Here is a 54783-nt window from a genome sequence, read left to right as displayed (position 1 = left end):
ATGGCTGTTCGCCATTTAAAGAGGTACGTGAGCTGGGTTTAAAACGTCGTGAGACAGTTTGGTCCCTATCTGCCGTGGGCGTAGGAAGTTTGAGGGGAGCTGCTCCTAGTACGAGAGGACCGGAGTGGACGCACCTCTGGTGTACCGGTTGTCACGCCAGTGGCACCGCCGGGTAGCTAAGTGCGGAAGAGATAAGCGCTGAAAGCATCTAAGCGCGAAACTCACCCCAAGATGAGACTTCCCGATCAGGGCCGTGGAAGACCACCACGTTGATAGGCGGCATGTGTAAGCGCTGCAAGGCGTTGAGCTGAGCCGTACTAATTGCCCGACCGGCTTGATCCTATGGCCGTAACGCCACATAAACCCACACACACATCACCCAAAACGCACCCCCTACCTAAAACCCACACGCCGTTCCAAAGCGTCACACCAGCTTCGAGTCTGACGACCATAGCGCCTTGGCACCACGCCTTCCCATCCCGAACAGGACCGTGAAACAAGGCAGCGCCGATGATACTGAGGAACACTCCTCGGGAAAGTAGGTCATCGTCAGACTCAACCCAACAACCCAAACCAGTCAAACCCAAACACCAAACGCCCATCCCAAAAGATGGGCGTTTGACGTTTACGCTTCGTGGGCCGGAAAGCCTTCACGTATAATTCATCGCGGTTTTCTTTTTGTTGTGAGGGGCTGCTCCCTATTTGGGTCGGTGGCGTTTCTTTTTTCCTCTCCGGAGCTATGCTCGAAACTGGTGTACGGAGTGATTGAAAAGGGCGGCGTACTCTGCTGAAATCGGTTTTACCGAACTGATGAACAGCAAAGGAGCACGCCACCATGAGTAAAGATAACATCGTTTCTTTGTTGATGCCAGGGGGTATCGAGGACTCGTTGACGGAGTTGCTGCGCAATGGCGCCAGGCGACTGATTCAGCAAGCGATCGAGGCGGAGCTGGCCGAGATGCTGGCAAAGTATGAGGGGCAGACAGACGAACAGGGGCGCCGTGCGGTGGTTCGCAATGGTTATCTGCCGGAGCGGGAAATTCTGACCGGCGTAGGACCGGTAACGGTGAAGGTGCCGAAGGTGCGCAGCCGTGGGAAGGAATCGGTGGTATTTCGCTCCTCACTGGTGCCGCCGTATGTGCGCAAGGCCCGTCGGGTGGAGGCCGCTCTGCCGTGGCTCTACCTGAAGGGCATCTCGACCGGCCAGATGAAAGAGGCCCTGGAGGTGCTCGTCGGCCCCGAGGCAAAAGGGCTGTCTGCTTCGGTGATTGGCCGCCTGAAACGGGAGTGGGAAGCGGAATATACCGAATGGTGCCAGCGGGACATGAGAGGGGTGCGCTGGGTTTATTGGTGGGCAGACGCCATCTACAGCGGCCTGAGGGCCGAGGGCCAGAAGCTGTGCGCCCTGGTGATCATCGGCGTCAACGAATGGGGCGAGAAACATTTTCTGACCATCGAGGATGGCATTCGGGAATCGACCCAGAGCTGGCGGGAGGTGCTGCTGGGGCTGAAGCAGCGCGGCCTTGATGTGCCGCCGAAACTGGCAGTAGGCGACGGCGCCTTGGGCTTCTGGGCGGCGCTCGAGGAAGTGTATCCCGAAACCCGTCACCAGCGCTGCTGGGTGCACAAGACGGCCAACGTACTGAACTACCTGCCCAAAGCCGTTCAGCCCAAGGTCAAGAAAGCCTTGCAGGAGATCTGGATGGCCGAAGACCGGGCATCAGCCCACAAGGCCTTCGACCATTTCGTTGCGACATACCAAGCCAAATACGCGAAGGCGGTGACCTGCCTGGAAAAGGACCGGGAGGCCCTTCTGGCCTTCTACGACTTTCCGGCCGAACACTGGGTGCATATTCGCACGACCAATCCCATTGAGTCGGCCTTTGCCACGATTCGCCACCGGAGTGACCAGGCCAAAGGCTGCGTGAGCCGAAACACCCTGCTGGCAACGTTGTACAAACTGGGAATGAGCGCACAGAAACGCTGGCGGCGGATACGAGGGTTCAACTACCTTGCCAAGGTTGTCGAAGGAGTAAAGTTCAGGGACGGAGTGGAAGTCAATGACAAACGCGAAACCGACGAAAGCAGGAACGCCGCCTGATCAGGTCATACACCAGATTTGACTATAGCTCTCCTCTCCGCTTTCGTGCGAAAATCCTTGCATTGGAGCGCGAAGCAGAGAGTCATGGGCTCTTTACGGTTCGATTACGACATCATCGTTCATGGTGGGGGTTTGGCCGGTTCATCACTGGCGTTGGCGCTGGGGCGCGCGGGCTGGCGCGTCTTGTCGATCGAACCCAACCCGCCAACGCCGGAACCGATTCAAGATCCCGACCAGTGGCAAACGCGTATTTACGCGTTTGCGCCTCGTCCTTGGGGTTGGTTGGCCGGGCTACAGGTTTTTGTTCCCGAGCAAAGGTTCCAGCCCGTGACCCGCATGGTGGTGAAGGGCGACGCAGCGGGGCGAATCGTCTTTGCTGCAGACGAGGTCCCGCTTCCCTATCTGGCGGTTATCGCCGAAGCAGAAACGGTGCGCACCGCACTTTGGACGGCGCTCCATGCGTGCGCGACGGTCGATTGCGTGACCGAAGCAGCGGCCTCATTGCGCGCTTGTGCCGTGGATTGGGAGGGGGTGACCGTCGAAGCGCACGATGGCCGGAATTGGCGGGCGCGTTTGCTGGTTGGTGCCGAAGGTCGGCGCTCGTGGGTGCGGCACGTAGCAGGCATTCGCGCCGAGATCCATCCCTATCACCATCACGCGGTGGTGGCCAATTTCGAAACCGAAAAGGGGCACGACCAAACGGCGTTTCAGTGGTTCCGCGAGGATGGGGTTTTGGCTTATCTGCCACTGCCCGGGAATCGGGTTTCGATCGTTTGGTCTACGTCCCCATCGCATGCCGAGGCACTGCTGGCGATGGATGCCGCCACGTTGGCATCGACGGTTGCCGAAGCAGGGGAACGGGTGTTGGGGCGGCTCTCTTTGCGCACGCCCCCCCAAGCGTTTCCGCTATCCTTGTTACGGTGTGAGCGCGTCGTGGGGAAACGCACCGTGGTGATCGGCGACGCCGCGCATGGCATTCATCCGCTTTCCGGGCACGGGATCAATCTGGGGTTCAACGACGCGGCCGAACTGGCGGCCTTGTTGGGATCGCCCGAAAGTGGGAAAGATCCTGGGGATCCGGTATTATTGGCGCGGTATGAACGGCGGCGTTTCGAAGAGCCGTTTTTGCTTCAGACGGTGACGGACGCGTTGGCGAAAGGGTTCGCTTGGGATAACCCGTTGCTGCGTTGGACGCGCAATTGCGGTATGTCGTTGGTAGATCATCTGCCGTTCGTGAAAAGGCGGTTGGTCCGGTACGCGACGCTGGCGCAGTAAAGACGAAAGGGTGTTGAGAATGACGAGAAGCCGTGGTGTGATGAAAAGGGTACTGTTCTTGGGTTTGCTCTGCCTTGGGTTTCACGCGATGGCGTTCGCCGAAACAGCCGAGGAAGCGAACGTACAGCAATCGATCAATGCCCTGTTGGGCGGGGATGCGGTGCGCTCGGTCCGCGCGGCTCCAATGCCTGGGCTTTACGAGGTAGTGCTGAAGAGCGGCGAACTGGTGTACACCAACACTGAGGTGAGCCACATTGTCGTGGGTTCGATCATCGACGCCAAAACCCGGGTGAATCTCACCGAAAAGCGGCTAGACGAATTGTCCCGTATCGATTTTTCCGCGTTGCCGCTCAAAGACGCGATCGTGATCAAAAAAGGCGACGGGTCGCGCGTCTTTGCTTCGTTCGAAGACCCCAACTGCGGCTTTTGTAAGCGCCTTGCGAAAGCGCTGCAACAGGTGGACAATACGACGCAGTACCTGTTCCTTTACCCCATTCTGGGACCTGATTCAGAGGAAAAAGCCAAGCGCATCCTCTGTTCCGACGATCCGGCCAAAACGTGGCAAAGCTGGATGGTCGAAGGAAAAACGCCGCCTGCGGCACCAGCGTCGTGCGATACGAGTGCAATCGAGCGCAACGTCGCGCTGGGGAAACAGTTGGGAATTGGCGGCACGCCTACGCTCTTTTTGCGCGATGGCTCCCGCATTGGGGGGTTTTTGCCTGCCGAGAAATTGGAAGAGCGGTTGCGCGCCGTTCGATGAGCGAGGGCTTTGCATGCTCTTGATGATCGACAATTACGACAGTTTCACCTGGAACCTCGTCCAATATTTCGGCGAGTTGGGGGTTTTCGTCAAAGTGGTGCGCAACGACGATATCACCGTTTCCGAGATCGCAGCGTTGCAGCCCACTTATCTGGTGATTTCGCCGGGCCCGTGTTCGCCGACAGAAGCGGGGGTGAGTGTAGCCGCGATTCGCGCGTTTGCGGGCAAAATTCCGATCCTAGGGGTTTGTTTGGGGCACCAAGCCATTGCCGAAGCGTTCGGTGGCCGCGTGGTGCATGCCAAGCGCATCATGCATGGGAAGACTGCGCCGGTCTATCACGAAGGGGCCGGCGTTTTTGCGGGGTTACCCAACCCGGTGGTATGTACCCGCTACCACTCGTTGGCGGTATCGCGCGAAGACTTGCCCTCTGAACTCGAGGTGACGGCGTGGACCGAGGATGGTGAGATCATGGGGTTGCGCCATCGCACGCTGGCGGTGGAAGGGGTGCAGTTCCATCCGGAATCGATTTTGACGCAGCACGGCCATGCGATGCTCAAGAATTTTTTGGTTCAGCACGCGCCGCGTGCCGATGTGGCGTGACCTAGGAGGGGAGGGAAAGCGATGATCACTGCCCAGCAGGCACTGCAACGTTTGATCGAACACCGTGAAATTTTTCACGACGAGATGCTCTCGCTCATGCGTCAGATCATGGCCGGAGAGGTTTCGCCGGTGATGACTGCGGCGATTCTGACTGGTCTGCGGGTGAAGAAAGAGACGATCGGCGAAATTGCGGCGGCAGCGCAAGTGATGCGCGAACTGGCTACACGCGTAGTGGTGCCGGGACCGCACGACCATCTGCTCGACGTCGTGGGAACGGGGGGCGATGGCGCGCATACCTTCAACATTTCCACGACCACGGCATTCGTCGCCGCCGCTGGCGGGGCGAAAGTGGCGAAGCACGGTAACCGCTCCGTTTCGTCGAAATCGGGCAGTGCCGACGTGCTCGAAGCGCTCGGCGCACGCGTTGATCTCTCCCCCGAAGCCGTGGCCCAATGTATTGCGGAAGCCGGCGTCGGCTTTATGTTCGCGCCGCTGCACCATTTGGCGATGAAGAATGTGATGCCGGTTCGGAAAGAGATGGGGGTGCGCACGATTTTCAATATCCTCGGCCCCCTCACCAACCCAGCCGGGGCGCCCAATAGCCTCTTGGGGGTATTCCATCCCGATCTGGTCGGGATTTGTGTGCGGGTGATGGAGCGGCTGGGAGCACGCCACGTCTTGGTCGTCTATGGCCTCGATGGACTCGACGAGGTGACGCTGGGTGCGGAAACCTTGGTGGGCGAACTCAAGGATGGCAAGATTCGGGAGTATCGCATCCACCCCGAAGATTTTGGCCTGGCGATGGCGTCGAGCCGCCATTTCCAAGTGGACGACGCGACGACGTCAGCGGCGATCGTGCGTCAGGTGTTGGCGGACGAACCGGGGCCGGCGCGTGATATCGTCGTCTTGAACGCGGGGGTTGCCCTCTATGCGGCGAATCGTGTCGAATCGATTGCGCATGGGGTCGAATTGGCACGTGAGCTGATTGCCAATGGTGCCGCGCGTGCCAGGTTGGAGGCGTTCGTCCAGGCGACGAACCGCTTGGCGGATGCCGCAGAAAAAGGGCAACCGTGAACGAATCGGTCAAAGCGACCGCGGTCACGACGCTGTGAGCAAGGGGGAACGCGAGTGGGGGCATCTATTCCCGATATTCTGGCGGCAATCCTGACAACCAAAAAAGAAGAGGTGGCGGCGGGGCGTGCGCGGCAACCCGATGCGGTGGTGCGTGCCGCCGCGGAAAAGCGATTGCATTCCGACCCACCGCGCGGCTTTGCTCAGGCGTTGCAGCGTAAGCGCGCGGAACAGGTGCCGGGGGTCATTGCCGAAGTGAAGCGCGCGAGCCCTTCGAAAGGGGTTTTGCGCGACCCGTTCGATCCGGTAGCGATCGCGAAAAGTTACGAAGCGGGGGGCGCTGCGTGTCTTTCGGTTTTGACTGACGTGCACTATTTTCAAGGCAGCAACGCCTTTTTGCAGGCAGCTCGTGGGGCCGTTTCGCTTCCTGTATTGCGCAAAGATTTCCTGATCGACCCGTGGCAGGTTTGGGAAGCGGCTGCGATCGGTGCCGACGCGATTTTGTTGATCGTCGCGGCGCTTGACGATGCGCGTCTGCGGGACTTGACCGCGCTGGCAACGGAATTGGGACTCGACGTCCTGGTCGAAGTCCACGACGCAGAGGAGTTCGAACGGGCGCTGATGTTGCCTACACCGCTCATCGGGGTCAACAACCGCAACCTGCGAACCTTTGCCGTTTCGCTCGAAACGACCTTGTCCTTGTTGCCGCACTACCCAGACGATCGCTTGCCGATTGCCGAATCGGGGATCTTGACGCGCGTCGATGTCGAACGACTCTGGGAGGCTGGTGTTCCCGCTTTTCTGGTCGGCGAAGCGTTCATGCGTGCGCCCGAACCCGGAGCGGCACTGACCGCGCTCTTTGCGTCGGTGGGATTGTCGCCCCAGCAATCGGAGGCGTGATGACGGCGGAGGCAGCCACTGCCGCGGTGTCCGTTTCCCCGCAGTGGCTCGCCTTGCGTCTGGGCGAGCATTTTCCCGAATTGCCACCGGAAACCGTTCGCTGGGACAGTGCGACTGCAGCGCGTATCTTGGCGCTGTGGCACGCGCGGTATGCGAACCAGGAGGATTCGGCGGCGACGGTGGCCGGTGCTTGGGTGGTTGCTGTTGCCTGGGCCGTGGGGTATCCGTTGGAGACGTCGTTTTGGACGCTCTGGTTGCCTAAGGTCATTGCTGAGGGGCAGCAGCACGACGGCGTGGTCACCGGGGAAGTCGCAGCTGCGCTCGCGTTATACCTTGCCGGTGACGGGGCTTGGCCACTGGATGCCCGCGTGGAATGTCTGATGGCGGTGTTGGCGCTGCACGGTGTGACCGCCCGACTGCTCCCCGCCGCACCGGATACGGCGCAGGCCGATGGTGGAGAGCCCGCGCAACTTCCCTTTTGGGGCATTGCGACGGAGCCGACGGTGCAGTTGGTTCGCCGGGGAACGGTGTCAAGAGCGTGCCAGACGCTCTTCTGGCTCGATTTCTCTGCGCTGGAGCGCCAAGTCGATCGGTTGGTCAAACGTTGGTTACAAGCACCCCACCAAACGCAATCGCAGCAGCTCATTTGGCTCCTGCTTGCTTTCGCAGAGCGGCTGGGGCTGGCGGGGCGACGCGTCCGCCGGCAACCCTGCCATTGCGACGCCAAAGTGGTGGTCGGGTGGGAGGCCATCGCGGCGTTGGCAAGCGGTGCGCCTGTGGCCTGGCAAGGGGCCGAGATCGTCGAGCTTTCCGATTTGGTTTTGGGCGCACGGCTTCGCTTCACGGCATCGGTTTCGGTGCGGGACGGTGAAATCGTCGCGGTGCGATTTACTGCAGAGCACGTGAGCGTCTCCATTGCGACCCAGTGGTGGTTGGGGGTGGTCCGCTGGCAACGAACCGCAGCAACGGCACGGATCGTTGGCCTTCAGATCCTGGCGCCGATCGAGGCGGCGACCGCGATCCTATCCCTTGCGCCCGAAGCGAAGCGGGGGACGCGACAGCTCGGGATCGTGTTGAAGCGCTGGTTGCCGTACTTTCCGCAACCGGTGTTGGTGCTGCGTCGCTTGGAGCGGTTGTCGGGCGCCTGGTGGTTGGTCCGCGAACCCGAGCGCTTTCAGGTGAGCGTCGAGCGTTTTCAGCCGGGGCGCATTCGGTTGGTGACGCCACACGTGACGGTGACCGAAATTTGGCCAAAGGAGGCGTGATGTCGCAACGTTGGGCAGCGATCGCGACGACGCTGGCATTTTTGCTCGCGGTTTTGGCGGTGGCCTGGGAAAGCGTGCTCGCTCCGCTGCGACCGGGTGGTTCTTGGCTGGTGCTCAAAGCGGTGCCGTTGGCGCTGCTGCTTCCCGGACTGTGGCGTGGACGGCTACGGACATACCAGTGGACGGCGCTGTGGTGCAGTTTCTACCTGTTGGAAGGGAGCGCACGCCTCTTCGATCCCGCGCCCGTTCGCTGGCTGGCGGGCGTAGAGGCGGCGCTTGCGCTGCTCCTTTTTGCGGCGGTGGTCCGCTATGCGCGGTTTTTCCCCCGCCGCCGACGGCACGCTTCGTCTACACCTGAGGACTGATGCGCGCGCGGTTTGCCAACAATTTGTTGAGCGCGTTCAAGTAGGCCTTGACCGATGCGACGATGATGTCGGTGTCTGCTCCTTGACCGTTCACGATTCGTCCCTCTTTGCTGAGCCGGACGGTGACTTCTCCTTGCGCATCGGTGCCCTGGGTGATCGCATTCACCGAGTAAAGGAGCAATTCGGCGCCGCTCTGAACCAGTTTCTCGATCGCTTGGAACGCAGCGTCTACGGGACCAGAACCTTCGCTTTCCACGGTCTGCTCTTCGCCGTCGATGGCAATCACCAAGCGCGCTTTCGGGGTCTCTCCCGTTTCGCTGTGGAAGCAACTGGAGACGAGACGGTAACGTTCGACTTCATGACCACCGGAAACGCCTTCGTCGCTCATCAACGCGATGAGGTCTTCGTCGAAGATTTCGTGCTTCTTGTCGGCCAGTTCCTTGAAGCGGGCAAACGCTTGATTGAGCTGCTCTTCGCTTTCGAACGTGATGCCGAGTTCTGCCAACCGGGTTCTGAAGGCGTTGCGCCCCGAGTGTTTGCCGAGCACGATCTTGTTGGTGGTCCAGCCGACGTCTTCGGCGCGCATGATTTCGTAGGTTTCACGGTGCTTCAACACGCCATCCTGGTGAATGCCCGATTCGTGCGCGAACGCGTTCGCGCCAACGATCGCTTTGTTGGGTTGTACCGGGAAGCCGGTGATTTGCGAAACCAATTTCGACGCGGGGACGATCTGGCGGGTGTCGATACGCGTATCGCACGGGAAGACGTCTTGTCGGGTGCGTACCGCCATCACGATCTCTTCAAGCGCCGCGTTGCCCGCGCGCTCTCCCAGACCATTGATGGTGCACTCTACCTGACGGGCGCCGGCGAGCACCGCAGCCAATGAATTGGCGACCGCAAGGCCCAGGTCGTTGTGGCAGTGCACGGACCAGATCACCTTGTCGGAGTTGGGGATGCGTTCGATGAGCGTACGAATCCGTTCTCCGAACTGGTGGGGCAACGCGTAACCGACGGTATCGGGAACGTTGATCGTGGTCGCGCCCGCGTCGATCACGGCTTCGAAGATGCGGCAAAGGAAGTCGATCTCGGAGCGGCCGGCGTCTTCGGCGGAGAATTCGACGTCATCGGTATAGCGTCGCGCCCAACCGATCGCTTTCACGGCTTGTTCGAGCACCTGATCCGGGGACATGCGGAGCTTTTTCTCCATATGGATCGGGCTGGTGGCGATGAAGGTATGGATGCGCTTACGTTCTGCGGGTGCGATCGCTTCGCCGGCCGCAGCGATATCCTTTTCGTTCGCACGCGCCAAGGAACAGACCGTGCTCTCTTTGATCGCATGCGCCACGGCCTGCACGGCGGCGAAATCACCGGGGCTTGCTGCGGCGAAGCCCGCTTCGATCACATCGACGCGCAACCGTTCGAGTTGTTTCGCAATTCGGACCTTTTCCTCTTGCGTCATCGAAGCGCCAGGACTCTGCTCGCCGTCGCGCAACGTGGTATCGAAAATGATCAACGACTCTTTCATGGCTTCCTCGCAAAAATGACGGTTGTAGGGTCTCTTGCCCCTAGGGCGAAGGGATTGGGATAAGGGGGGAGTGGGTGAGTTCGTCAGCGCGCAAGGCGCAGCAGAGGACCGAGCAGAAGCCCTGCCCGAAGGAGAATGTTTCGCGTGCGAGAGGGAATCGATGCACAAGCCATGGCGTAAATCTACCCACCTTTTTCGTTTTTGACAAGGGGGTGCCTTTTTTTCCACCAGCGCCACAGCGCGAGGAAGTAACCGCTCAGCGCGTAAGCAAGCGTCAACGCGAAGAGTACGCCGGGGGGGTAAAACGAGATGAACGCGAACACCAACGCCAGCCCGGCTGCGGCCAGGAACGGAACGGAGCGGCGTAGATCGATCGATTTCCCGCTCCAGAACAGAATGTTGCTTACCATGCTGAGGCCCGCGAACAGGGTGAGCACGCCACACCAAACTGCGGTGGTGGTGGGGTTCCAGGCAAGGTCGTGCGCCAGCCAGACGAAGCTTGCGACGAGCGCTGCGGCGGAAGGGCTGGGCAATCCTTGGAAGTAGTTCTTACCGACGACCGTTTGATTGACGTTGAAGCGCGCCAAACGCAGCGCCGCCGCTGCACAGTAGACGAACGCGAGGATCCACCCCGGTTTGCCCAAGGAGTTGAGCGCGGTGGCCAGCGCGAGGACGGCCGGAGCAACCCCAAACGAGACCATATCGGAAAGCGAATCGTATTCCGCGCCGAACGCGCTTTGGGTGTGGGTGAGCCGCGCCAGACGACCGTCGAGTCCGTCGAAGAGGATCGCGATAAAGATCGCGATCGCGGCTGCCGCCAGATCGCCATGCCACGACTGGACCACCGAATAGAAGCCGAAAAAGAGCGCAGCGGTGGTCATCAAGTTGGGCAGGAGGTAGATCGCCCGCCGCGGGTGATTCGGAGTCTCCTCGTCCGGTATCTCGTCAACTGGGTTGGTCATGGTTTTTCGGGTGCTTCCGGCAAAAGGGCGAGAATGGTCGAGGTGGCTTTCACCTTCTCCCCAATGGTGACACACACCTGGCTTTCCGGTGGCAGGTAGAGGTCGACGCGCGAACCGAAGCGGATGAAGCCATACCGTTCACCCCGCGCCAGATGTTGGCCAGGTTCCACAGTGCAGAGGATACGGCGGGCGATGAGGCCAGCCACTTGCACGCAGGTCAGTTCGTGTCCGTCGTCGGTTTTGAAGTGAAGCGCGTTGCGTTCGTTTTCGACACTGGCTTTGTCAAGCGCTGCGTTGAGAAATTTGCCGGGGTGGTACCAGCGGTTGAGCACGGTGCCGTCCACGGGGCTTCGGTTCGAATGGACGTTGAAGACGTTCATGAAGACGCTGACTTTGAGCGCCGGGCATTTGCGCCACGGGTCGGTGGTTGCTTCGATCGCGACGATGCGGCCATCTGCCGGGGAAAGGACGGCGTTCGGCGTATCTGGGATGGGGCGCGCCGGGTCACGGAAAAATTGCACGACGAAGAGAAAGAGCGCCCAAAAGGGGAGCGACCCGGCTTCCCACCACGCCGTGGTGACGAGCGCCACCACACCCGTGAGGGCGATGAAGGGCCAACCTTCACGTGCCAGGATGGGGTGAGGATAAGGGTTTTGTGCCATGAGTGAAGGATAGGTCTTGGGAGTAACTTGTGCTATTTTACTCGGAAAGTGTTCGAGAGGAGCGGATGGGATGCGCCTAGGAATTCGCGGATGGATTGCAGTTGGCTTGTTCGCTACGGCTACGTTGGCACAGGCCGCAGGCGGTGCTGCTTGGGGTTACCACGGTAAGCTCGGGCCCGAGCGGTGGGGGAAACTCTCCAAGGAGTATTTGCTTTGCGAGATTGGAAAGAATCAGTCGCCGATCGATATCGACCGCGTTCGGGTGTTGCGCACCGACCTGCGCCCGATCCAGTTCCAGTACGAAGCACCTTTGCCTTTGACGGTGGTCGATAACGGTCATACGATCGTTTTACCGGTGCCAGAAGGCAAATGGACCCTCACCGCAGAGGGTGAGACCTTTTCGTTGATCAACGTTCATTTCCATTCGCCCAGCGAACATGCGGACAACGGCAACCGCTATCCGCTCGAAGCCCACTTCGTGCATCGCAACGCCAAAGGCGCGCTTGCGGTAGTCGGGGTTTGGTTCCAAAGTGGCGACGAGAATCCGGTATTGGCGCAGATCTTGCGGTGGGCGCCAGAGCCGACCGAGGGTGCGCACGATGCGCGGCATGTGCGCCGCAAAGGGCATCAGGAGCGCAAACGGATCAGTAACGAAACGGTTGATCTGCGCGCGTTACTGCCGCGCAGTGAAGGGTTTTTCCGTTACAACGGCTCCTTGACGACGCCGCCGTGCTCCGAAGGGGTGCGGTGGTACGTGATGCAAGAGCCCATCACGGCGAGCGAGCCGCAGTTGCAGCGGCTGCGCGCGCTCCTCAACGAGAACGCGCGCCCGGTGCAACCGCTCAACGCCCGCCGGGTTCTGGAGTGACGCGATACGGGGTCACATCCCTTGGTAGATCGGACCCTCGCCCCCTTGAGGGGTCACCCAGTTGATGTTCTGGGTGGGGTCCTTGATGTCACACGTCTTGCAGTGGACGCAGTTCTGCGCGTTGATCTGTAAGCGCGGCTGGGCGTCCGTTTCGACGATTTCATAGACACCCGCGGGGCAGTAACGGGTTTCCGGTGACGCATAGACGTTGAAATTGACGGCGATCGCCTTCTCTGGTTCACGCAGTTGCAAATGGCACGGCTGGTCTTCGTCGTGGTTGGTATTGGAGAGGAAGACCGACGAGAGGCGATCGAAGGTGATCTTGCCGTCGGGTTTGGGATAGGCGATCGGGTGAAACGTGTTTGCCGGTTTGAGCGCTTCGTGGTCGGCTTGTGCGTGGTGTAGGGTCCACGGCGCTTTGCCTCGGAACACCATCTGGTCGATCCCAAAGAGCAGCGACCCAAGGTAAAGACCTTTGTGCATCAGGGGTTTGAAATTGCGGGCGCGATACAGCTCTTCCTTCATCCAGCTGGTTTCGAAAGCGGTTGGGTAGGCGGTGAGTTCGTCGTGCGCGCGCCCAGCTGCGAGCGCGTCGGCGATGGCTTCGGCTGCGAGCATCCCCGACTTGATCGCGGTGTGGAGCCCTTTGATGCGTGAGGCATTGAGAAAGCCCGCGTCGTCTCCGATAAGCGCGCCGCCTGGGAAGACCAGTTTCGGGAGCGACTGGATTCCGCCTGCGGTCAATGCCCGCGCTCCGTACGCGAGGCGTTCCCCGCCTTCGAGCATCGGTCGAATCGCGGGGTGGGTCTTGAAACGCTGGAACTCTTCGAACGGAGAGAGGTACGGGTTCTGGTAGTCGAGACCGACGACGAAGCCGATCGCGACCAGATCCTCTTCCAGGTGGTAGCAGAACGACCCACCGTAGGTGTGGGGGTCGAGCGGCCAGCCCGCGGTGTGCATCACGAGGCCCGCTTGGTGTTGCTCTTTGGGAATGCGCCAGAGCTCTTTGATCCCGATGCCATATTTCTGCGGGTCTTTCCCATCGCGGAGCCGGTAATGGGCTTCGAGTTGCTTGCCGAGATGCCCGCGGCACCCCTCGGCAAAGAGGGTATAACGGGCCATGATCGCGATTCCCGGTTGGTAGTTGGGCCCTGGGGTTCCGTCTTTCTGGACCCCCATGTCGCCGGTAACCACCCCGATCACACGGTCGTTGTCGTCGAAAAGCATCTCAGCCGCGGCAAAGCCAGGGAAGATCTCGACGCCGAGCGCTTCGGCTTGTTCGCCCAGCCATTTGACCAAAAACCCGGCGCGAACGATGGTGTTGCCGTGGTTTTGAAAGCACACGGGCAGGAGAAAATTGGGGGTTTTGAACGCACGCTGCTCGGTGAGGAACAAGAAGCGATCTTCGGTGACGGGCGTCCCGATGGGGGCGCCGCGTTCGCGGTAATCGGGAATGAGTTCCGCAAGCGCGCGGGCGTCGAATACCGCGCCCGAAAGAGTGTGCGCGCCGACTTCGGCCCCCTTTTCCAGCACGCAGATCGACCAATCCTCGCCGCGTTCGTTCGCGAGCTGCTTCAGCCGGATCGCCGCGGCAAGCCCAGCAGGGCCCGCGCCGACGATGACGACGTCGAACTCCATCGTTTCGCGTTCCATCTTTACGCTCCTTACGCTACAATCTGTTCCATACGCTAGCGTATGTTGGCAAAAAAGCGTTCGAATGACAAGGGGGTAATCGACAATGAGCGAGGTAACTGCGCCCCAAGCGGGGGGTGGCCACAACCCGGAAGCCGCGGTGCGGCGGTTGGCGTGGGTGTCACGCATTCCGGTTCGTTGGGGGGATATGGATGCCTACGGGCATGTCAATAATACGGTCTATTTCCGATTCTACGAGCAGGCGCGTGTCGAATGGCTGGAGCACATCGGTTATCGTGTGCATCCCGAGGCCGAAGGGGCGCCGGTGATCATCAACGCCGAATGCACCTTTTTGCGTCCTGTGACCTACCCGGCGACGGTGGAGGTCAAGCTCTTTTTGGGAGAACCCGGGCGTTCGAGTGTGATGACGTGGTACGAATTGTGTTGTGTGGGTGAGGATCCTCTCTACGCCACGGGGTATGCCAAGATCGTTTGGTTCAATCCCCGCACCGGCCAATCGGTGCCGATTCCCGATGCGTTGCGGGAAAAATTGATTCATCCAGAATAAGATGAGGTAGGTTCGCAGACCAAAGGGGGAAATTCCATGAGCAAGGATGCAACCATGCTTTGGGCGCCAAGCCCGGAACGGGTGCAACACGCGCAGATCACGGCGTTTGCACATCGTGCCGAGCGTCGCTGGGGCGTGAATCTGCCGGACTATCGTGCGCTGCACCAATGGAGCATCGAGCACCCTGAAGCGTTCTGGGCGCAAGTATGGGACGATTGTGGGGTGATCGGCACACGGGGTGACGTGATCTTCGTCGAAGGGACGGAGATCACCGCTGCGCAGTGGTTTCCGGAAGCGCGGCTCAATTTCGCGGAAAATTTGCTGCGCCGCCGCGACGATACCCCCGCCCTCATCTTTTGGGGCGAAGACAAACAGACCCTGCGCTTCACTTGGGCGGAACTCTATCGGGCGGTTGCGCAGTGTGCCGCGGCGTTGGCGAAAGCCGGGGTTGGGCGTGGAGACCGTGTTGCCGCGTATATGCCCAACCATCCGCATACGGTAGTGGCGATGCTCGCCGCGACGAGCCTGGGTGCGATCTTCACTTCGGCGTCACCCGATTTCGGCGTCCAGGGGGTGCTCGACCGTTTTGGTCAGACCGAACCCAAGGTGCTCTTCACCGTCGACGGCTATTGGTACAACGGTAAAGCGATCGACATCCGTGCCAAAGTGGCCGAGGTCGCCGAGCGGCTTCCCAGTGTCGAACGGGTGGTGGTAACCCCCTACCTGAGCGTCTCCGGGGGGTTGCCAGCGGCAGAATTCGACGGGTCGCTGTCGTCGATTCCCCGTGCCGTTTCGTGGGCGAATTGGTTGACGCCACATGAGGCGGTGCGTGAAATCGCGTTCGTCCGGTTGCCGTTCGACCATCCGCTTTACATTTTGTACTCTTCGGGCACCACAGGTGTGCCCAAATGTATCGTCCATCGCGCCGGGGGGGTATTGCTCCAACACCTGAAGGAGCATCGGTTGCATACCGACGTTCGCTCGGGTGACCGCCTGTTCTACTTCACCACCTGCGGCTGGATGATGTGGAACTGGTTGGTGAGCGGCTTGGCGAGCGAAGCGACGTTGCTCCTTTATGACGGCTCGCCCTTTGCGCGCGAAGGGCGGATTCTCTTCGATCTGGCCGACGCCGAGGGAATGACCCAATTCGGCACGTCGGCGAAATTCTTGGATGCCGCGGCGAAGCAGGGGCTTGCACCGATCGAGACCCATTCGCTTTCGTCGGTGCGTACCGTGTTGTCTACCGGGAGCCCGCTGGCGCCTGAAGGGTTTGATTACGTCTATGAACGCATCAAAACCGATGTCTGTCTGAGTTCGATTTCGGGCGGCACCGATATCTGCTCCTGCTTCGTCCTGGGGAACCCAACGCTTCCGGTCTATCGTGGCGAGATCCAGTGCAAGGGGCTGGGGATGGCGGTCGCGGTCTTCGACGAACAGGGTAATCCGGTGGTCGGAGCGAAAGGGGAGCTGGTATGCACTCGGCCATTTCCAGCAATGCCGCTCGGATTTTGGCACGACCCCGACGGCAAGCGCTACCGCGCGGCTTATTTCGAACGGTTCCCGGGGGTCTGGACCCACGGCGATTATGCCGAAGAGACGCCACGTGGCGGTTTCATCATCTACGGGCGGTCGGACGCCACGCTCAATCCGGGCGGGGTGCGGATCGGTACCGCGGAGATCTACCGTCAAGTCGAAAAGCTTGACGAAGTGGTCGAATCGTTGGTGATCGGCCAGCGGTGGGGCAACGACGAGCGGGTGGTGCTCTTCGTGCGGTTGCGGGACGGCCTAACCATGGACGACGCCCTTGTCCAGAAAATCAAAGAGACGATCCGTGTGAACACCACGCCGCGACACGTACCGGCGAAAGTGGTTCAGGTTCCCGATATCCCGCGCACCAAAAGCGGCAAGATCGTCGAGATCGCGGTTCGTCAGGTGGTGCATGGCGAAGCGGTGAAGAATGTCGAGGCGCTGGCCAACCCCGAAGCGCTCGAATACTTCCGCAACCGGCCGGAGCTCGCCACCTGAGTTTCGGGTAGAATAGCGCTTTTCGCGAGCGCCTATTCGCTATGACCAAGTATGTGTTCGTCACCGGCGGCGTCGTCTCCTCACTGGGTAAGGGGATCGCCGCCGCTTCACTTGGCGCGATTTTGGAATCGCGCGGGATTCGTGTCACCCATCTCAAACTCGACCCGTACATCAACGTCGACCCTGGCACGATGAGCCCGTTCCAGCACGGCGAGGTCTTTGTCACCGAAGACGGTGCGGAGACCGACCTCGACCTGGGGCACTACGAGCGCTTTACGAGCGCTAAGATGAGCCGGCGGAACAACTTCACTACCGGGCAAATTTATGAGTCGGTGATTCGCAAAGAGCGGCGCGGGGAGTACCTGGGCAAAACCGTTCAGGTGATCCCGCATATTACCGATGAGATCAAGCTCTACATTCGTCGCGGTGCCGAAGGTGCCGACGTCGCGATCGTCGAGGTTGGGGGAACCGTCGGCGACATCGAGTCGCTCCCTTTTCTGGAGGCGATTCGCCAGATGGGGCAAGAGCTCGGGCCGCAAGGGGCGTGCTACATCCATTTGACGCTGCTGCCCTTCATTCCGACGGCGGGTGAGCTCAAAACCAAACCGACGCAACACTCGGTGAAAGAGTTGCGGGAGATCGGTATTCAGCCCGATATTTTGTTGTGCCGTGCGGACCGGGAAATCCCGGAAGCGGAGCGGCGCAAAATCGCGCTCTTTTGCAACGTCCGCCCAGAAGCGGTGATCGAGGCGCGCGACGCCGACACCATCTACCGCATTCCGTTGTTGCTCCACGAGCAGATGCTCGACGAGATCGTCTGCCACAAACTCGGAATTTTGGCGCGGCCTGCCAATCTGCGCATCTGGCAAGAGATTGTCGATGCGCTCAACCATCCGCAGACTGAGATCGATTTGGGGTTCGTGGGAAAATATGTCGATCTCACCGAATCGTACAAATCGCTCATCGAAGCGCTCAACCATGCCGGTTTGAAAGCGCGCTGCCGGATCAACATCCACTATATCGATGCCGAAGATCTCGAAGCACCAGGTGGGGAAGCGATCCTGAAGCAGCTCGACGCGATCCTCGTTCCCGGTGGGTTTGGCCGGCGGGGCACCGAAGGCAAGATTCGCGCCATCCAATTCGCGCGCGAGCAGCAGATTCCGTATCTGGGCATTTGCTTGGGGATGCAGTTGGCGGTGGTCGAGTTTGCGCGCCACGTTGTGGGATGGCAAGACGCCCACTCGACCGAATTCGATCCCGATACGGCGCATCCGGTGGTGGGGTTGATCACCGAATGGCAGGATCGCTCGGGGCAGGTGATCCGCCGCAGTGCGGACGCCGATCTGGGCGGTACGATGCGGCTTGGTGGCCAGCCGTGTCGCGTGGCGCCGGGGACGCTGGCGCACGAGATCTACGGCAAAGATGAGATCGTCGAGCGCCATCGCCACCGCTATGAGGTCAATAACCGACTGTTGCCGGAATTGGAACAGCACGGACTCGTCGTTTCGGGCCGTGCGCCGGGTACGGACCTGTGTGAGATCGTCGAGTTGCCCCGTTCGGTCCACCCGTGGTTTTTGGGGTGCCAATTCCATCCCGAATTCACCTCGAATCCCCGTACCGGACATCCGCTCTTTTCGTCGTTCGTCGCTGCGGCGCTCGCGGCGCGGGAACGGGCAGGACGTCCGGTTTTGCTCCCCAAGGAGGCGTGATGGGTGCGGCCGTGCCGGGAAAAAAAAGAGGGGCGATGATGAAACTCTGTGGCTTCGAGGTGGGGCTGGATCGCCCCTTTTTCCTGATTGCCGGGCCGTGCGTGATCGAGTCGCGGCAAATGGCGCTCGAAACCGCTTCGGCGATCAAGGCGATCACCGATCGCCTGGGGGTTCCGTTCATCTATAAATCGAGTTACGACAAGGCGAACCGCACCTCGGTCGCGTCGTTTCGTGGTCTGGGTATGGCCAAAGGGCTCGAGATCCTAGCCGAAGTGCGCGAGACCGTCGGCGTTCCCGTGCTCACCGACGTCCATACGGAGCGTGAGGTCGTGCCGGTTGCCGAAGTGGTCGACGTGTTGCAAACGCCCGCATTCCTCTGCCGCCAAACCGACTTCATTCAGGCGGTTGCCGCAAGCGGCAAACCGGTGAACATCAAAAAAGGGCAATTCTTGGCCCCGGAGGATATGCGCCACGTTGTCGCGAAAGCCAAAGCGGCCAATGGCGGTGCCGATACGATCCTGGTCTGTGAGCGCGGCGTTTCGTTCGGATACCACAATTTGGTGGTCGATATGCGCGGCCTCGCGATCATGCGCGAGACCGGTTGCCCAGTGGTGTTCGACGCCACGCATTCGGTCCAACTGCCCGGCGGGGGAGACGGGCGGTCGAGCGGCCGCCGCGAGTTCGTCCCGGTTTTGGCGCGCGCCGCGATCGCTGCGGGGGTGGCCGGGCTCTTCATGGAGTGCCATCCTGACCCCGACAAGGCCCTTTCCGACGGGCCGAACGCTTGGCCCATTCCGCGGCTCGAGGCGTTGCTGTCGACGTTGGTCGAGCTCGATCGAGTGGTGAAGCGCAGCCCCTTCCTCGAAAACGAGTGGTTACTTCGCTGAAAGGAGCCGAACATGGCGAAAGGGTATGTGGTTGTGGTGGCGCGCCGTGCCGACAATGACGCGCTTGCGCGTTATCGCGAACTCTCTGCGCAGGCGGTGGCCGAACATGGAGGGCGTTTCCTCGTGCGGGGTGGCCGCTTCGAGGTGCTGGAGGGCGCCTGGCAGCCGGTGCGCGTCGTCGTCGTCGAATTTCCCTCTTATGACGCGGCGAAAGCGTTTTACGATTCCGAAACCTACCGACAAGCGCGTGCCGCCCGCGAAGGAGTTGCGGAGTACGACATGCTCGTCGTCGAAGGGCTTGCGTAAGGCGCGGTCGGAACGAATACAGAGTAAAGGAGTGAAACCATGGCAGCAATCGTAGATATCGTTGCCCGCGAGGTGCTCGATTCACGCGGCAACCCCACGGTCGAGGCAGACGTGTTGCTCGAATCGGGCGTCCTCGGGCGGGCAGCGGTTCCTTCCGGGGCGTCGACCGGTTCTCGGGAAGCACTCGAATTGCGGGATGGCGATCCCAACCGCTATTTGGGCAAAGGGGTACTCAAAGCGGTCGAAAACGTCAATACCGAAATTTGCGAAGCCCTGTTGGGTCTCGACGCCGACGACCAGGCGCTCATCGACAAGACGATGATCGAGCTCGACGGCACCGAGGACAAATCGCGCTTGGGTGCGAACGCGATCCTGGCGGTGTCGCTCGCGGTGGCGAAGGCCGCCGCGGAAGAGGCGCGACTGCCGCTCTACCGCTACCTGGGCGGCAGCGGCCTCAAAGCGATGCCGGTACCGATGATGAACGTGATCAACGGCGGTGCGCACGCCAACAACAGCCTCGATATTCAAGAGTGCATGATCATGCCCGTGGGCGCGTCGACCTTCCGTGACGCGTTGCGCTGCGGTGCCGAAGTGTTCCACCACTTGAAGAAAATCATCGACAAACGCGGCATGCCCACGACGGTGGGGGACGAAGGCGGGTTTGCGCCCAACGTGAAAAACACCGAAGAGGCGTTGAACCTGATTCTCGAAGCGGTTGCCGCGGCAGGGTATGAACCCGGACGTGACGTGGTATTGGCGCTCGACTGCGCAAGCTCCGAGTTCTACCGCGACGGTCAATACGTCCTCGAAGGGGAGGGACTCACGCTTACTTCGGAAGCGTTTGCCGACTACCTGGCGACCCTGGTGGACAAATTCCCGATCGTTTCGATCGAGGATGGCATGGCCGAAGGCGATTGGGCCGGGTGGAAGCTCTTGACCGAACGGTTGGGGCAGAAGGTGCAACTGGTTGGCGATGATCTCTTCGTTACCAACACCAAAATCTTGGAAAAAGGAATCCAAGAAGGCATAGCCAATTCGATCCTGATCAAGATCAACCAGATCGGGACGCTTACCGAAACCTTCGCTGCGGTGGAAATGGCGAAACGCGCGGGCTATACCGCGGTGGTTTCGCACCGTTCGGGCGAGACCGAAGACGCGACGATCGCCGATATCGCGGTTGGGTTGTCGACGATGCAGATCAAGACCGGTTCGCTTTCCCGTTCCGACCGACTGGCGAAATACAACCAGCTGCTGCGCATCGAGGAGGATTTGGGCGATACGGCCCACTATCCCGGTATCGCCGCGTTCTATAACCTGCGTCGCGGCTGAGTCTTGTTGCGGCGTCGTCGCACGCGGAGTGTCACGCGATGGTCACGGCGCTGCGGCGGTTGGCGATCCTCCTCCTGGTACTGGGGTTGCAATACCAGCTCTGGTTCGGCGAAGGGGGGATCGTCGCGCGGCAACGTCTGGAAGCGAAAGTGGCCGAGCTGCGTGCGCAGAACGCCGCGCTCGAAGCCCGCAACGAGCGGCTGCGCGAGGTGATTCGGCAATTGGAAACCGGCGGCGAGGCGCTCGAAGAGACCGTTCGCCGCCAATACAACTGGATTCGCAGCGACGAACTCCTTTTCATGGTGCCGGAGCACGCCAGCCGCCCATGAAGAAGGTGCTTACAAGTTAGTCGATGCGGCGCAGGAACCGGCGGTAGCGGCGCGCCGCGTCGATGTAGTGCTGCGCGTTTTGGCGCAACGCGGCAACCTCTTCGTCGCTCAACGTGCGCACCACCCGGCCGGGGGAGCCCACGACCAGGCTGCGGTCGGGGATGACTTTGCGCTCGGGAATGAGCGCATTGGCGCCAATGATGCACTCTTTGCCGATCACCGCGTGGTTGAGGATCACCGCGTTGATCCCGATCAAGGTGCCGTCACCGATCGTGCACCCGTGCAGCATCGCCATGTGGCCGACGGTGACATGGGCTCCGATCGTGAGCGGTACGCCTTCGTCGTTGTGCAGGATCGCGCCGTCTTGGATGTTCGTACCCGCCCCGATCGTGATTGGTTCGTTGTCACCGCGAACCACCGCATTGAACCAGATCGAGACGTCCGGGCCCATCCGAACGTCACCGATCACTTCGGCGCTCTCGGCAATCCAGACGCCTTCCGATAAAATGGGTCTCTTGTCGTCGAGGGCAAAACAGGCCATTGTCACGCTCTCATTTTTTCTGAAACGCGTTTCATTATCCCATGAAACCGCGTTCGTGTTGAAAGTTGCGCATCCTTATGCTTGCTTATCGTCATGCGTTTCATGCAGGGAATCCCGGTGACCTGCTCAAACATTAGGTGTTGAGCGAAGCGCTCGCGCTGCTCAACCAAAAAGAGAAGCCGTGGTGTGCGTTCGATACCCACGCGGGGGCTGGCGTCTATGCGCTGACGCAGCGCATTGGCGGTCGACTTCCGGAAGAGTGGCGCGACGGGGTCGGTCGCTTTTGGGCGGCGCAGGCAGAGGCCCCTGCGGCGTTTGCCACGTTTCGGTCCATTTTGAATGCATTCAATCCCGATGGCACGATGACGGTTTATCCCGGGTCGCCCGCGATCGCGCGCTTCTTGATGCGCGCCGATCTTCCCGATCGACTCTATTGCTTCGAGCGCCACCCCACCGACGGCGAAGCGTTGCGGCAGCTCTTTGCGCGTGACCCCAGGGTGAGCGTTACGCTTGCCGACGGATGGCAAGCAGCGGTCAAACGGATGCCGCCCCCCGTGCGGCGCGGGATCGTTTTCGTCGACCCTTCGTACGAAGGGGCGAAGGACTATGGTGCCGTCGTGCCGTTCGTTCGTGAGGTGCGGCGTCGGTTTCCGCAAGCAGTGGTGATGGTGTGGTACCCATTGCTCAAGCGGTACGAAGTCCCGATTTTGGTGCGGCGGTTGCGCAATGTGCTGCCGGAGGACCACCTGTGGGTGGAGCTTGCGGTCACGGCGCCACCGAAAAGCGGGTGGGGGATGTATGGAAGTGGGCTGGTGGTCCTGCAACCCCCCCTCTGTGTCAGAATAGTTGTCGTCTCGATAGATCCTGAAACCAGAGGGCGACAAAGGAAGAACGAAGTGGCCAGATACGGACAGTCCTTCAAGGACAGGGCGGTTGCACGGCTGTTGCCGCCAGAAAGTGTCGCGGTGCAGACGCTGGCGCGAGAGCTGAGCATTTCAGCTGCGACGCTAGCGCGCTGGCGAGCCGAGGCGCTCTCCCAGCCCGTTGGCGAGCGGGGCTGGAGTGCGGGGGCCCGATTCGAAGCGGTGCTCTCGACCGCCGCGATGGACGAGGCGAGCAAAGGGGCCTGGTGCCGCGAGCATGGCGTGTATCCCCAGACGCTCGAGCAATGGCGCACCGCCGCCCTGCAGGCGCTCGATGAGCCCGAGGAAGTCGCACGGCAGGCTCTGCGGGAGAAGAAGGCCGAGCGGGGTCGCATCAAGGAACTCGAGCGCGACCTGCGCCGCAAGGAAAAGGCGCTGGCCGAAGCGGCAGCGTTGCTGGTGCTATCAAAAAAGCTCGAAGCGATCTTCCCCAAGGACGAGGACGCATGATCGGCCTGGAAGATCGCCAAACACTGGTCCGACACATCGATGAGGCACACGCAGCCGGCGCGCGCCTACGCCCGGCCTGCGAGGTCGCAGGCATGACGCTGCGCACCCTGCAGCGCTGGAAAGCGCAGGAAGGACTGCGCCAGGGGGACCGCAGGCCCCTGGCAAAGCGTGCGCAGCCGGCGCATGCGCTCAGCGACGAAGAACGGGCGAGGATCCAGGCGTTGGCCAACGAGCCCCGTTTCGCCGACCAACCCCCGGCGCGCATCGTCCCCACGCTGGCCGACGAGGGCGTCTATCTTGCCAGCGAATCGAGCTTTCAGCGCGTGCTGCGTGCCCACGGACAAACCCGTCACCGTGGGCGCAGCCGTGCGCCGCAGCGCACGCGAGCGCCGACGACGCACGTAGCCAGCGCCCCCGGACAAGTGTGGTGCTGGGACATGACCTACCTGCCCACCCACGTGAAGGGGCAGTGGTTCTACCTGTATCTGATCATGGATCTGTACAGCCGCAAGATCGTCGGCTGGGAGATTCATGCCACCGATGAGGCAGAACACGCGGTGAGCCTGCTCAAGCGCACCGCGTTGGCCGAAGGCCTCCACGCCCTGCCGGAAAAACCCGTGCTGCACGGCGACAACGGCAGCACGCTCAAGGCCACCACGGTGTTGGCGATGCTGCACTGGCTGGGGATCAAGCCCTCATACTCTCGCCCCAGGGTGTCCGACGACAACGCCTTCGTCGAATCGCTCTTCAAAACGGCGAAGTACCGCCCCGAATTCCCGGCGCGCGGCTTTGCCAGCCTGGACGAAGCCCGCCAGTGGGGACAGCACTTCGTGCACTGGTACAACGTCGAGCACCGCCACAGCGGCCTGCGCTACGTCACCCCCGCCCAACGGCATGCCGGGGAAGACCATGCGATCCTGGCGGCACGGCACCAGACCTATCTTCAAGCCCGCGAACGTCACCCGGCGCGCTGGTCCGGGCAGACACGGGACTGGACACCGATCGGGGCCGTCACGCTCAACCCGGAACGGGACAGCGTCGTTCGGGACTCTACCCAAGCTGAAATAGAAGGCAGGTGATTGCATGAATCAGGCGACAACTATCTTGACTTGTTCCGCCCCCTTATGGGCTTCATGAGCGACTCCAGGAAGGGCTCACGTGGTTGCACGGGCTCCTGGCGCAACCCAACGCGCCCGAGCCACGGGTTGAGAGCCGAACGCGGTGAAAACGGATCCGTTGAAGCAGAGTAGTCAATGATGGCATCGAAGCAAAATCTGGCACAGCGCGCTTTGGCGCAAGTTGTGATCTGGCTGGGCGGGACGCTCCTTTGGCTGGCGGTCTATTTGGGCATCGATCACGTTTTTGCGGCGTTGGAGCCGAGCTACCAGGTCAAACCCGAAGGGCTGACGATCGCAATCGTAGGCCTCTGGTTCGCACTGACGCTGGCATTGCGTTCCGTGGTTGCCGCCTGGATGGCAGCGCTCTTTTTCGCAGCGGCGCAGTGGGGACAATTTCTGCACTACAGCTATTACGGTGCGCCCATTGCGCCGCACGAGCCGGTGCTGCTTTTCACTGAGTGGCGCGAGATCACGGTGGCGTTTTCTGGGCTGCTCCACCATTTTTGGGCAGCGCTGCTGCTGCCGCTCTTGCCGCTTGCCGTTTTCGCTGCAGTGCGGCGAATGAACCGGCGCTTCGGCGTGCAGGGGCGGTGGTGGCCAGGAATGCTTTTCTTGGCGTTGTGGTTGGTGTTACCGCTCAAAGCGTACCGACACCCCGAAAACACGCAGGCATTCTATCCGCGTCCCTACGGTTATGCGCTCAAAAACGCCTGGTTGGTCACGTCGTACGCGATCGGCGCAACCGCAGCGCATGGCGGGATTTCTGCACTGGCGGCGGCACAGTCAGTGAGTGGCGAGCCGTATCACGTACGCCCGATCGGCGAGGGGGTCGATGGGGTGATCGTCCTTGTGATGGGAGAATCGACCAATCCAAGCGTGATGAGCGCTTTTGGTAACCCGCAACCCACTACGCCGTTTCTGGCATCGTTGCGTACGTGCCCAACGTGCATCGTCACGATCGGGCAGTCCGCTGGGGTGGCAACCAAGGTGACGTTGCCGATGTTTTTCAATCTGCAGCGTGAGCCGTGGCGTAGTGACATTCCGGTTACCGGTAAGAGTAACCTGATCTCGCTGGCGAAGCAACATGGGTATCGTGTCGTGGTCGAGTCGGCTCAGACCAACAACCTGTTTACCTTCACACGGGCGGATTCGGCCGACCATTTCTGCACCGTGGATCGATGCGATCCCAATCGTGCCGAAGCGGGGGTCGATCGCGTCTTACTCGAACGCATCGCCGCGGAACCATTTCGCGACAAAACCTTGTTGATCCTCCACACCCGCGTTGCGCATTCGGCGTACGACCGCTATCTGCCGCCAGGATGGCAACCGTTTCCCGTCGATACCTCGTCGCGCAGCGCTCAGATGCAGACGACCTACCGTAACGCTGTTGCCTGGTTCGACGAATTGGCACGGCAGATCGTTACTGCGGTACGAAGCAAAACGGACAAGCCGATTTGGTTCATCCTTACCGGTGACCACAACGAATTGCTGGGTGAAGGCGGCCGTTGGGGCCACGGGCAGCTTACCGCGCATGCTGGCGAAGTTCCCGTGGTGGTCGCCGCCTGGAATGGCGCCACGATCCCAGAACCTTGGCCATCACGGTTGCGTTGTCGGCCCACGCACTACGAATTGGGGCAGTTCGTCGCAGAGCTTTTGGGGTGGGAGGTGCACTCACCGGAGGAGTCGCCTCGGGTACTCTACACCAACGGTCCCGATCTCGGTGGGAAAGCAGGCTGGATCGAATTGACGCGTCGTATTGCGGAAGATGGCCGCTGCGACGTTGTCGAGCGTCTGGTGCCGCCGGGCCGGCACCCGTGAAAGGGGGAACGAACGGCGCAAATGACGCGGTTCGGGAACGCGCGCAAAAAGGCGTTATTCTTCCAGCACCAAGGGATCGGAGAAGACCAGCGTGCCATCTTTGCGCATCATCAAATTGTCTTGCGCGATGAGATCGGGCAACAGCCGGTACTGCTCGATAAAGCGCGCCAACGCGTCCAAGGCCTCAGTCAGTGTCTTGTCGAAAGGTGGTTGCGTTTGCACCATCTGCTGTAACGCGATTGCGCCCATTTTGCGGCTGAGTTCGCCCCACTGTTTGCACATTTCCCAATAGACGGCGGCCAAACGGCGCGCCAATTGGCCTGCTGGCGACTGTTCCGGCAGTGGGTAGAGTTTTTCCATTTCGAAGAGGTGCATCGGGTAGCCGAGCGACGAACGGCCGATGATACCGTGGTACGCATGGACGATAGGAAAATGAGGCCCTTGCGGGCGATCGTCCGCGGTGTAGTAGAGGTATTCGTCGGGATGGGTGACAATTTTGTACACGCGTTCAGGGCCCGCGTCGAGGACGATGCTGAAGCGACCTCGGCCGATTTCCCGTTTGCCGGAAAGGAGCGGGTGTTCCGGGACGGGGTCGGGGAGCTGCCCCTGTTCATGGCTTGGCGGCGCCAATTGGGGGTCACCGTTTGGGTGCGCCGCTTCCGGTTTTGTCGGTTGTTTCGCTTTCGGCGTCATGGTGCTCATCGCAACGGGAAGCTGTTTCGATCATATCACTTTTGTCGCCGGTTGTGGCGCGCGCGATGCGCAGCGTACGGCTCTCCGGGGTCTCCAGCGTCACTCGGCCCAAGCGGCCGTCCCGGAAATCCTGCAAGAAGACGAGGGCGGCACGCTCCCAGTCGATTACGCCACCTCGGGCGACGCAGCCGCGCCGTTCGGCAATCGCTTCCAAGATCGTCTCTGGGTGGGATGCGGTGATCAGAGTTTCGGGAAGGCCGTATCGTTTCGCAATGCGCTCGGCATAGCCCTCTTCCTGAAGCGTGGTGATGAGCGCGAGCGCCACTTCTTCTTCACGCACCGCATTGCGCCCGATTGCGTGGCATGCCGCGAGCATCCAGCCGTCGTGTTCGATTTCGATCTTCGGCCACATCATGCCCGGCGTATCGAAAATGGTCCGTAAGCCGTCCAGGTGGTAGCGCTGCACCGCCTTGGTCACCGCCGGTTCGTCGCCAACCTTGGCCGCTTTGCGCTTGAGTAATGCATTGAGCAGGGTCGATTTGCCCACGTTGGGAATGCCGACGATCATCATCCGCAATGGCTTGGTGGGATGATTGCGGTGGGGTGCCAACGATTGCGCGGCGGGTATCACTTGGCGCACGTCTGCAGGTTGGTGGGCGCAGAGCGCCAGCGTAGCCACACCGGCTTCTTGCTGCAGCGCCGCACGCCATCTTTCGGTGCGTTCGGGGTCGGCCAAGTCGCTTTTGTTGAGGAGCTTCAAGCACGGCTTTTGCCGACTGCGGCGAAGTGTCTCCAACAGTGGATTCCGGCTTGCTGCCGGAATGCGGGCATCGAGCACTTCGATGACGACGTCGACCTCGGCAAGCGCTTCCTGCAATCGCTTGCGCGTGGCGTGCATGTGTCCAGGAAACCATTGAATCGCCATAATCATCATCCTATCATTTCGTGTATACAGGAGGGCGTAGTATGCGCGTTTTTCTCGACACCGAATTTACTGATTTCACAGATCCGCGTTTGATTTCGGCGGGATTGGTCGCCGAGGATGGGCAGGAATTTTATTGCGAATTGGCAGAGGGTTGGGGAATTGCCGATTGTTCCCATTTCGTTTATCACTTCGTCCTGCCGCTGCTCGAGAATACCCATCGATTGACGCGGACCGAGGCGGGAAAAGCCCTTGTGGCGTGGCTGGTGACGCTTGGTGATTCGCTGACGGTCGTTTTCGACGTCCGAGAAGATTGGCGGCTTTTTATAGACCTGATTGCCCCCTATCGCGCCGCGAATCTGAAGCTCGCTGCGCACTGGCTCAATGATTGGACGACTCCGGTTGGTACGCGCCGGCACGCGATCTTGGAGTCGATCCTGTCGGACGAAGATCGGCGTCACCACGCGCTCGTCGATGCCCGAGCGTTGCGTGAAGCGGTTTTGCGGACGGAATCGGAATTCAAGAAACGCAGCTTTTAGCGCGGTGGTGGGTGCTGGCCAGTCTGATTTTTTGATGCGCCCAGCAGGATTCGAACCTGCAACCAACGGATTATGAGTCCGCTGCTCTAACCGTTGAGCTATGGGCGCACAGGAAGGCCGCCAAGGGCGGCCAGTGCGTGAGCGTAAGGGAGTCAGCTTTCGTTGTCAAGATAAGCGCGCAGGAGCTCAGCCCGCGAGGGGTGGCGCAGTTTCCTGAGCGCTTTGGCTTCGATCTGGCGGATCCGTTCGCGTGTGACGTCGAATTGGCGTCCCACCTCTTCGAGCGTGTAGTCGGTGTTCATTTCGATGCCGAAACGCATCCGCAGCACTTTGGCTTCGCGCGGGTTGAGCTGTTCGAGTACTTCGCGCATCGCTTCACGCAGGTCGGCTTGCAGTGCGGCGTCGATCGGTTGTTGCACCGACGTGTCTTCGATGAAGTCGCCTAAGTGCGAATCCTCGTCGTCGCCGATCGGCGTTTCCATCGAGATCGGGTCGCGGGAGATTTTGAGGATGCGCCGAATCTTCTCTTCTGGCATACCCATTCTCTCCGCAAGCACCTCGGGGGAGGGCTCTTCGCCGGTCTCTTGCAGGATCTGGCGGCTGATGCGGTTCATCTTGTTGATGGTTTCGATCATGTGCACCGGGATGCGGATGGTGCGCGCTTGATCGGCGATCGAGCGGGTGATTGCCTGGCGGATCCACCAGGTGGCGTAGGTGGAGAATTTGTAGCCACGGCGGTATTCGAACTTGTCTACCGCTTTCATCAAGCCAATGTTGCCCTCTTGTATCAGGTCGAGGAATTGTAGCCCGCGGTTGGTGTATTTCTTCGCGATCGAGATGACGAGCCGCAGGTTGGCTTCGACCATTTCGCGCTTTGCTGCGCGCATCTTCGCTTCCCCTTGCGACATCCGTTTGAAGATGTCTTTGAGTTCGTCGAGCGGGACGCGCGCGCGCTCGACGATTTCGATGATCCGCTGCTGTTCGTCGAGCACGCTGGGGAAGACCCGCACCAGCGATTCGGACCACGGGTGGCCGGCTTCGATCTCGTTCTTGATCCAGTCGAGGTTGGTTTCGTTCGGAGGGAAGGTTTTGAGGAAGTGATCCCGCGGCATCGTGCCGATTTGCGTGCAGAGGTTTTGGATCTGCCGCTCGTGCTGCCGCACCTGCTCGATGAAGCCGCGCACGATGTCGCAGACTTGCTCGATATAGCGCGCGGTAAAGCGGATGTGCAGCAGTTCGTGCGCGATGAGATCGCGCAGTTTCTGGTATTCGGGGTTTTGGGTTCCGCCTTGGGTGAGCGCAGCATCCAGCGCTTGGTACCATTCGCGGATTTTGGCGAAATGGGCGAGCGTCCCCTTTTTGAGGGTGGCTAGGTTCTCGGCCTGGATACGTGCTGCGCGCTCTTCTTTTGTCTCTTCTTCCTCTTCTTCCTCTTCGTCTTCGTCGCTGACGTCGTCGAAGGTGTCGTCGCTGTCGTCGGTTGCGTCGTCGTCGGACTCGTCCAGCGCTTCGTCGATGTCGTCGTCAAGGGATTCTGCGTCGTCTTCTTCGTCCGTGGTAGGCGGGACGATGTCGTCGAGGTTGTCGATGAGGCCATCGACCACTTCGTCGACGCGCAGTTTGTCGTTTTCGATTTTTTCGACCGTTTCCAACATGAACGCGATGGTTGGCGGGCACGCGGCGATCGCCTGTACCATGCTCCGCTGGCCATCTTCGATCCGTTTGGCGATCTCGATTTCGCCTTCCCGGGTCAGCAGTTCAGAGTGTCCCATTTCGCGCATGTACATCCGCACGGGGTCGGTGGTGCGGCCGAATTCGCTGTCAACCGTGGAGAGCGCCTGTTCGGCTTGTTCGTCGAGATCGTCGTCGTGCGCGATTGCCGGCGCGGTATCGGAGATCAGCAATTCTTCCGGCGACGGGGCTTCCTCGAAGACTTTGATGCCCAGGTTGTTGAAGGTGGTGACGATCGCTTCGATCTGGTCGGCGTCGGTAATGTCGTCCGGCAGGTGGTCGTTGATCTCGGCGTAGGTGACGTACCCGCGCTCTTTGCCCATCGCCAGGAGCGCTTTGATTTGGTTGCGCCGTTTTTCGGCGTCTTCCGGGCTTTGGCTTGCGGCGACCGACTCGATCAGCGCCCGTTCGGTTGCACGTGCCGTTGTGGTACGTCGCGTGGATTTGCGTTTTTGGCCATTTTTGTTGGTTTGCGTCATAGCGCTTTTACCTCGAAAAGGGCGAAGGAGTGGTACCGGGATAACCAACCATTATAGCATGGAGTCGGACTAAATGCCTTGCGATTGCGTTTCAGTTGCCGCGCCGGTCATTTTGTGGGCGCTTGGCCTCGCGAATCAAAGTGTTGAGTCGCTGGCGTTCTTCGGCAGTGAGCATTTGGACACGGGCTTTTGCCATGAGTTCAGCGATTTCGCGTTGCAGGGTCTGGGCAGCGAGGGCATCGAGGAGATCGGCAAGCTCGCTTTCCGGGTCAGTGTCGTCGGGTGCGGATTCTTCGACGAGCGCCGCGGCATGAGATTCAAGCCGGGCGCGCAGGGATTCGTCCGATTGGAAATGGGAGAGGATCGCAGCCAACGGTTGCTCCGGCGCGATTTCGCCGTGTTCGATCGCATCGACAAGCCGTTGTGCCGCTTGGAGGTCGGGATCTTCCGAGGCGTCGAGCCAGTTGACGGGAACGCGCGCGGCAAGCCGCGGGTGGGCAAGGAGCAGTCGTAGAAGACGCGTTCCCAACGTTGCAACGGTTTTGCGCGGTGTGGCGTGCCAATGCGGTTGCGTGCGTGTCCGTGTCCGCCGCGGTGCGACACGAGGCGTTGGCGCGGCCGCCCAGTCATCGAGTGGGATACGGGCGCGCTCGGCGATCTCCTGTTCGATCTGGCGCTTGAGCTCTGGGGCGGCGATGCGGGCAATGAGCGGTTGCGCGTGGTGGATAAGGCGCGCGCGTCCTTCGGGGGTGTCGAGTGACTCATTTTCCGTGAGCGTCTCGATCAGGTATTGGCTGAGCGTGCGGCTCTGTTGAAGGTGCTCGCGAAACGCGTCCGTGCCGACGCAGCGTACGAGGGAGTCGGGGTCTTCCCCTTCTGGCAAGAAGGCAAAGCGCAGCGTCACGCCGTCTTTGAGTGCTTCCAGGCTCTGTTCGAGCGCGCGCCATGCGGCACGGCGCCCCGCGTCGTCGCCGTCGAAACAGAAGAGGATCTCGTCGGTGAGGGTGACGAGCGTCCGGACGTGGTGCGGCGTGGCGGCAGTACCCAACACCGCAACCGCGTTGTCGATGCCGTGCTGCCAAAGCGAGACGACATCCATGTACCCTTCGGTTACGATCACGTGTCCGCGCGTGCGAATTGCGTCTCGTGCAAGCGCTAGCGCATAGAGTTCGTGGCTTTTGCTGAAGAGTGGGGTTTCAGGCGAGTTGAGGTATTTCGGTTCGCTTTGGTCGAGTACGCGGCCGCCGAAAGCGACCACCTGTCCGCGGCGGTTGTGGATCGGAAAGAGGATGCGGTGGCGAAAGCGGTCGTAGCGGCGTCCGTTGTCCTGTGCGATCACCAGGCCCGCTTTTTCCAAGAGGGGATCGTTGTAATGGGGAAAGATCGCTGCGAGCGCTTGCCAGTCGTCCGGCGCATATCCCAAGCCGAAGTGGTGGATCGCGTCGCGCCCGATGCCACGGCGTTCCAGGTATCGGAGCGCTTCGGGGTGGCGTGCCAGTTGCTGCTGATAGAAGTGGGCGGCTTTTTCGAGGAGATGCAACAACTGTTCGCGTTCGTTGCGGGCCGTTTCCGCGGCTTTTGGGTCACCCGTTCGGGTTTTGGGAACGACTAAGCCGGCTTCTTGGGCGAGCGCTTCGACGGCATCGGGAAAGGACATCCCCTCGTATTCCATCAAGAAGGTGATCGCAGTGCCGTGGGCGCCACAGCCGAAGCAGTGGTAGAACTGTTTGCTGGGTGAAACGGAAAATGAGGGGGTTTTTTCGCCGTGGAATGGGCAACAGGCAAAATAGTTCACGCCCGATTTTTTGAGTTTGATCCGCTTGCCGATGACTTCGACGATGTCGGTGCGCGCAAGAAGGGTTTCGACGAACTCAGGCGGGATCATTGCAGCGCAAAGCAAATCGCCACACTGAAGTCAGCGGCTCCTTCAGTGTGGCGCGCAAAAGAAAAAGCGATTGATCAGAACATCTTCGGGGGAAGCATCTGCATCCGCAGTTTTTTCTGGTAGCGTTTGATCGCGGCAGCGCGCTTGCGTTTGCGCTCTTCCGAAGGTTTTTCATAGAACTCGCGTTTGCGCAGTTCCGTCAAAATCCCCGCTTTTTCCACCAGACGCTTGAAGCGGCGGATCGCCACGTCGGCGGGTTCGTTTTCTTTGACACGCACGTAGGGCATGAATGTTTCCTCGAATCTGGTACCGGAAAGCATGCGATTATACCTGAGTGCGGCAACTGGGGGCAAGGCTTTTCACGGTGGGATTCGGTACAATCGCGGCATGAAACGGATTTTGGCGATCGAAACGTCGTGTGACGAGACCGGGGTGGCGCTTTGGGATGACGCTTCCGGGCTGGTTGCGCACGAACTGTTTTCTCAAGTGGCGTTGCACGCCCATTATGGCGGAGTGGTGCCAGAGTTGGCGTCGCGCGACCATGTGCGGCGGTTGCCGCTGCTCGTCGCGCGTGCGCTCACGCAGGCGCGCTGGACGCCGGCGGATGTGGATCTGGTCGCGTACACGGCGGGGCCCGGTTTGGCAGGCGCGCTTTTGGTGGGCGCAGCGTTTGCCGAGAGTTGGGCGTTTGCCCGCGGGGTTCCGACGATGCCGATCCACCATTTGGAAGGACATCTGCTTTCGCCGTTGATGGCTGCGCCCGATTTGGCGTTTCCGTTCGTGGCGCTCCTTGTTTCGGGCGGTCATACGCAGCTTTTGTGGGTCGAAGGCGTGGGGCGCTATCGGTTGTTGGGCGAGACGATCGATGATGCAGCGGGTGAAGCGTTCGACAAAACCGCCAAAATCCTGGGGTTGGGCTATCCGGGCGGCCCACAGTTGGCAAAACTGGCCGAGCAGGGGGATGCAACGCGCTATGCACTGCCGCGCCCGCTTATGCAGTCGTCGGAGATCGCGTTCAGTTTCAGTGGATTGAAGACCGCGGTGGCGCTTGCTGCCGAAACGATTGGCGACGACCCTCAGGCGAAGGCGGATCTGGCGGCGTCGTTTCAAGCGGCGGTGATCGACGTGTTGGTGGCTAAAACCGTGCGTTCGGTCGAGATGACGGGTGCCCGCCGTCTGGTTGCGGCGGGCGGAGTCACCGCGAATGCGCAGTTGCGCGCGCGTTTGGCGGCTGAGTTGGAGGCGCTAGGCTGTTCGGTCGTCTTTCCCCCGCCGCAGTGGTGCACCGACAATGGAGCGATGATTGCGCACGCTGCGGCGCAACGCGTCAGGTTGGGTTTTCCGGTGAAGCGGGATTACCGGGTGACGATCCATCCGCGCTGGCCGTTGCCGCTTTAGCGCCGATCTTCGATTCGGTCCCTTGCAAAAGATTGCGAATGTTTTGATGGTGGCGCGCGATGAGGATCACTGCGAGCACGGTGACGAGAGCCACTTCGGCTGGGGTGCGGTTGAGGAGCCACGCGAGCGGTGGGGTAAGGAGCGCCGCAATGAGCGCCGCCAGCGACGAGTAGCGGGAGACCACCGCGACGGTAAGCCAGATGAGTGCAGCAATGAGGCCGAGTAACGGTTGGATCGCCAACAGGACGCCGAGCGCGGTGGCGACCCCTTTCCCGCCCTGAAAACGAAGGAAATAGCTGAAGACGTGGCCCAGAAAAGCGCCGAGCCCTGCGGCAGCCGCCAGGGTGGGGGATTGCGTCGCGGCTTGTGCGATCAGTACCGCAGCGGCGCCTTTGCCAGCGTCACCGATGAGCGTCAAAAGGGCTGCTCCTTTGTGACCGGTGCGCAGCACATTGGTAGCGCCCGGGTTTTTCGATCCGAAAGTACGCGGATCCGGCAAGCCGAAGAGTTTACTGGTGATCAGCGCAAAGGGAACGGATCCGAGCGCGTAGCCAAAGAGCAGCGCGAACAGGATGTGCCAACTCATCGTTAGCCGATGCGCAGCTCTTCACGCGAACGCCCAGAGGCTTCCCACTCTTGGAGCCATTTCGGTGGCAAACCGCGGCCCGTCCAACCTTTGTCGGGATCGGTAGGGTGACGGAAACGCCACGGGAGTTTGCGTTTCGGCGCGCTATTTTTGCGCCCCTTGCCACTCCGTTCGCGGGTCAACCGCTCCAGAAGCGTTTCAAAGGGAACGCCAAGCCGTTCGGCCATTTGCCGAACCTCTTCTTTGAGTTGTTCGAGCCGCTCTTCTTGTTTTTTGACGATGGTTTTTTCGATATCTTTTTTCAGCTCTTCCAAAGCTTCGATGGAAAGGGCTTCGAGCGTTTCCAATGGGATATTGTGCAGAGCCATAGCGGAATTCCTTTTATAAATTGAACGAACGTTTCTATTTTAGCAAAACTGTTTGTTTTGACAAGCGCGTGAGGATTAGGCGCGGGGGTGGTGGCGATGGTAGAGCGCTTCGAGACGGGCGTGCGCGACATGGGTATAGATTTGTGTGGTACTGATATCGGCGTGGCCAAGTAATATCTGGACCGCGCGTAAATCGGCGCCATGATTCAATAAGTGGGTGGCAAACGCATGGCGTAGGGTATGGGGGGAAATTTTGCGCGGGTCGATCCCTGCTGCGATGGCATAGCGTTTGATCAATTGCCAACAGCGTTGCCGAGTCATCGCTCCGCCATTTTGGGTGAGAAAAAGTGCATCGGTGGTATGCGGTTTGCAGAGTTTGGGGCGCGCGTCACGCAGGTAACGGCTCAGCCATTCGCCAGTTAATTCCCCAAAAGGGATCAGCCGTTCTTTATTCCCTTTCCCCGTGGCGATGAGCCAACCTTCTTGGAGCCGCAATTGCGCCAAGTGCAATGTGACCAATTCGCTGACACGCAACCCCGTTGCGTAGAGGAGTTCGAGTATCGCTTTGTCGCGCAAACCCAACAGGGTTTCCGGGTCCGGGGCCTGCAGCAGGTTTTCGACTTCGTTTTCGGTGAGGGTTTTGGGTAATCTGGGCGGCAAAGGCGGTTGGGTCAAAGTCAGGCATGGGTTGTGCGCCATTTTTCCTTCCCGGACGAGCCAGCCGAAAAATTTCCGCCAACAGGCGATCAGGCGCCGTTGCGAAGCTGCTTTACTGGGTTTTTCTGCCAGATAGGTGAGGAGCGTTGCCGCGGTGACCGTGCGGAAAGTTTCATTGCGTTGTTCGAGCCATTGGGCAAAGCCGGTGAGGTCGTGGCGGTAACTCGCGCGGGTGTTTGCGCTCAGCCCCTCTTCCCACCACAGGTGGTCGATGAATGCGTCGATCCATTGTTGGGTGAGGGGGGAAAGCGTAACCGGTTTGGCGCGCGTCACGTTCGCGCGTTTTCGCGCTCGAGTAGCCATGCTTTGAGGTCGAGCCAGGCACCGGAATGACCACCGGAAAACCCGATCAGCGCCCCGTTTTTGCCGACAACTCGGTGACAGGGAATCACGATCGGGCAGGGGTTTGCGCCACACGCGGCGCCGACCGCACGCGGGCTGGTAGACAAGTGCGCGGCAAGCGCACCGTACGTGCGTGTTTCACCGCAGGGGATGGTTCGTAACGCGTTCCAGACGCGTTGTTGAAATGGGGTCCCTTGTGGTGCAACCCGCGGCCAAAGTGGGGTTGCCGGTGCTTCGAGCCAGGTGTCGAGCCAGTGGCTGAGTTGATGAATCGCCGCAGGAGCGTTCGCTTGCGGACGAGACGGTGGAGGATCGGTGCGAAACGTAGCGGCAATCACGGTGCCGTCTTCGGTTGCCGCGATTTCCAGCCAAAAGGGGGCGAGTAGCGGCCGGGCTACAACCCACAGGGTGGCGTTGGGTTTTGGTTGGGGCGGCATCGTCGCCATCTCCGGGATCGGGTATAGCGACGATTGTACCGGTAAGGAAACGCGTCAGGAAGCGCTCCCTTTGAGGAGCTCGGTTTTGAGGGAATCTTGTGCGGGTTTCGGGCCGAGCCAGATACTCAGGAGCAGGGAAAAGAAGCCCGGTTGTTGAATCGGCTCGACCAACGGTTTGTCTTGAACGGTGATGTGCACCGTTCCGTTTTTGTCTTCGCTGATCAAAACGACGCTGTTTTCTTTGTATTCGCTGTGCGAAACGATCGCTTGGCGCAAAGCGTCGATGCTGGCTTGATAAGCGGTGAGCGCTTCCTGCGGTTGATTCTGTTTCAGCCCTTCGATCAGCGCGTCCGCGAACGTGGCGCCAGAAAGGTCGCGCAGAAGTTGAATGCGGATCGCGCGTGGCGGGGGCTGGTGAGTGCGGCTTCGGCCTGGGTGACCGGTTGCGGCAGATAGAGCCCCATCGCGTAGACGTGGAAGATGACCTTGCTGCGGATTCCCGCGCCATTGAGATGGAGCGGCGTGCCGTCGAGGGTGATCGATTCGGGGAAAGTGGCGCTGCCCAGCTTGATTTCTGCTTGTGCCGGCGCGGCGGCGAGCAGGGCATAGGAAAGGATGAGGGCGATGAGCGTACGAACCATTTTCTCCTCCAAAAAACGTTTGAATGAGATGATATCGTAACGCTCATCGCCCCGCCGGTCAACGGGGTTGTTCGCCTGTCAGCGGCGGATCGTGCCGTGTCCCAGTACGATCCATTTTTCGCTGGTCAGGCCTTCCAAGCCTACGGGGCCGCGCGCGTGGAATTTGTCGGTCGAAATGCCGATTTCGGCGCCCAATCCGTATTCGAACCCGTCGGCGAAGCGCGTCGAGGCGTTTACCATCACCGACGCGGAGTCGACTTCGCGTAAAAAGCGCATCGCCGCCGAGTAGTCTTCCGTGATGATCGCTTCGGTGTGGTGCGAGCTGTAGCGCGCGATGTGGTCGATCGCGTCATCGAGCCCGGTGACGACCCGAATCGCGAGGATCGGGGCGAGGTATTCGGTCGCCCAATCGGCCTCGGTGGCCGGTTTGAGCAGTTCGGCAGGAACTTGGGGCGCGGCATGCAAGAGGGACCACGCTTTCGGGCAACAACGCATCTCGACGCCGTGGCGCGCGAGCATCGCGCCGATCTCGGGGAGGTAGCGAGGGGCAACCGCTTCGTCGATCAAGAGCGTCTCTGCGGCGTTACAGACCCCGTAGCGGTGGGTTTTGGCGTTTTCGACGATCGGGACGACCCATTCGGGTTTCGCGGCAGCGTGCACGTAGACGTGGCAATTGCCGTCCAGGTGTTTGATCACGGGGACTTTCGCGGCTTGAGCGACCGCTTCGATGAGCCCTTTGCCGCCGCGCGGCACAATCACATCGACGTATTGCGGCGACGACACGAGGCGGGTGACGAGTTCGCGTTCGGTTCGTTCGATCACCTGCACGACCGTGGCCGGGAGCTGGGCCGCAGCCAATCCTTGCTGAACGCACCGGGCGATTGCCTGGTTGCTGTGGATCGCTTCTTTCCCGCCACGAAGAATCGCCGCGTTGCCCGCTTTGAGGCAGAGAGCCGCGGCGTCGACGGTGACGTTCGGGCGCGATTCATAGATGATGCCAACCACGCCGAGCGGCACGCGCATTCGGCCCACTTGGATACCGGAGGGGCGTTGCCGAAGTTCGCGGATTTCGCCGACTGGGTCGGGTAGGTCCGCGATCTGTTCGAGCCCTTCGATCATCGCGTCGATCACTTTGGGGGAGAGCGTGAGGCGGTCGATCAGCGCGGGCGATAGGCCCGCTGCGTGCGCCGCTTGTAGGTCGTGTTCGTTAGCGGCGGTAAGGTCCGAACGCGCAGCGTCGAGCGCGTCGGCGATCGCGCGAAGCGCCGCGTTTTTCTGTGCGGTGCCCGCGCGCGCGATCGCTTGCGCGGCGGTGCGCGCGGCTTGCCCCAGACGGTCGAAATAGGCGTCGATGGTTTCGGTCATAGTGTGCTCCAGGTAACGGAAAAGTCGGCAGAGGTGCGCGTCGCGGGGTTGAGCGCGAGCGCGAGACGTTCGGCTTCGCACCAGAAGTCACCCGCTTCGACCCCTTTGGCGATCCGGTCGAGTTGTGCTACTCGGCGGAGCCACTGATGGCATTGTGCGGACTCCAATCGGGTGGCGCTGCGCAAGGCCTGCTTTTCAACAGGGCTGAAGAGTTTTTCGCTTTTCGCGATCGCATCCACCGCGCGCGGGTCCGCGGCTTCGCTTGCTCGAGCAAGCGCGCGAACGCCCGCAGCGAGCGCCCAGAGGACGAGCGCTTCGGCTACGCCTTCGTCGCGCAGCGCGGTGATCAGGCGGGCGGCGCGCGTTGCGTTGCGGGTAAGGACCGCAAGCCGCAGTTCGAACGGGTCGAAGCGGGCTACTTCGGTGACTGCTGCGCGGACCTCTGCTTCCGGTAGGGGGCCGGGTGGAAAGAGGAGGGCTAAGAGCACCAGTTGTTGTTTCGCGGCAAGCAGGTTGCCTTCACTGCATTCAGCCAAATAGGCCAAGAGTTCGCGCGAGGCATGCTGCCCTTGGGCGTGCAGCCGTTCGGCCCACCATTGGGGCAGTTGCGTGCGGCTCGGAGCTTGGGTTTCGACAAGGATCGCCCCTTTTTCGAGGGCTTGGTACCAGCGTGTCTTTTTCGTGGCCCAGTCGAGCGGGGGCAGAATCAGCAGGGTGACGGTGGCTTCCGGTGGCCGGTCGCAGAGGGCGGCAAACCAGAGGGGTGCCTCTTTGCCCTGCGGGGGAACCAGGAAGCGGAGCTCCAGCAAGCGCGCTTCGGCAAACAGCGAGAGGTTCTCGGTGGTGGGCGTGAGCGTGGCGAGCGCGTCTCCTTTGTCGATGACGACCCGTTCCCGCGCCGTGAACCCGGCTGCTTTGGCGTGCGTGCGAATCGCGTCGGCGGCCTCTTCGATGAGGAGCGGCTCATCGCCCGTCACCGCCCAGAGTGGGGGAAACGGGCTGCGGGTCAAGAGCTGTGGCAGGCGGGCAGCGGGATATTTCATGGGCGCGCCACAAGCCGACGGTCGACGAGCAAGAGGGCACGCCTGAGGAGTTCGCGCCGCATGTCGGTGAGAATCACCTGCTCCTCTTCAGCGCGGGCCGCGATGCGGCTGTCGTCGTAGCTGTAGTCCCGTTCGGCAACGAGGCGGGTTGGCGGCAGCCGCTCTTCGCCTGCGCGGTCGACGAGGCGAACGGTCAGGACGCTGCGCAACGCGTATTCGCGAACCGTCCCGCTGGCAGAGAGCGCGATGATCTCCCGTGCCTCTTCGAGCGGCCCCAAAACGACCGTCGCGTCCGCGGCTTTGGGGTCAGTGACCACCGTTGCCGGTGTGCCCGCGAGCATCTCCTGAACGAGCGGTTCGAGCGCGGCGGCGCGGTCGAAGCGAAAGTGGAGCGCGCGGTGCTCTAACCCCACGTAATGACGCGGCCGAAAGCCGCATGCCGCAAGAAGAAGCGTTGGCAAGAGCGCAACGCCCATCAATATGCGGCGGCGCTGGGTATCAAACGACGACATTGACGAGCCTTCCTGGAACGATGATCACACGCCGCGGTTCGTTCCCATCGAGTGCCGCCTGGACGAGTTCGTGCGCCAGGGCACGTTCGCGAATCAGAGATTCGGCAGCATCGGACGGGACGGCAACTTTGCCGCGGGTCTTGCCGTTGATCTGCAAGATGAGTTCGATTTCGGCAACCGTGAGCGCGTCGGAATCGACTTCGGGCCATGGCGCGTCGAGCAGTGTCGATCCAAAGCCGCATTCGCGCCACAGGATCTCGGTGACGTGCGGGGTAATCGGTGCGAGCACTCTGAGGAGAATCGAGAACCCTTCGTGCGCGAGCGCCGCGCGTTCGGTTGCGTCACCATCGGGCAGGCGCTCAAGCAGGTTGAGCATTTTCATCGTCGCGGCTGCGACGGTGTTGAATTGGAGTTTCGCCAGGTCACGGTTCGCCTGTTCCAGGATGAGGTGCAATTCGCGCCGTGCCGCAGCAAGGGGCGCGGCAAGTTGCCGCAGCGTCGCGCTACGCGCCTCAGCGGTCGTGGGAAGCTGGGGCGCGATTTCGTTGCGGTAGCGAACGCCGAACGCCCAAACACGGCGCAAGAAGCGATGTGCCCCTTCGACGCCCGCATCGGACCATTCGAGCTGCGCTTCCGGCGGCGCGGCGAAGATGATGAAGAAGCGCGCGGTGTCGGCGCCGTATTGGTCGATGAGGGCTTGTGGGTCGACACCGTTGTTTTTGGACTTCGACATCTTCTCGATGCCGCCGATGGTGACCGGTTTGCCATCGACGCGGTGTACCGCGGAGATCGGTCGACCTTTGCTGTCGCGTTCCAGGATCACGTCGGCCGGATTGATCCAGGTTTTTTTGCCAGTTGTTGGGTTTTCGCGGTAGAAGGTTTCGGCGACCACCATCCCCTGTGTCAAGAGGTTGGTGAAGGGTTCCGAAAAGGGGATGAGCCCAAGGTCCCGCATCGCACGGGTGAAGAAGCGAGAATAGAGTAGGTGCAGGATCGCGTGCTCGATTCCGCCGATGTATTGGTCGACGGGCATCCAGTACTTGACCCGGTCGTCGACCATCGCCTGGTCGTTGTCGGGACAACAGTAACGCAGGAAATACCAACTCGATTCGACGAAGGTGTCCATCGTGTCGGTTTCCCGCCGTGCGGGTCGCCCGCATTCGGGGCAGGGGACGTTGACCCAGTCGGCGAGTTCAGCTAGCGGTGAGCCGCGACCGGTGATCTCGACCGATTCGGGCAGAACGACGGGGAGTTGTTCGTCGGGGACGAGTACCTCACCGCAGTGGTCGCAGTGAATCACCGGAATTGGGCAACCCCAGTAGCGTTGGCGTGAGATCCCCCAATCGCGCAAGCGATATTGGACCCGCTGCTGACCCAGCCCTTTTTCCGCGAGCGCGGCGATGATGGCGTCGAACGCTTGCTCCGACGTGAGCCCGGTGAAGGGGCCGGAGTCGACCAGTGTCCCTTTGGCCGCAAAGGTCTCTTCCCATGGGCCTCTGCCGTCGATCGTGCCGGTGAAGCCGTCGGGACGAATGACTTGGCGAATCGGCAGACGATATTTTTGCGCGAAGGCGTAATCGCGTTCGTCGTGCGCGGGCACCGCCATCACCGCCCCTTCGCCGTACGCCATCAAGACGTAATTCGCAACCCAGACGGGGAGTTTTTCGCCTGTGATGGGGTGGCGCACGAAATAGGGGGTTGGCATCCCTTTCTTTTCCATGGTCGCGAGGTCGGCCTCGGCGACCGACCCCCGGCGGCATTCGGCAATGAATTCGGCCAATTGCGGGTCGTGTTGCGCGGCTTTCGTCGCGAGCGGATGCTCGGCCGCGACCGCGACGTAGGTGGCGCCCATCAAGGTGTCTGGACGGGTGGTGAAGACAGTGAGCACACCGCTTTCGCCGATCGAGCCTTCGTCGTAGGGGAACCGAACCTCGGCGCCAACGCTCTTGCCGATCCAGTTCGCTTGCATCCGTTTGACTTGTTCCGGCCAACCGGGGAGCGTTTCGAGTCCTTGCAGCAGTTCTTCGGCGTACGCGGTGATGCGCATGTAGTACATGGGAATTTCGCGCTTTTCCACGAGCGCACCGCTGCGCCACCCGCGGCCGTCGATCACCTGTTCGTTCGCGAGCACCGTCTGGTCGACCGGGTCCCAATTGACCCAGCCCATCTTGCGGTAGATCAACCCCTTCTGGTAGAGCCGTTTGAAGAGCCACTGTTCCCAGCGGTAGTATTCGGGGCGGCAGGTGGTGAGTTCGCGTTGCCAGTCGATCGCAAAACCCAACCGTTTCAATTGCCCCTTCATATAGGCGATGTTGCTGTAGGTCCATTGCGCGGGGGGTACGCCGTTTTGAAGCGCGGCATTTTCGGCGGGCATCCCAAATGCGTCCCACCCCATCGGTTGGAGCACGTTGAACCCTTGCATCCGTTTGGCTCGGGCCAGTACGTCGCCGATCGTGTAGTTGCGTACATGCCCCATGTGGAGTTTGCCGGAGGGGTAGGGGAACATCGAGAGGCAGTAGAACTTCGGGCGGTTGGGGTCTTCGGCCACCGCGAAGGGTTGCGTGGTTTCCCACTCGTTTTGGACGGTCTGTTCGATCGAAAAGGCGTCGTACTTCTCTTTCATCGCGATTCCTTGCCATGCGCGTAAGAATCGAAGTATAGCGCGAAGGCAAGCGGCAAAAAAAAGCCCGCGCGAAGGGCGCGGGCGGGAACTCCATGGGTTAGATGGAGAGGGAGGGAGACAAAACCACTCAAAAGAAAGGAGGAGATCACCATGAAACAGTGTAATCGCGAATATTATCGCATCAAAAGTGATAAGGCAAGAATTTCGGTTCAGTCTTTTTGAGCGTTTGTTCTTGTTCTCGCGATTTTTCTTGAAGGGATCCCCACGTGAGCGGGGGCAGTAGGGCGGCTTGGGTACAATCGCGCCTGGTACGGCGAAAAGGATGCGTGATGACCGACGGTGTGCTGGACCGCCTGGATCCCGAGCAACGGCGTGCGGTGACCCTACCGCCTGGCCATGCGTTGGTGTTGGCTGGCGCCGGCTCGGGAAAAACGCGCGTGTTGACCCACCGGATTGCGTGGTTGATCGAGCGGGAAGGGGTCGATCCAGGCGCGATTCTGGCAGTCACCTTCACCAACAAGGCGGCGCGGGAGATGCGCGAGCGGTTGGCACAATTGGTGGTGCCAGCAGCGGTGGATGGGCAGCGGGGTGTTTGGTTGGGGACGTTTCACAGCATCGCGCACCGTCTGTTGCGCCGTCATGCCACCGAAGCCGGGTTGCCGACGGCGTTCCAGATTCTGGATGCGGCCGACCAGTTGGCGTTGGTGAAACGGCTGCTCAAGCGTCTGGCGGTCCCAGAAGCGATGGTGGCGCCGCGCGAACTCGTCGGGTTCATCAACGCCCACAAAGAACGCGGGGAGCGACCGGAGGAGCTCGCGCCACAAGGCGCGCGCGGGCAATTGTTCCTCACCTTGTGGCAGGAGTACGAAGCCGCGTGCGCGCGCGAAGGGGTGGTCGATTTCGCCGAATTGCTCTTGCGGGCGCTCGAACTGCTGCACCGCAACGAAACCTTGCGGGCGCACTATCGCCAACGTTTCCAGCACGTCTTGGTCGATGAGTTCCAGGACACCAACCCGTTGCAATACCGTTGGTTGCAACAGTTGGCATGCGATGTCGCTACCGGTGAGGTGGGGGCGTGGCTCTTCTGCGTCGGGGACGACGATCAGGCGATCTACGGCTTTCGCGGCGCGATGAGCGCGTTGCTGGCGCGCTTTCAGCAAGAATACCAAGCGGAGCTCGTGCGGCTCGAACGCAACTACCGTTCGGCGGGCAACATTCTGGCTGCAGCGAACGCCATCATCGCCAACAACGCGAGCCGGTTGGGGAAAAAACTCGTGACCGATCGCGGCGAAGGGGAGCCGATCCGCACCTTCGAGGCGATGGACGAAGGGCAAGAGGCGCAATTTGTCGTCGATGAAATCGGCGCACTGATTCGCGACGGCTGGAGTGCCGACGAGATTGCGGTGCTCTACCGCACGAATGCGATGTCGCGCGTTTTCGAGCATCACCTCTTGGCTGCGGGGATTCCGTATCGTGTCTATGGGGGGGTGCGCTTTTTCGACCGCGCGGAGATCAAACACGCGATCGCCTATTTGCGTCTTCTGGTGTTGCCGGACGACACCAATGCGCTCTTGCGGGTGATCAACGTGCCGGCACGGGGTATCGGGGCGAAAACGGTCGAACAGTTGCTCGCTGCGGCTGAGAGCGAAGGGCATTGGGAGGCCGCGGCGAATAAGCTTGGTGGTCGCGGCGGCGCGGCTGTCCAGCGCTTTGCGGCGCTCATCGACGAGCTGCGCGATGCCACCGCGACGTTGCCGCTTCCGGATGCGATCGCGCTCGTGATCGAAAAGAGCGGCTTACAGGCCCTTTTTGCCGAAGAAGCTACGCGTGATCGCGCAGCGCGCGAAGAGCGGCTGGAGAACCTGGCGGCGCTCGTTGATGCGGGCCACGAATTCGTCACCGAGATGGCGCGCGAAGGCATCACGGCGACCGGGCACGAGATGCTCACCCTGTTTCTTCAGCACGCCGCGCTCGAATCGGGGGAAATGCAAGCAGGGAGTCACGAGCGCGCGGTGCGTCTGATGACGGTGCATGCCGCGAAAGGGCTGGAGTTCGGCGCTGTTTTTTTGGTCGGGTTGGAAGATGGGGTATTCCCTCACGAAAATGCGCTCCCCAATTTTGGCGGCGACGGTGCCGGCCTGGAAGAGGAGCGGCGGTTGATGTACGTAGCGGTCACTCGTGCCAAAGAGCGGCTCTATTTGAGTTGGGCGGCAAGCCGGTTTTGGCATGGCGCAAGTCGTTACCGCCCGGTTTCCCGTTTCGTTACCGAGATTCCCGAAACGCTGTTGTTGCCGCTTTCGGGGCGCAAGCCGCGTGCGCCGGGATGGGACGCCGAGTCGAGCGCGGCGTCTTCCCCGCCATCTGCGCACACGTCGGGTGATCGGCCCGGTTCCTCGTGGCAGCCAGGACAAGCGGTTCGTCATCCCAAGTTTGGCGAAGGGGTGATTCTTCAAGTGGAAGGCAGCGGTGTGCACCAACAGGCAACGGTTCGTTTCGGCCCTAGTGTCGGGGTCAAACGGTTGCTCTTGAGCGTGGCGAAGCTCGAAGCGTTGTAAACGGGAAAGGTACTGGGGGTTGCCGGAGCGGCAGCAGTCAATAGTGCGTTACGACTGGGGAACGCGGGCTTCGATCGCGGCGAAGAGCGCAACCATTTTTTGCGTCAAGGGGTGTTTCGGGGCAAAAGCGATCAGGGGTTCGCGCCGTTCGTGGGACGTTTTCACCACCACCGACGAAGTCAAGAAGGGTTCCAATACCGGCAATCCCGATTCGGCAAGCTGCGCCACGGCGCGTTGCGTCACCCCGGCCCGCGTTTGGTACTGGTTGACGACGATGCCCAAGATGGCCAAGCGCGGGTTGTGGTCGATCCGGATTTCCGCTACCGTTTCCGCGAGTTGCAGCAGCGCCCGGCGCGAAAAATCGTCGCAGTCATAGGGGATCAGGCAGTGGTGGCCTGCGATGAGCGCAGAGCGGGTCAGGAAATTGAGGGCAGGCGGCGTGTCGAGATAGACGCGATCGAATGCCGGCGCCAACTGATCCAAAAGGTCACGGAGTTTGAAGATTTTGTAGCGGCTCTCCAGCTTGGGCAGGAGCGCTTCCAGTTCGGGATCGCTGGCGGCAACCGCCAGGTTGGACCACCGAGTGGGGTGGGCGAACGCTTCGCTGGGCCAGGGGTTGAGGCGAAAATTGAGCGTTTGATCGAAGTAATCGGCAAGCGTGGGTTTGGGCGACTCAATGGCACCCAGCGCGTAGAGCGTGGCGTTGCCCTGCGGGTCGAGGTCGATCAACAAGGTGCGATGCCCTTGTGCCGCAGCGATTGCCGCCAAATTGACCGCAAGCGTCGATTTGCCTACGCCCCCTTTTTGGTTGAAGATGACGAACCGCTCCATCGTACCCCTTCGTTACGCATTCACGCCGAACCGATTTTCCGGGAATGCCCCGTGAGGGTCAAGCGCGATTGCCCTTTGTCATCATAGATGTTCAGGCGCTCTTGACTGTGGAGCAACACGTCGAGCGCTTGCTGCACGAAATGCTGTTTCTCTCGCAGCAATACCCCGTTTTCTTGGTTGCGCTCCTGACATTGTCTGGCCAGTTGACACACTGCATGCCACGCGTCGGCAAGCGGCGGCAACCGTTGCCACGCGGTGAGCACCGCTTTCTGTTCCGACTCGGCACCGGCAACAGTGCTTGCCACCACCCGCAGCTTCTGGCGCTCGAACCCTTGAAGCTGGTCGGCGATGCGGTTTTTTTCCGTGACGGCCGCTTCGATCGCTGCGGGGTCGTTGCTGTGCAGGGCGCGCCGTTCGGCGTCGAGTGCCGTCAGAAAGCTTTTCAGCACCGCGATTTCCTCTTGGAGTATGCGCGCAAGGAGGGTCTGCTGGGTCGCGGTGGGCGCGGGCAGCTTCGCTTCGCTCATGATTCGGAATGGAGCAATGCTTCGACTTCACGCACCAAGCTGTCGGCAATTTTTTCCGGGTGGATCCGGAATTGACCGCTTTGAATCGCGGCGCGCAGCGTCTCGACTCGCTGCCAGTCGATTTCGGGAACCTCGTTCATCATCTGCTCCGCTCGCGCCAGAAGGCTCGCTCGGGAAGAGAGCGCAACGGTTTCGTCCGCCGATGCCGATGGAGGAGGAGGCAGACGACCCCCTCCTGGGCCCGGTTCCGGCTTGCGCGTCGATGGAGTCCCGCGCACTGAAGGGTCTCCGCCAGGTGGCAGAATTGGTTTGTCGATTTTCATCGGTTTCCCGCTCCTCGATTCCGGTATTCGCAGTTAACGGTTCACGCGGAAAATTCTTGAGCCGTTTTTCATTCGACGACCACTGCGCCGTCGGCTGTGGCGCTGCCTTCGATCACCTGGCGGTTGGGCAGCATCACGCGCACCGCTTCGCCTTGAGCGGCACTATTCATCGCGCGTCCTTCGGTTTCGACGCGGAAACCTTTGCCATGTTGGATCACGGTGACGTTTTGTCCGTTGCGCACGACAAGTGGTGCGACGAGCCAACTGCTTCGCAAAGGTTGCCCAGGTGCGACACTCACGCGCAACTCTTTTCCTACCGCCTCGGAAGTGGCGCGCACGACGTCTTCGGGTAGCGTGGTGAGCTCCCCTTCCACGGGTCGAACGTCGCGGGCGGTTACGGTTTCCCGGTGCCGCAGCGGGCGTGTGGTCACAAGATAGGTGCCGAAGCGGCGAACGTAGACCGGCACGTAGACCGTCCAGGGATCGGGCGCAAAACAGCGCAGTGTCACCATGATCTGTCCCCAAAGGCGTTGGCCGGGCGGAACGTCGACTTGCGCTGCGGTACAGGCCGGGCGGTTTTCCAATACCGATGGGGAGGCGATTTCAAACGTGACACGGTCCTCGATGCCGCGCAGTAACGGGGTAACCGCATCTTCGACCATCCGCGTCAGCTCGGTTTGTGACAGTACGGTCGGCTCCGCTTGGTCCGCTGCTGCGCGCGCGGGTGGCGCGCTTACGATGAGGGTGAAAAAAAAGAGAACGGCAACCTTTGCCGCGGCAAAACTGGCCAATTGCCGAAAAAAAGCCGCTTTTTTTTGCCGTTCGGATGGAACGCGGCGCGATATTCTGTCTGGCATGCAACCTGCTTGTGAAGTGGGTGGGTCGTTTGGAAGGAGCAGAGTCATGGTGGACAAAATGGAAAAGGTCTTGGCGTTTCAACGCGCCGCACTGCGGGTGCACAACCAACGCCAGCAGATGATCGCGTCGAATATCGCCAACGCCGACACGCCCCATTATAAAGCGAAAGATCTCGATTTTCGCGCTGCGTTGGGGGCGGTGCGAGAAAAACGGGGAGTTTCGGCTCCGGAACTGAAGCGTACGCATCCTGCACACCTTGCGGGCACTCAAGAAGCGGCGCTGCCGCTTGACGCCTTTACCGGCTATCGCACCGAACTCCAGAGCAGTGTCGATGGCAACACGGTCGATATGGATCAGGAGCGCGCCGCGTTTGCGGAAACCACCCTCTACTACGAAGCGAGTCTCAACTTCATCAACCGGTTGTTGCGGGGGATGCGCACCGCAATCACAGGGCAATGAGGAGCGTGAGCGATGAGTCTGTTGAATGTCTTTCAGGTGGCGGGTTCCGCGCTTTCGGCGCAGTCGGTGCGGTTGAATACCACCGCGTCGAACCTCGCGAACGTCGAGAGTGTGGTCGACGAAAACGGACAACCCTATCGCAGTAAGCAGGTAGTTTTTCAAGTCCGTCCGATTCAGGGTGAGGTGGCAAAAGGGGTGCGGGTCAAAGAGATCGTAGAGAGCGCCGCCCCTTTCCGCATGGTCTATGACCCACACAACCCGGCAGCAGACGCCAACGGGTATGTGCGCATGCCGAACGTCAATGTCGTGGAAGAGATGGTGAACATGATTTCAGCGTCTCGTTCGTACCAAAACAATGTCGAAGTGATGAATACGGCACGAGATTTGCTAAAGAAAACATTGTCGATCGGGCAGTAACGCCCACTTTAGATAACGTGAGGGGCGGTTCGCCCAAATTCGAAAAGGAGCCATATCATGAGCGTGATCAACACCAACATCATGAGCCTCAACGCGCAGCGTAACCTCTATAAGAGCGGGCTCGAGATGCAGACCGCGATGCAGCGGTTGAGCTCGGGGCTGCGCATCAACAGCGCCAAGGACGACGCTGCGGGGCTCGCGATTTCCGAACGGATGACCTCTGGGATACGCGGCATGACCGTCGCGGTTCGGAACGCCAACGACGCGATCTCGATGGCGCAGGTCACCGAAGGGGCATTGGGGCAGATCGCAGACATTCTGCAACGGATGCGCGATCTCGCGGTGCAGTCGGCAAACGCGACGAACTCGGTGAGCGACCGAGACGCGCTGCAAAAAGAGTTCCGGCAGTTGCAGCTCGAGGTGGAACGGATCGGTCGGGACACCGAATTCAACGGGGTGAAAGTCCTTTCCGCGGCAACGGGTAATGCAGCGTTCGTCTTCCAAGTGGGGGCCAATTTCTCCGGGACGACCACGGCTAGCGGTTTTGATTCCAACGGCGTCTATTCGGCAGGCGGCGCAAGCGCGATTACCGCGTCGGACAAAATTGGTTTCGATGCCGTGAGCATTTTTTCGTCAGGGAGCATGGGCTCTGCGGTTGCCGGCGGGTCGGCAGCGGCAACCAGTTCGGCGATTTCCATCTCCGCGGTCGATGCCGCCCTTTCGGCGATCAGCGCGATCGATGCGGCACTCAAGGCAGTGAATGACATCCGGGCAACGCTCGGTGCAGTGCAGTCGCGCTTCCAGGCCACGATCAACAACCTGCAAAGCGCGATCGAAAACCTCTCAGCGTCACGCAGCCGCATCCGGGACGCCGATTTCGCGCAAGAGACCGCGGCGCTCTCGCGCGCTCAGATCCTGCAGCAGGCTGGGACCGCGATGCTCGCGCAAGCAAACGCCGCGCCGCAAAACGTCTTGCGTCTGTTGCAAGGCTAACGCCTAAGGAGTTGAGCCATGAGCGCGATCCCCGCTACGAGCGACGCAACCACAGCCACCCGCGCCGACGCCATTTTGGCTCGTCTGGGGGGGCGCCAAGGCAGCACCGCGTCGGCAACCGACGAGATGCAGAACCGGTTTTTGACGTTGCTGACCACGCAGCTCAAAAACCAGGATCCGCTCAACCCGATGGACAACGCGGAGGTGACCTCGCAACTGGCGCAGATGAGCACGGTTCAGGGGATCGAGAACCTCAACAAAATGTTCCAGCAGTTTTTGGATACCAACAGCGTTTCCGAACTCTCGGCGTTGGTGGGCCGCGGCGTGTTGATCGAAGGCGAGCGGTTGGAACTGACGCAAGCAGGGGGCGTGGGTGGTGTCGAATTGGCGCAACCCGCCGATCAGGTCACCGTGACCCTCTTCGACGCAAATGGCCTGCCCGTGCGCAAACTGGACCTGGGTGCGCTGGAGGCGGGTACCCACAACTTCGTCTGGGATGGCCGTGCCGACGACGGTCAGATCGCTGCACCGGGCACCTACCGCATGGTAATCGAGGCAAAAAGCAATGGGGATCCGGTTACAGCAAAAGCGTTGCAGTTGGCGCAGGTCACCGCTGTGGTGCGGGGGCCGAACGGTGCCGATTTGCAACTGGGATCGGACGGGGTCTATCGGCTCGATGAGATCAAGCAGGTCCTGAGTTAAAGGAGAAGAACGATGGCCTTCCAGCAAGGTTTGAGCGGTCTGTCGAGTTCCGCAAAAGCGCTCGATGTGATCAGCCACAACGTCGCGAACGCCAACACCACCGGTTTCAAAGCGAATCAGACCGTTTTTGCCGACGTCTATTCCACCACGTTGGGGGCAAACCCCTACATGCAGGTGGGAAGCGGCGTGAGCGTGCCAGCAGTGCGGCAAAGCTTCACGCAGGGAAGCATTACCACGACCGGCAATGCGCTCGATATGGCGATCAACGGCGAAGGGTTTTTCATCACCAAGCGACCCGTTGCGAACGACCTGCAGATGTTCTATACCCGCGCCGGTGAATTTCAGCTCGACAAAGACGGTTACGTCATTTCGGCAAACGGCTACCAGTTGCTGGGGTATCCCGGGGCTGCAGGAGCCGGTGACCCGCAACCGATCCGGGTGCCGTTCGATGCGGGCAAGCCCGCTGAGACGAGCCAAGTCGAGATGACGTTCAACCTCGACGCGGGGCAGCCTGCGATCACCGCGACGTTCGATGCCACCAATCCGGATACCTACAATTTCAGCACTTCGGTGCAGGTCTACGATTCGCTGGGAATCGCGCACAACCTTACCTTCTATTTCCAAAAAACCGCGCCGGGCAGTTGGAACGTTTATGGTTCGTTCGACGGTGACCCTACGCTGGTCATCAATAACCCACTTACGACGATGACCTTCGACGGTGCTGGCGCATTGACCTCTTCACCCAATCTGACCGTCAATGTCACTTCGCCGCTGTCGAACGGCGCCGATTTTGGTGGGAATGGCGACGGCGTGGTGGATGTCACGTTCAACGCCACGCAATATTCGCTGGCCTCATCCGTGACGACGCTCACCCAGGATGGCCAGCCTGCGGGGGAGCTCGCGAGCGTTTCGGTGACCAAAGAGGGGCGGTTACAGGCGCGCTACACCAACGGTGACGTGAAGGATATCGCCACGGTGGCGATCGCGACCTTTCGCAACCCCAACGCGTTGATCTCGATGGGCGACAACATGTGGGCGGCGTCGCTCGAATCGGGACAAGCAGCGGCGGGGATTCCGGGGTCGGGCACGCGCGGTTTCATCTCTGGCGGCGCGGTCGAGTCCTCGAACGTCGATCTCACCGCGGAACTTGTCAATATGATCATCCAGCAGCGGGCCTACCAGGCAAACGCCCAATCGATCCGCACGCAAGACCAGATCTTGCAGACCGTGATCAACCTGCGGTAAGCGCAAGAGGTGAGCCATGGATCGAATGATCTACCTCGCGATGACCGGCGCGAAATATACGCTCGAACAGCAGGCGGCGGTCGCGAACAACCTGGCGAACGTCGATACCCCGGGGTTCAAAGAGGCACTACACCGGCTCCGTGCGGTGAATGTGCAATCTCAAGCGCTTCCCAGCCGCGCGTTCGTCGTCGATGCCACCGTCTCGGCGCGTTTTTCCGAAGGGGTGCTCGAGCAGACCGGGCGTGCGCTCGACGTCGCGATCGCCGGTCCTGGCTGGTTCGCAGTGCAATTGCCTGATGGGGGCGAAGCCTACACCCGCAACGGTGCGTTTCAGGTTGACAACGGCGGAATGTTGCGGCTGCCGAACGGACAAATGGTCTTGGGCGAAGGTGGCGCGCCGATCACCCTTCCGTCCGACCGTACCTATCTGGTCGGCAAAGACGGCACGATCAACGCGATCGACCCCGCGAACGGACAGGTCGAAGCGGTGGGGCGATTGCGGCTCGTCAATCCGCCGGTTACCGAATTGCAACGCGGTGACGACGGGCTCTTCCGCCTGCCTGCCGGGACGCCCCCGCCCCCTGAAGACCCCGCGGTCTCTGTGCGTGGGGGGTATCTCGAAAAGTCCAACGTCGACGTGGTCGACCAGATGGTGCGGATGATTGCGCTCGCACGCCAGTTCGAGATGAATACCAAGGCGATCCAGGTTGCCGAAGAAGACGACCAACGCGCTACCGCGCTGTTGTCGCCGCGATGACCAAATTGGGCGGGAAAGTACCCGTTACTTTACCCGCTTCCGTTCGCCCGATTGGGCTATCTTGACCCCTAGCAGTCGCTATCAGGAGAACCGCGATGATCCGTTCCCTTTGGATCGCCCGCACTGGGCTCGACGCGCAGCAAACCCAGCTCGACGTCATTTCCCACAACCTGGCAAACGTCAATACCACCGGCTACAAACGGCAGCGCGCGGTGTTCGAAGACCTGCTCTACCAGACGCTGCGGCAACCGGGGGCGCAAAACACCCAACAAAACCAGATCGGCAGTGGCTTGCAGCTCGGGACCGGTGTGCGGCCCGTCGCGACGGAACGGATCTTTTTGCAGGGGACGCTACAAAAAACTGACAATCCGCTCGATGTCGCCATTCAAGGGCGCGGTTTTTTGCAGATCCAGATGCCTGACGGCACCATCGCCTATACCCGCGATGGCTCGTTGCAGCTCGACAATCAGGGCAATGTCGTCACCGCCTCGGGCTATCCGCTCGCCGATGCGATCAACATCCCCGCCGACGCGCTGTCGATCACGATCGGCAAGGACGGCACCGTGAGCGTTCTGCAACCCGGCGCGGTGGCACCGACCCAGGTGGGGCAGATCCAGCTAGTGACCTTCGTCAATGAAGGGGGGTTACAAGCGCTCGGGGAAAACCTCTTCGCTGAAACCGCAGCGAGTGGCGCCCCTCAGATCAACGTGCCCGGAACGAACGGCGCCGGAAGCATCATCCAAGGGTATGTCGAAAATTCCAACGTCAATGTCGCCGAAGAGCTCGTGAGCATGATCGTCACGCAGCGGGCCTACGAGCTCAATACCAAAGCGATTCAGACTTCGGACCAGATGTTGGGGCGGCTGACGCAACTGTAAGCAATGCGTGGGCATCACGAGAAACGAGCATGACGGCGCTGGGTATGAAACGGTATGGGGAAATGATCGTGTGGCAGAAAAAGGTCCTGCAGTGGGCGGCGCGGCTTGCGGTCGCTTGGGGGGCGGCGCTCCTTGCAGGCTGTGCTGCGCTCGATACCACGCCGCCTGCGATCGTGCACCAACCGATGACCGCGCGCCCACTGCCGATCGAGGCGCAACCGGCGCCCAACGGTGCAATCTTTCGTCCGCAGGTGGCGCGGCCGCTGTTCGAAGACCGCAAACCGCGCTACATCGGCGACATCCTCACGATCAACCTAGTCGAAAAAACCTCGGCGACGAAGAATTCGGCGGCAAGCGCGTCGCGCAAATCGGACAACTCCGCCAGTATCGATTCGCTCACGCGCTTACCGTTGAGCGGACTGACGGGGCTGGGGCTGACTGCTTCCTCGGATATGAGTTTGGAGGGGAAAGGGGCGGCTTCGGCCGACAACACCTTCAGCGGCACGATCACCGTCACCGTGATCGACGTCTTCCCGAACGGCAATCTGTTGGTTTCGGGGGAAAAGCAGCTGGCGATCAACCAAGGGCGCGAATACATCCGCTTTTCGGGCGTCGTCAATCCCGACACCATCTCGGCGCAGAACACAGTGGCGTCGACCCAAGTGGCCGACGCGCGCATCGAGTACGTGGGCAGTGGCTATATCGACGAGGCGCAACGTATGGGGTGGTTGCAGCGCTTCTTCCTCAACTTCCTGCCCTTCTGAGGAGGTGACGATGCGGTACGGGTTCGGTTGGAGAACGGTGGCGCGGGGGATCGCGGTGGGGGTTGCGTGTTGGCTCGCGTTCTTACCGGCTGCGCACGCGGCACGCCTCAAAGAACTGGCGACGATCGCTGGCGTTCGGGAGAACCAGTTGGTCGGGTACGGCCTGGTGATCGGACTCGACGGGTCAGGAGACCAGACGACGCAAACCCCTTTTACCGTTCAGAGCACCCTCAACATGCTGCGTAATTTGGGCGTGACGCTCCCTCCGGGCACGCGCTTGCAGCTCAAGAACGTCGCGGCGGTGATGGTCACCGCGGAATTGCCCCCGTTTGCCAAACCGGGGCAGCGAATCGACGTCACGGTCTCGTCGATCGGGAACGCGAAAAGCTTACGGGGTGGTACTCTGGTGATGACGCCGTTGAAAGGGGCTGACGGGCAGATCTACGCGATTGCGCAAGGAAACGTCTTGGTCGGAGGCGCAGGTGCGCAGGCAGGTGGTGCGGCGCAGACGATCAACCATCTGGCTGCCGGACGGATCCCGGGGGGCGCCACAGTGGAACGCGAAGTGCCGGTTGCACTGGCAACGAATGGCCCGTTGCGCCTTGAGCTCAAAACTACCGATTTCACCACGGCTGCTCGGGTCGTGACTGCGATCAACCAGAAGTTCGGCGCTGGTACCGCCGCCGCGCAAGATGGGCGGACCATCCTCGTCAACGCGCCGCACGACGCAAGTGCGCGCGTTGCGTTCCTTGGGCAACTCCAGGAGTTGCCGGTTACGCCGGCAACTGAGCCCGCGAAAGTGATCGTCAATGCCCGTACTGGATCGGTAGTGATGAATCAAGAGGTTCGGCTCAAGCCAGTGGCAGTCGCCCACGGCAACCTCAAGGTGACGATCCAAGAGGACCTCACGGTTAGTCAACCGACCGCGCCGCTTGCTGGCGGAGAGACGGTCGTTGCACGGCAGCAGTCGGTCAAGATCGAGCAGCCCCCTGGCGTGTTCCACCACATCAAAGGGGGGGCGAATCTGGCCGAGGTGATCCAGGCGCTCAACGCGCTCGGGGCGACACCGATGGACCTCATCAGCATCTTGCAAGCGATGAAAGCGGCGGGCGCGTTGGAAGCCGAATTGGAGGTGATCTGATGGCGGCATCTTCGCTTCCCGCGTTCGATCCGCGTGCGGTAGCCGCATTGCGGCGTGCCGCG

General features: G+C 60.9%; 55 protein-coding genes, 1 tRNA gene, 2 rRNA genes and 1 pseudogene (2 of these 59 running past the window's edge). 34 read left to right on the top strand and 25 right to left on the bottom strand.

What is annotated here, in order from left to right:
* The 10 genes from ACYQ4Z_RS07040 to ACYQ4Z_RS06995 all read left to right on the top strand — a co-directional run.
* A 23S ribosomal RNA gene (locus ACYQ4Z_RS07040) occupies positions 1 to 342 on the top strand (it extends 2532 nt beyond the left edge of the window).
* Between the two features lie 98 nt (positions 343 to 440).
* A 5S ribosomal RNA gene (gene rrf / locus ACYQ4Z_RS07035) occupies positions 441 to 555 on the top strand.
* A gap of 280 nt (positions 556 to 835) precedes the next feature.
* Positions 836 to 2101: an IS256 family transposase gene (locus ACYQ4Z_RS07030; protein ID WP_287683922.1), complete on the top strand. Its 1266-nt coding sequence runs from the start codon at positions 836 to 838 to the stop codon at positions 2099 to 2101.
* An 84-nt stretch (positions 2102 to 2185) separates the two neighbouring features.
* Positions 2186 to 3376 (top strand): FAD-dependent monooxygenase, encoded by a 1191-nt coding sequence (locus tag ACYQ4Z_RS07025; protein ID WP_459860445.1) that lies wholly within the window; start codon positions 2186 to 2188, stop codon positions 3374 to 3376.
* A 40-nt stretch (positions 3377 to 3416) separates the two neighbouring features.
* Positions 3417 to 4136, top strand: coding sequence for a DsbC family protein (locus ACYQ4Z_RS07020; RefSeq protein ID WP_197713643.1), 720 nt, complete (start codon positions 3417 to 3419; stop codon positions 4134 to 4136).
* Between the two features lie 13 nt (positions 4137 to 4149).
* Positions 4150 to 4737: an anthranilate synthase component II gene (locus ACYQ4Z_RS07015; protein WP_459860443.1), complete on the top strand. Its 588-nt coding sequence runs from the start codon at positions 4150 to 4152 to the stop codon at positions 4735 to 4737.
* A 21-nt stretch (positions 4738 to 4758) separates the two neighbouring features.
* Positions 4759 to 5811: an anthranilate phosphoribosyltransferase gene (trpD, locus tag ACYQ4Z_RS07010; RefSeq protein WP_119335551.1), complete on the top strand. Its 1053-nt coding sequence runs from the start codon at positions 4759 to 4761 to the stop codon at positions 5809 to 5811.
* Positions 5812 to 5865: 54 nt separating this feature from the next.
* Entirely contained in the window at positions 5866 to 6708 is an 843-nt protein-coding gene (gene trpC, locus ACYQ4Z_RS07005) for an indole-3-glycerol phosphate synthase TrpC (protein ID WP_219972707.1), read from the top strand.
* Positions 6708 to 7973 carry a hypothetical protein gene (locus ACYQ4Z_RS07000; protein WP_459860441.1) on the top strand — a complete coding sequence of 422 codons (1266 nt, stop codon included), beginning with the start codon at positions 6708 to 6710 and terminating at the stop codon, positions 7971 to 7973. Before trpC ends, ACYQ4Z_RS07000 begins: the two co-directional genes overlap by 1 nt.
* A complete protein-coding gene (locus ACYQ4Z_RS06995) occupies positions 7973 to 8338 on the top strand; it encodes a DUF2069 domain-containing protein (protein WP_459860440.1) in 366 nt (121 codons plus the stop codon). Before ACYQ4Z_RS07000 ends, ACYQ4Z_RS06995 begins: the two co-directional genes overlap by 1 nt.
* On the opposite strand, the gene ACYQ4Z_RS06990 is transcribed toward ACYQ4Z_RS06995, so the two are convergent.
* From ACYQ4Z_RS06990 to ACYQ4Z_RS06980, 3 genes are all read right to left on the bottom strand, one after another.
* Positions 8322 to 9863: a 2-isopropylmalate synthase gene (locus ACYQ4Z_RS06990; RefSeq protein WP_459860439.1), complete on the bottom strand. Its 1542-nt coding sequence runs from the start codon at positions 9861 to 9863 to the stop codon at positions 8322 to 8324. The genes ACYQ4Z_RS06995 and ACYQ4Z_RS06990 overlap by 17 nt on opposite strands.
* 182 nt (positions 9864 to 10045) lie before the next feature.
* The gene (gene pssA / locus ACYQ4Z_RS06985; protein WP_119335547.1) at positions 10046 to 10825 is read right to left on the bottom strand and encodes a CDP-diacylglycerol--serine O-phosphatidyltransferase; all 780 of its coding nucleotides are present in this window, start codon (positions 10823 to 10825) and stop codon (positions 10046 to 10048) included.
* On the bottom strand, positions 10822 to 11487 hold the full coding sequence (locus ACYQ4Z_RS06980) for a phosphatidylserine decarboxylase (RefSeq protein ID WP_459860438.1): 666 nt from the start codon (positions 11485 to 11487) through the stop codon (positions 10822 to 10824). Before ACYQ4Z_RS06980 ends, pssA begins: the two co-directional genes overlap by 4 nt.
* A 70-nt stretch (positions 11488 to 11557) precedes the next feature.
* Between ACYQ4Z_RS06980 and ACYQ4Z_RS06975 the strand changes: the two genes are divergently transcribed.
* Positions 11558 to 12355, top strand: a complete 798-nt coding sequence (locus ACYQ4Z_RS06975; protein WP_119335545.1) for a carbonic anhydrase — start codon at positions 11558 to 11560, stop codon at positions 12353 to 12355.
* A gap of 12 nt (positions 12356 to 12367) precedes the next feature.
* On the opposite strand, the gene ACYQ4Z_RS06970 is transcribed toward ACYQ4Z_RS06975, so the two are convergent.
* Entirely contained in the window at positions 12368 to 14008 is a 1641-nt protein-coding gene (locus ACYQ4Z_RS06970; protein ID WP_459860437.1) for an electron transfer flavoprotein-ubiquinone oxidoreductase, read from the bottom strand.
* 85 nt (positions 14009 to 14093) lie between these two features.
* On the opposite strand from ACYQ4Z_RS06970, the gene ACYQ4Z_RS06965 reads away from it, so the two are divergent.
* The 7 genes from ACYQ4Z_RS06965 to ACYQ4Z_RS06935 are packed head-to-tail and all read left to right on the top strand — an operon-like array spanning position 14094 to position 21140.
* Positions 14094 to 14555 carry an acyl-CoA thioesterase gene (locus ACYQ4Z_RS06965; protein WP_119335543.1) on the top strand — a complete coding sequence of 154 codons (462 nt, stop codon included), beginning with the start codon at positions 14094 to 14096 and terminating at the stop codon, positions 14553 to 14555.
* A 36-nt stretch (positions 14556 to 14591) separates the two neighbouring features.
* On the top strand, positions 14592 to 16580 hold the full coding sequence (locus ACYQ4Z_RS06960) for an acetoacetate--CoA ligase (protein WP_219972712.1): 1989 nt from the start codon (positions 14592 to 14594) through the stop codon (positions 16578 to 16580).
* 41 nt (positions 16581 to 16621) lie between these two features.
* Complete coding sequence (gene pyrG, locus ACYQ4Z_RS06955; RefSeq protein WP_219972714.1) at positions 16622 to 18289, top strand: CTP synthase; 1668 nt, start codon at positions 16622 to 16624, stop codon at positions 18287 to 18289.
* A 38-nt stretch (positions 18290 to 18327) separates the two neighbouring features.
* Complete coding sequence (gene kdsA / locus ACYQ4Z_RS06950; protein ID WP_119335540.1) at positions 18328 to 19176, top strand: 3-deoxy-8-phosphooctulonate synthase; 849 nt, start codon at positions 18328 to 18330, stop codon at positions 19174 to 19176.
* A 12-nt stretch (positions 19177 to 19188) separates the two neighbouring features.
* Positions 19189 to 19482 (top strand): DUF1330 domain-containing protein, encoded by a 294-nt coding sequence (locus ACYQ4Z_RS06945; RefSeq protein ID WP_119335539.1) that lies wholly within the window; start codon positions 19189 to 19191, stop codon positions 19480 to 19482.
* Positions 19483 to 19521: 39 nt separating this feature from the next.
* Positions 19522 to 20811 (top strand): phosphopyruvate hydratase, encoded by a 1290-nt coding sequence (gene eno / locus ACYQ4Z_RS06940; RefSeq protein WP_119335538.1) that lies wholly within the window; start codon positions 19522 to 19524, stop codon positions 20809 to 20811.
* A gap of 38 nt (positions 20812 to 20849) precedes the next feature.
* Positions 20850 to 21140, top strand: coding sequence for an FtsB family cell division protein (locus ACYQ4Z_RS06935; protein ID WP_119335537.1), 291 nt, complete (start codon positions 20850 to 20852; stop codon positions 21138 to 21140).
* Between the two features lie 16 nt (positions 21141 to 21156).
* Here ACYQ4Z_RS06935 and ACYQ4Z_RS06930 read toward each other — a convergent pair whose 3' ends face one another.
* A complete protein-coding gene (locus tag ACYQ4Z_RS06930) occupies positions 21157 to 21681 on the bottom strand; it encodes a gamma carbonic anhydrase family protein (RefSeq protein ID WP_459860432.1) in 525 nt (174 codons plus the stop codon).
* Positions 21682 to 21818: 137 nt separating this feature from the next.
* Between ACYQ4Z_RS06930 and rlmJ the strand changes: the two are divergent.
* The 3 genes and pseudogenes from rlmJ to ACYQ4Z_RS06915 all read left to right on the top strand — a co-directional run.
* Positions 21819 to 22511: pseudogene (rlmJ, locus tag ACYQ4Z_RS06925) on the top strand (23S rRNA (adenine(2030)-N(6))-methyltransferase RlmJ); the annotation flags it as partial.
* Between the two features lie 66 nt (positions 22512 to 22577).
* Positions 22578 to 24133 (top strand): IS3 family transposase gene (locus tag ACYQ4Z_RS06920; protein ID WP_088178290.1). Its coding sequence is split into 2 segments (ribosomal slippage): positions 22578 to 23010 and positions 23010 to 24133, totalling 1557 coding nucleotides; the frame shifts between segments, so codons are not numbered across the junction.
* A 174-nt stretch (positions 24134 to 24307) separates the two neighbouring features.
* Entirely contained in the window at positions 24308 to 25990 is a 1683-nt protein-coding gene (locus tag ACYQ4Z_RS06915) for a sulfatase-like hydrolase/transferase (protein WP_459860431.1), read from the top strand.
* Positions 25991 to 26044: 54 nt separating this feature from the next.
* On the opposite strand, the gene ACYQ4Z_RS06910 is transcribed toward ACYQ4Z_RS06915, so the two are convergent.
* A complete protein-coding gene (locus tag ACYQ4Z_RS06910; protein ID WP_197713641.1) occupies positions 26045 to 26683 on the bottom strand; it encodes a hypothetical protein in 639 nt (212 codons plus the stop codon).
* Complete coding sequence (gene ylqF / locus ACYQ4Z_RS06905) at positions 26628 to 27608, bottom strand: ribosome biogenesis GTPase YlqF (RefSeq protein ID WP_438438188.1); 981 nt, start codon at positions 27606 to 27608, stop codon at positions 26628 to 26630. The genes ACYQ4Z_RS06910 and ylqF overlap by 56 nt, the downstream gene beginning before the upstream one ends.
* A gap of 41 nt (positions 27609 to 27649) precedes the next feature.
* Between ylqF and ACYQ4Z_RS06900 the strand changes: the two genes are divergently transcribed.
* On the top strand, positions 27650 to 28144 hold the full coding sequence (locus ACYQ4Z_RS06900) for a hypothetical protein (RefSeq protein WP_219972720.1): 495 nt from the start codon (positions 27650 to 27652) through the stop codon (positions 28142 to 28144).
* A gap of 35 nt (positions 28145 to 28179) precedes the next feature.
* Here the strand turns inward: ACYQ4Z_RS06900 and ACYQ4Z_RS06895 are convergent.
* The 4 genes from ACYQ4Z_RS06895 to rpsU all read right to left on the bottom strand — a co-directional run bounded on the left by ACYQ4Z_RS06895 (position 28180) and on the right by rpsU (position 32526).
* Positions 28180 to 28252 (bottom strand) — tRNA-Ile (locus ACYQ4Z_RS06895).
* A gap of 44 nt (positions 28253 to 28296) precedes the next feature.
* A complete protein-coding gene (gene rpoD, locus ACYQ4Z_RS06890) occupies positions 28297 to 30354 on the bottom strand; it encodes an RNA polymerase sigma factor RpoD (protein WP_459860430.1) in 2058 nt (685 codons plus the stop codon).
* Positions 30355 to 30445: 91 nt separating this feature from the next.
* A complete protein-coding gene (gene dnaG / locus ACYQ4Z_RS06885) occupies positions 30446 to 32239 on the bottom strand; it encodes a DNA primase (RefSeq protein WP_459860429.1) in 1794 nt (597 codons plus the stop codon).
* A gap of 74 nt (positions 32240 to 32313) precedes the next feature.
* A complete protein-coding gene (rpsU, locus tag ACYQ4Z_RS06880) occupies positions 32314 to 32526 on the bottom strand; it encodes a 30S ribosomal protein S21 (RefSeq protein ID WP_219972723.1) in 213 nt (70 codons plus the stop codon).
* Positions 32527 to 32626: 100 nt separating this feature from the next.
* Here rpsU and tsaD point away from each other — a divergent pair, with 100 nt between their 5' ends.
* Positions 32627 to 33637, top strand: coding sequence for a tRNA (adenosine(37)-N6)-threonylcarbamoyltransferase complex transferase subunit TsaD (gene tsaD, locus ACYQ4Z_RS06875; RefSeq protein WP_219972724.1), 1011 nt, complete (start codon positions 32627 to 32629; stop codon positions 33635 to 33637).
* Here tsaD and plsY read toward each other — a convergent pair.
* The 10 genes from plsY to leuS all read right to left on the bottom strand — a co-directional run bounded on the left by plsY (position 33567) and on the right by leuS (position 42271).
* Positions 33567 to 34223: a glycerol-3-phosphate 1-O-acyltransferase PlsY gene (plsY, locus tag ACYQ4Z_RS06870; RefSeq protein ID WP_219972725.1), complete on the bottom strand. Its 657-nt coding sequence runs from the start codon at positions 34221 to 34223 to the stop codon at positions 33567 to 33569. The genes tsaD and plsY overlap by 71 nt on opposite strands.
* 2 nt (positions 34224 to 34225) lie before the next feature.
* Positions 34226 to 34591, bottom strand: coding sequence for an H-NS histone family protein (locus ACYQ4Z_RS06865; protein WP_219972726.1), 366 nt, complete (start codon positions 34589 to 34591; stop codon positions 34226 to 34228).
* A 75-nt stretch (positions 34592 to 34666) separates the two neighbouring features.
* The gene (xerD, locus tag ACYQ4Z_RS06860) at positions 34667 to 35611 is read right to left on the bottom strand and encodes a site-specific tyrosine recombinase XerD (protein ID WP_459860428.1); all 945 of its coding nucleotides are present in this window, start codon (positions 35609 to 35611) and stop codon (positions 34667 to 34669) included.
* Positions 35578 to 36087, bottom strand: coding sequence for a methylated-DNA--[protein]-cysteine S-methyltransferase (locus ACYQ4Z_RS06855; protein ID WP_119336134.1), 510 nt, complete (start codon positions 36085 to 36087; stop codon positions 35578 to 35580). Before ACYQ4Z_RS06855 ends, xerD begins: the two co-directional genes overlap by 34 nt.
* Positions 36088 to 36141: 54 nt before the next feature.
* A complete protein-coding gene (locus ACYQ4Z_RS06850; RefSeq protein ID WP_459860492.1) occupies positions 36142 to 36468 on the bottom strand; it encodes a chalcone isomerase family protein in 327 nt (108 codons plus the stop codon).
* Positions 36429 to 36728 carry a chalcone isomerase family protein gene (locus ACYQ4Z_RS06845; protein ID WP_459860427.1) on the bottom strand — a complete coding sequence of 100 codons (300 nt, stop codon included), beginning with the start codon at positions 36726 to 36728 and terminating at the stop codon, positions 36429 to 36431. Before ACYQ4Z_RS06845 ends, ACYQ4Z_RS06850 begins: the two co-directional genes overlap by 40 nt.
* Before the next feature lie 78 nt (positions 36729 to 36806).
* Positions 36807 to 38093, bottom strand: coding sequence for a glutamate-5-semialdehyde dehydrogenase (locus tag ACYQ4Z_RS06840; RefSeq protein WP_219972729.1), 1287 nt, complete (start codon positions 38091 to 38093; stop codon positions 36807 to 36809).
* The gene (gene holA, locus ACYQ4Z_RS06835) at positions 38090 to 39136 is read right to left on the bottom strand and encodes a DNA polymerase III subunit delta (RefSeq protein ID WP_219972730.1); all 1047 of its coding nucleotides are present in this window, start codon (positions 39134 to 39136) and stop codon (positions 38090 to 38092) included. Before holA ends, ACYQ4Z_RS06840 begins: the two co-directional genes overlap by 4 nt.
* Positions 39133 to 39648 carry an LPS-assembly lipoprotein LptE gene (locus ACYQ4Z_RS06830; RefSeq protein ID WP_219972732.1) on the bottom strand — a complete coding sequence of 172 codons (516 nt, stop codon included), beginning with the start codon at positions 39646 to 39648 and terminating at the stop codon, positions 39133 to 39135. Before ACYQ4Z_RS06830 ends, holA begins: the two co-directional genes overlap by 4 nt.
* Complete coding sequence (gene leuS, locus ACYQ4Z_RS06825) at positions 39635 to 42271, bottom strand: leucine--tRNA ligase (protein WP_459860425.1); 2637 nt, start codon at positions 42269 to 42271, stop codon at positions 39635 to 39637. Before leuS ends, ACYQ4Z_RS06830 begins: the two co-directional genes overlap by 14 nt.
* Before the next feature lie 329 nt (positions 42272 to 42600).
* On the opposite strand from leuS, the gene ACYQ4Z_RS06820 reads away from it, so the two are divergent.
* Positions 42601 to 44826: a UvrD-helicase domain-containing protein gene (locus ACYQ4Z_RS06820; protein WP_219972734.1), complete on the top strand. Its 2226-nt coding sequence runs from the start codon at positions 42601 to 42603 to the stop codon at positions 44824 to 44826.
* Positions 44827 to 44874: 48 nt separating this feature from the next.
* On the opposite strand, the gene ACYQ4Z_RS06815 is transcribed toward ACYQ4Z_RS06820, so the two are convergent.
* The 4 genes from ACYQ4Z_RS06815 to flgA all read right to left on the bottom strand — a co-directional run bounded on the left by ACYQ4Z_RS06815 (position 44875) and on the right by flgA (position 47364).
* Positions 44875 to 45657: a ParA family protein gene (locus tag ACYQ4Z_RS06815; RefSeq protein WP_119335520.1), complete on the bottom strand. Its 783-nt coding sequence runs from the start codon at positions 45655 to 45657 to the stop codon at positions 44875 to 44877.
* Positions 45658 to 45677: 20 nt separating this feature from the next.
* On the bottom strand, positions 45678 to 46184 hold the full coding sequence (locus tag ACYQ4Z_RS06810) for a flagella synthesis protein FlgN (RefSeq protein WP_119335519.1): 507 nt from the start codon (positions 46182 to 46184) through the stop codon (positions 45678 to 45680).
* Complete coding sequence (gene flgM, locus ACYQ4Z_RS06805) at positions 46181 to 46507, bottom strand: flagellar biosynthesis anti-sigma factor FlgM (protein WP_119335518.1); 327 nt, start codon at positions 46505 to 46507, stop codon at positions 46181 to 46183. The genes ACYQ4Z_RS06810 and flgM overlap by 4 nt, the downstream gene beginning before the upstream one ends.
* 68 nt (positions 46508 to 46575) lie before the next feature.
* Positions 46576 to 47364 carry a flagellar basal body P-ring formation chaperone FlgA gene (flgA, locus tag ACYQ4Z_RS06800; protein WP_170141314.1) on the bottom strand — a complete coding sequence of 263 codons (789 nt, stop codon included), beginning with the start codon at positions 47362 to 47364 and terminating at the stop codon, positions 46576 to 46578.
* A 46-nt stretch (positions 47365 to 47410) separates the two neighbouring features.
* Here flgA and flgB point away from each other — a divergent pair, with 46 nt between their 5' ends.
* The 10 genes from flgB to ACYQ4Z_RS06750 form a co-directional block, all read left to right on the top strand.
* Entirely contained in the window at positions 47411 to 47824 is a 414-nt protein-coding gene (gene flgB / locus ACYQ4Z_RS06795) for a flagellar basal body rod protein FlgB (protein ID WP_119335516.1), read from the top strand.
* A 12-nt stretch (positions 47825 to 47836) separates the two neighbouring features.
* Positions 47837 to 48241 (top strand): flagellar basal body rod protein FlgC, encoded by a 405-nt coding sequence (gene flgC, locus ACYQ4Z_RS06790; RefSeq protein WP_119335515.1) that lies wholly within the window; start codon positions 47837 to 47839, stop codon positions 48239 to 48241.
* Between the two features lie 54 nt (positions 48242 to 48295).
* The gene (locus tag ACYQ4Z_RS06785) at positions 48296 to 49234 is read left to right on the top strand and encodes a flagellin N-terminal helical domain-containing protein (RefSeq protein ID WP_459860491.1); all 939 of its coding nucleotides are present in this window, start codon (positions 48296 to 48298) and stop codon (positions 49232 to 49234) included.
* Between the two features lie 18 nt (positions 49235 to 49252).
* Positions 49253 to 49936 carry a flagellar hook assembly protein FlgD gene (locus tag ACYQ4Z_RS06780; RefSeq protein ID WP_219972735.1) on the top strand — a complete coding sequence of 228 codons (684 nt, stop codon included), beginning with the start codon at positions 49253 to 49255 and terminating at the stop codon, positions 49934 to 49936.
* 12 nt (positions 49937 to 49948) lie between these two features.
* Positions 49949 to 51181 carry a flagellar hook protein FlgE gene (gene flgE, locus ACYQ4Z_RS06775; RefSeq protein ID WP_459860424.1) on the top strand — a complete coding sequence of 411 codons (1233 nt, stop codon included), beginning with the start codon at positions 49949 to 49951 and terminating at the stop codon, positions 51179 to 51181.
* A 16-nt stretch (positions 51182 to 51197) separates the two neighbouring features.
* On the top strand, positions 51198 to 51938 hold the full coding sequence (gene flgF / locus ACYQ4Z_RS06770; RefSeq protein WP_459860423.1) for a flagellar basal-body rod protein FlgF: 741 nt from the start codon (positions 51198 to 51200) through the stop codon (positions 51936 to 51938).
* A gap of 95 nt (positions 51939 to 52033) precedes the next feature.
* Positions 52034 to 52816: a flagellar basal-body rod protein FlgG gene (gene flgG / locus ACYQ4Z_RS06765; RefSeq protein WP_219972738.1), complete on the top strand. Its 783-nt coding sequence runs from the start codon at positions 52034 to 52036 to the stop codon at positions 52814 to 52816.
* A gap of 29 nt (positions 52817 to 52845) precedes the next feature.
* Entirely contained in the window at positions 52846 to 53580 is a 735-nt protein-coding gene (locus ACYQ4Z_RS06760; protein WP_219972740.1) for a flagellar basal body L-ring protein FlgH, read from the top strand.
* Between the two features lie 10 nt (positions 53581 to 53590).
* Positions 53591 to 54721: a flagellar basal body P-ring protein FlgI gene (locus ACYQ4Z_RS06755; RefSeq protein WP_459860422.1), complete on the top strand. Its 1131-nt coding sequence runs from the start codon at positions 53591 to 53593 to the stop codon at positions 54719 to 54721.
* A protein-coding gene (locus ACYQ4Z_RS06750) for a glucosaminidase domain-containing protein (RefSeq protein ID WP_438438169.1) crosses the window boundary here: on the top strand, positions 54721 to 54783 show its 5' end (the start). Its footprint extends 1212 nt past the window's final position; the window shows 63 of its 1275 coding nt (coding positions 1-63); the start codon lies at positions 54721 to 54723; its stop codon lies beyond the right edge, outside the window. The genes ACYQ4Z_RS06755 and ACYQ4Z_RS06750 overlap by 1 nt, the downstream gene beginning before the upstream one ends.

The organism is Hydrogenophilus hirschii, assembly GCF_054656675.1.
The sequence above is the reverse complement of the archived record's forward strand: the minus strand, read 5'-3'. Positions and strand labels throughout refer to the sequence as shown.

What these genes read in the sequence shown, in the direction of transcription:
- ACYQ4Z_RS07020 (WP_197713643.1), top strand. Translation starts at nt 3,417, where the DNA reads ATGAAAAGGGTACTGTTCTTGGGTTTGCTCTGCCTTGGGTTTCACGCG.
- pyrG (WP_219972714.1), top strand. Translation starts at nt 16,622, where the DNA reads ATGACCAAGTATGTGTTCGTCACCGGCGGCGTCGTCTCCTCACTGGGT.
- ACYQ4Z_RS06845 (WP_459860427.1), bottom strand. Translation starts at nt 36,728, where the DNA reads ATGGTTCGTACGCTCATCGCCCTCATCCTTTCCTATGCCCTGCTCGCC.
- ACYQ4Z_RS06840 (WP_219972729.1), bottom strand. Translation starts at nt 38,093, where the DNA reads ATGACCGAAACCATCGACGCCTATTTCGACCGTCTGGGGCAAGCCGCG.
- ACYQ4Z_RS06970 (WP_459860437.1), bottom strand. Translation starts at nt 14,008, where the DNA reads ATGGAACGCGAAACGATGGAGTTCGACGTCGTCATCGTCGGCGCGGGC.
- ACYQ4Z_RS06810 (WP_119335519.1), bottom strand. Translation starts at nt 46,184, where the DNA reads ATGAGCGAAGCGAAGCTGCCCGCGCCCACCGCGACCCAGCAGACCCTC.
- ACYQ4Z_RS06975 (WP_119335545.1), top strand. Translation starts at nt 11,558, where the DNA reads ATGCGCCTAGGAATTCGCGGATGGATTGCAGTTGGCTTGTTCGCTACG.
- kdsA (WP_119335540.1), top strand. Translation starts at nt 18,328, where the DNA reads ATGAAACTCTGTGGCTTCGAGGTGGGGCTGGATCGCCCCTTTTTCCTG.
- flgA (WP_170141314.1), bottom strand. Translation starts at nt 47,364, where the DNA reads ATGCCAGACAGAATATCGCGCCGCGTTCCATCCGAACGGCAAAAAAAA.
- ACYQ4Z_RS07025 (WP_459860445.1), top strand. Translation starts at nt 2,186, where the DNA reads ATGGGCTCTTTACGGTTCGATTACGACATCATCGTTCATGGTGGGGGT.
- ACYQ4Z_RS06865 (WP_219972726.1), bottom strand. Translation starts at nt 34,591, where the DNA reads ATGGCTCTGCACAATATCCCATTGGAAACGCTCGAAGCCCTTTCCATC.
- holA (WP_219972730.1), bottom strand. Translation starts at nt 39,136, where the DNA reads ATGAAATATCCCGCTGCCCGCCTGCCACAGCTCTTGACCCGCAGCCCG.
- ACYQ4Z_RS06960 (WP_219972712.1), top strand. Translation starts at nt 14,592, where the DNA reads ATGAGCAAGGATGCAACCATGCTTTGGGCGCCAAGCCCGGAACGGGTG.
- flgG (WP_219972738.1), top strand. Translation starts at nt 52,034, where the DNA reads ATGATCCGTTCCCTTTGGATCGCCCGCACTGGGCTCGACGCGCAGCAA.
- pssA (WP_119335547.1), bottom strand. Translation starts at nt 10,825, where the DNA reads ATGACCAACCCAGTTGACGAGATACCGGACGAGGAGACTCCGAATCAC.
- flgC (WP_119335515.1), top strand. Translation starts at nt 47,837, where the DNA reads ATGAGTCTGTTGAATGTCTTTCAGGTGGCGGGTTCCGCGCTTTCGGCG.
- rpsU (WP_219972723.1), bottom strand. Translation starts at nt 32,526, where the DNA reads ATGCCCTACGTGCGTGTCAAAGAAAACGAACCCGCCGACGTGGCGATC.
- ACYQ4Z_RS07015 (WP_459860443.1), top strand. Translation starts at nt 4,150, where the DNA reads ATGCTCTTGATGATCGACAATTACGACAGTTTCACCTGGAACCTCGTC.
- ACYQ4Z_RS06930 (WP_459860432.1), bottom strand. Translation starts at nt 21,681, where the DNA reads ATGGCCTGTTTTGCCCTCGACGACAAGAGACCCATTTTATCGGAAGGC.
- ACYQ4Z_RS06855 (WP_119336134.1), bottom strand. Translation starts at nt 36,087, where the DNA reads ATGCCGCCCCAACCAAAACCCAACGCCACCCTGTGGGTTGTAGCCCGG.
- ACYQ4Z_RS06965 (WP_119335543.1), top strand. Translation starts at nt 14,094, where the DNA reads ATGAGCGAGGTAACTGCGCCCCAAGCGGGGGGTGGCCACAACCCGGAA.
- ACYQ4Z_RS06780 (WP_219972735.1), top strand. Translation starts at nt 49,253, where the DNA reads ATGAGCGCGATCCCCGCTACGAGCGACGCAACCACAGCCACCCGCGCC.
- ACYQ4Z_RS06820 (WP_219972734.1), top strand. Translation starts at nt 42,601, where the DNA reads ATGACCGACGGTGTGCTGGACCGCCTGGATCCCGAGCAACGGCGTGCG.
- xerD (WP_459860428.1), bottom strand. Translation starts at nt 35,611, where the DNA reads ATGGCTACTCGAGCGCGAAAACGCGCGAACGTGACGCGCGCCAAACCG.
- ACYQ4Z_RS06760 (WP_219972740.1), top strand. Translation starts at nt 52,846, where the DNA reads ATGACGGCGCTGGGTATGAAACGGTATGGGGAAATGATCGTGTGGCAG.
- ACYQ4Z_RS06910 (WP_197713641.1), bottom strand. Translation starts at nt 26,683, where the DNA reads ATGACGCCGAAAGCGAAACAACCGACAAAACCGGAAGCGGCGCACCCA.
- ylqF (WP_438438188.1), bottom strand. Translation starts at nt 27,608, where the DNA reads ATGGCGATTCAATGGTTTCCTGGACACATGCACGCCACGCGCAAGCGA.
- trpD (WP_119335551.1), top strand. Translation starts at nt 4,759, where the DNA reads ATGATCACTGCCCAGCAGGCACTGCAACGTTTGATCGAACACCGTGAA.
- ACYQ4Z_RS06980 (WP_459860438.1), bottom strand. Translation starts at nt 11,487, where the DNA reads ATGGCACAAAACCCTTATCCTCACCCCATCCTGGCACGTGAAGGTTGG.
- eno (WP_119335538.1), top strand. Translation starts at nt 19,522, where the DNA reads ATGGCAGCAATCGTAGATATCGTTGCCCGCGAGGTGCTCGATTCACGC.
- ACYQ4Z_RS07000 (WP_459860441.1), top strand. Translation starts at nt 6,708, where the DNA reads ATGACGGCGGAGGCAGCCACTGCCGCGGTGTCCGTTTCCCCGCAGTGG.
- leuS (WP_459860425.1), bottom strand. Translation starts at nt 42,271, where the DNA reads ATGAAAGAGAAGTACGACGCCTTTTCGATCGAACAGACCGTCCAAAAC.
- dnaG (WP_459860429.1), bottom strand. Translation starts at nt 32,239, where the DNA reads ATGATCCCGCCTGAGTTCGTCGAAACCCTTCTTGCGCGCACCGACATC.
- ACYQ4Z_RS07030 (WP_287683922.1), top strand. Translation starts at nt 836, where the DNA reads ATGAGTAAAGATAACATCGTTTCTTTGTTGATGCCAGGGGGTATCGAG.
- ACYQ4Z_RS06915 (WP_459860431.1), top strand. Translation starts at nt 24,308, where the DNA reads ATGATGGCATCGAAGCAAAATCTGGCACAGCGCGCTTTGGCGCAAGTT.
- ACYQ4Z_RS06815 (WP_119335520.1), bottom strand. Translation starts at nt 45,657, where the DNA reads ATGGAGCGGTTCGTCATCTTCAACCAAAAAGGGGGCGTAGGCAAATCG.
- flgF (WP_459860423.1), top strand. Translation starts at nt 51,198, where the DNA reads ATGGATCGAATGATCTACCTCGCGATGACCGGCGCGAAATATACGCTC.
- rpoD (WP_459860430.1), bottom strand. Translation starts at nt 30,354, where the DNA reads ATGACGCAAACCAACAAAAATGGCCAAAAACGCAAATCCACGCGACGT.
- flgM (WP_119335518.1), bottom strand. Translation starts at nt 46,507, where the DNA reads ATGAAAATCGACAAACCAATTCTGCCACCTGGCGGAGACCCTTCAGTG.
- ACYQ4Z_RS06995 (WP_459860440.1), top strand. Translation starts at nt 7,973, where the DNA reads ATGTCGCAACGTTGGGCAGCGATCGCGACGACGCTGGCATTTTTGCTC.
- ACYQ4Z_RS06945 (WP_119335539.1), top strand. Translation starts at nt 19,189, where the DNA reads ATGGCGAAAGGGTATGTGGTTGTGGTGGCGCGCCGTGCCGACAATGAC.
- ACYQ4Z_RS06830 (WP_219972732.1), bottom strand. Translation starts at nt 39,648, where the DNA reads ATGTCGTCGTTTGATACCCAGCGCCGCCGCATATTGATGGGCGTTGCG.
- ACYQ4Z_RS06755 (WP_459860422.1), top strand. Translation starts at nt 53,591, where the DNA reads ATGCGGTACGGGTTCGGTTGGAGAACGGTGGCGCGGGGGATCGCGGTG.
- ACYQ4Z_RS06935 (WP_119335537.1), top strand. Translation starts at nt 20,850, where the DNA reads ATGGTCACGGCGCTGCGGCGGTTGGCGATCCTCCTCCTGGTACTGGGG.
- tsaD (WP_219972724.1), top strand. Translation starts at nt 32,627, where the DNA reads ATGAAACGGATTTTGGCGATCGAAACGTCGTGTGACGAGACCGGGGTG.
- ACYQ4Z_RS06990 (WP_459860439.1), bottom strand. Translation starts at nt 9,863, where the DNA reads ATGAAAGAGTCGTTGATCATTTTCGATACCACGTTGCGCGACGGCGAG.
- flgE (WP_459860424.1), top strand. Translation starts at nt 49,949, where the DNA reads ATGGCCTTCCAGCAAGGTTTGAGCGGTCTGTCGAGTTCCGCAAAAGCG.
- flgB (WP_119335516.1), top strand. Translation starts at nt 47,411, where the DNA reads ATGGTGGACAAAATGGAAAAGGTCTTGGCGTTTCAACGCGCCGCACTG.
- plsY (WP_219972725.1), bottom strand. Translation starts at nt 34,223, where the DNA reads ATGAGTTGGCACATCCTGTTCGCGCTGCTCTTTGGCTACGCGCTCGGA.
- ACYQ4Z_RS06900 (WP_219972720.1), top strand. Translation starts at nt 27,650, where the DNA reads ATGCGCGTTTTTCTCGACACCGAATTTACTGATTTCACAGATCCGCGT.